Genomic DNA, 56540 nt, shown 5'->3' with positions numbered 1-56540 from the left:
ATGGCTTTTTTGAAGTTGCCCTTGCTGACGCCAAAATGGTTGCTGATCACTTCAGGAGCACTTTTGTCGCTGACTGCCAGCACACCGTTATTGTCGCGCAACTTGCTGAGGATCTTTGAGTTCAGACTGCTGGCTGCTTCCTGACCGACCGGTTGCAGGCTCAGGCTGATTTTGCCATCAGCGCGAATTTCCTTGATGAAACCTTTCTCTTGCTTGCCCGCACGCATGAACTTGAAGATTTCATTCTTGTGGATCAAACCCCAGTGCTTGTTGTTGATCACGGCTTTGAAACCCATGTCCGTGGCCTCGGCCACCAACAGATCAACTTCCTGGCCTACCTGATAGTTGGCCGGGGTTTTGTCCAGATAACGGTCCAGACGGGCAGTCGCGGTGATACGGCGTGTGTGCTTGTCGAGGTAGACATGCACCACGACATATTCGCCGGCGGTCATTTGGCGTTTTTCTTCGGAATACGGCAGCAGCAAATCTTTTGGCAGACCCCAATCGAGGAATACACCAATGCTGTTAACTTCAACCACTTTAAGACTGGCGAACTCACCGACCTGAACTTTTGGTTTTTCAGTGGTGGCAATTAACTTGTCAGCGCTGTCCAAATAAACAAATACGTTGAGCCAGTCTTCATCTTCACTGGGAATATCTTTGGGAATATAACGATTCGGCAACAGGATTTCGCCGTCTGCCCCACCATCGAGATACAAACCAAAACTTGTATGTTTAACCACTTGCAAACTGTTGTAGCGACCGATTAAAGCCATGTCAAATACCCTCATTACGTAGGCGGCATTCTACCCGAGTTTAGGGGGGCAAATTGGAGCGCCGCGACCCGGTATCCAAAAAATCTGTGAAAGGTTTGATTTATCAGGATTTTCTAACGCTGTCAGGCTGCCACTCGTCAGCCTGCAGGAGCCCACCCTCCCGTCCGGCAGCACCTGAACATGTTTAAAATCCCTCCACTGTTATGAATTAAAACAGCGAGTTAGCAGGCAATTAGACACTTGCTTATGTCTTCGCCCACACCACCTCTATTATTTTACGAAGATATTTAACAAGCAATTGTCAAGTATTTCTGGTACTATCGCTGGCCAAGTTATTTTCTAAAGGTCAATAGCCGCCATGCGCGTTAAAGCATCTGCCAGCAAAGCAAAGCCAGCTCCCGCTGTAGAAACCAGTGATTCCATCAATGCTCAAATCGAAGCATTCTTGAAATCCGGCGGCGAGATCCAGCAAATCAACAAAGGCGTCAGCGGCCAAACTTTTGGCCCGTCCAAGCAAATCACGCTCGGCAAGAAGTAATACCCCCTCGCGTCATCTGGTCCTCTTGCGCTTTGCCTTCCAAGGCGCTAGGACTATCGATTTATCCCACCCTTGCGCCACATCCCTGATTCGAATCGATAAATCGACGAACGGCACTTTATTGCCGATATTCCTGCGTATGCTCCAAAGGCTCTGAATCAAGCCTTTGAGCCCATATAGGGAGCCGATTATGCTCACACGGGCGGTACTGCTGACCGGCACGTTGCTGGCCAGCACGATTGTGGATGCACAGGTCTTTTCCCGCGCACTGGGCAACTTCGACCTCAAACTGGCCACACAGCCCAGCCGCAGCATGGCTCAGGGCCTGGTCAAGCCTACAAGCCCCGGCTCGACCTTTCATGGCGGCCTGGACCTGACCCATGACAGTGGCTGGTACGCAGGCCAATGGGCACCCACCATGGGCATCAAGCCTGGCAGCAATCTGGAAGTTGATTCCTACCTGGGCTACAAACACCCCTTCGACCAAACCCTGAGCTATGAGCTGGGGGTAATCCACTACAGCTACCCCAAACTCGACTCACTGGACAGTCAGCAGATTTTTGCCGGCCTGACCGTGCTGGGCACGCGCTTTGGCGCCGCCTTCAGCAACGACCCGGACCGACGCGACAGCACGCTGTTTGCCGACCTGGGTGTCAACCAGCCCTTCGGTATCGGAGTGAGCATGAAATACACCACCCACCAACTGGGCTCCCCCGTATCCATTGCCGATGGTGGCCGCGTGAGTGCTTTCAATGACTGGTCGATAAAATTTTCCCGCCCCTGGATGGGCATCGACCTGGACCTGATCTACAGCGACTCCAGCCTGGACGGCACAGACTGTTCAGCGTATTCGGGGCAAAACGCCCAGTGTGATGGCTTGCTGACATTCAAGGCCGAGCGGACTTTTTACTGAGCCCTGATTTATGGTGGGAGCAGGCTTGCTCGCGACGTCGATCTACCTGACAAACCGCAGCGCTAGCATCGCAGGCAAGCCAGCTCCCACAGGTTTTGGGGCGTCTTCAAAACCTGTGATTTCCCCCATCACTGTGGGAGCGGGCTTGCTCGCGATGGCATCACCTCGACTTACCTGACAAACCGCAGCGCCTGCATCGCAGGCAAGCCAGCTCCCACAGGTTTTGGGGCGTCTTCAAAACCTATGATTTCCCCCCTCACTGTGGGAGCGGGCTTGCTCGCGATGGCATCACCTCGACTTACCTGACAAACCGCAGCGCCAGCATCGCAGGCAAGCCAGCTCCCACAGGTTTTGGAGCGTCTTCAAAACCTGTGATTTCCCCCATCACTGTGGGAGCGGGCTTGCTCGCGATGGCATCACCTCGACTTACCTGACAAACCGAAACACCTACAGGCTTTTCAGACAACAAAAAACCCGGCACAGGCCGGGTTTTTTGTTGGTTACACCTGCGCTTTATTCAGCAGCCGGTGCTTCTGGCTTGCGGCGCTTGAGCGGAGCCATGCCGTCCTTGCTGACCAACGACAGTGCATCAGTCTTCGGGCGGTTGGCAATTTTGCGCTTGGTCGGAGCCTTGGCGCCCGACTTCTTCTTGACACCCTTGGCGTCGGTTTTTTTCTTCTTCACACCAACAGCTTTGCCCGAGGCCTTGACGTTTTTCGGACCGCCGTAAACGCCTTTGACTTCCTTGATGGTGCGGCGCTCGAAGCTCTGCTTCAGGTAGCGCTCGACGCTGGACATCAGGTTCCAGTCACCGTGGCAGATCAACGAGATGGCCAGGCCATCGTTACCCGCACGACCCGTACGACCAATACGGTGCACGTATTCGTCGCCGCTGCGTGGCATATCGAAGTTGATCACCAGATCCAGGCCTTCAACGTCCAGGCCACGGGCCGCCACGTCGGTGGCTACCAGAATCTTGACGCCGCCCTGCTTCAGGCGGTCGATGGCCAGCTTGCGGTCCTTCTGGTCTTTTTCACCGTGCAAGACAAACGCTTTGTAGTCCTGAGCCACCAGACGACCGTAGATACGGTCCGCCATAGCGCGGGTATTGGTGAAAACGATCGCTTTTTGGTACGTCTCGTTTGCCAGCAGCCAGTTTACAATCTGCTCTTTGTGCTGGTTGTGGTCAGCGGTGATGATTTGCTGACGCGTGGTAGCGTTCAGCTGGCTGACCTGATTGAGCTGCAAGTGCTCGGCATTGTTCAACACCTTGCCGATCATCTCGCGCAGACCCGAACCACCGGTGGTGGCCGAGAACAGCATGGTCTGCTGGCGATTAGGGCACTCGTCGACCAGACGCTGGACGTCTTCGGAGAAGCCCATGTCGAGCATGCGGTCGGCTTCGTCGAGTACCAGCACTTCAACTTCTTTCAAGTCGAGGTTGCCGGCGTTCAGTTGCTCCAGCAAACGCCCCGGGGTGCCGATCAGGATATCCGGCACCTTGCGAAGCATGGCGGCCTGGACCTTGAAGTCTTCACCGCCGGTGATCAGGCCGGACTTGATGAACGTGAACTGCGAAAAACGCTCAACTTCCTTGAGCGTTTGTTGTGCCAGCTCGCGGGTCGGCAGCAGAATCAACGCTTTGATACTTACGCGGATTTTGGCTGGACCAATCAGACGATTCAGAATCGGCAGTACGAAAGCGGCAGTTTTACCACTCCCGGTTTGAGCTGTAACCCGCAGGTCACGCCCTTCGAGCGCGAGCGGGATGGCCGCTGCTTGCACAGGCGTAGGCTCGACAAATTTAAGCTCGGCCACAGCTTTAAGCAGGCGTTCGTGCAGGGCGAAATCGGAAAACACGGGTGCTACCTCGAAGAAATACAAAAAATCAGCGGCATAGAGTAACGGTTTCGAGCGCCAAGGCCGAGTTACTTTGCACGAACGGCATGAAACAAATGGTTTTTTAGGGTCTTTAGTCCAACCTGAGCCCATAAATTGCTCTGAAGTGCTCTAATCCCATGGCCATTTATTACTGGGATATCGTTTTAGCTTATGGAAACTCAACCACTCTGGACCCAAATCCAGACCCTGTGGGCAAACCTGGATCAACATCCCTGGGTCAGTGCCATGCTGGGTCTGATCGTTCTGGTGGGCATTGCCCTGCTGGCCGGTTACCTAGCACGCATCGTGGTGTTGCGCGTGACCAAAATCCTGGGCCGTCAGCCGGCCCTGCACTGGATCAACGATTTACGCGAACACAAGGTGTTCCATCGCCTGGCGCAACTGACCCCCTCCCTGATGGTGCAGTTCGGACGCAATCTGGTGCCGGACATGAGCGACAACGGTCGCCACTTCCTTGGCAACCTGGCGCTGGCCATAACCATTTTTGTGCTCACGCGGGTGATCAGCTCACTGCTGGATGCCTTGCTCGATATTTATTCGCGCACCAATTACGCAAAGACCCGACCGATCAAGGGCTACATTCAGCTGACTAAAATGCTGCTGTATGTGTTTTCCGCAATCATCATTGTCGCAACCCTGATCGACCGCTCGCCAATGCTGCTGCTCTCCGGCCTTGGCGCAATGTCTGCGGTCATTCTGCTGGTCTACAAGGACACGCTGTTGTCGTTCGTGGCCAGCGTGCAGTTGACCAGCAATGATTTGCTGCGCGTAGGCGACTGGATCGAGATGCCGCAGGTCGGTGCCGATGGCGATGTAATCGACATCACCCTGCACACCGTCAAAGTACAGAACTTCGACAAAACCATTGTCTCGATTCCGACCTGGCGTTTGATGTCCGAATCGTTCAAAAACTGGCGTGGCATGCAGCAGTCCGGCGGACGCCGGATCAAGCGCAGCCTGTTTATTGACGCCGCCGACATTGCTTTTTTGACCGATGAGCAGGAGCAGCGCCTGGAACAGGTACGCCTGTTGAGCGATTACCTGCATCGCAAGAAAGCAGAGCTCAAAAGCTGGAACGAAGCCCAGGGCAATGTCGCGGCCATGTCTGCCAACCGTCGGCGCATGACCAACATAGGCACTTTCCGCGCCTATGCCCTGGCCTACCTGAAAAGCCATGCCGACATTCAGCCGAACATGACCTGCATGGTTCGCCAGATGCAAGCCACGCCACAGGGTGTACCCCTTGAGGTGTATTGCTTTACCCGGACCACGGTGTGGAGCGAATACGAGCAAATCCAGGGCGATATTTTCGACTATCTGTTGTCAGTGCTGCCCGAATTCGGGCTCAGCATGTATCAGCAACCGAGCGGCAATGACCTGCGCAAAGGATTGCTGAGCAAGCTGAATACTCCGCTGGAGCTGTCCAAGGACGATTGAACCCTATGGGAGCGGGCTTGCTCGCGATTCGGGTGATGCCATCGCGGCAAGCCCGCTCCCACAGTTCCATCATCCAGAATGAGCTCAGGCTTGCTTGAACTGTGGATCGCCTGTGAGCTTGAACAACAACTCGATCCCTTGGGGCCAGTTGCCATAGCCCCCCTCACCATTGATGTGCCCGGCATTTTCCAGCCATACCAGTTCGCTGCCCCAGGCATCGCTGAATGCGCTGGCCCGCTCCTGGGTGACATAGGGGTCGTTGGTACTGGCGACGGTAATTGCGTCAAAAGGCAGGGTATTGAGCGGCATCGGGCTGAAACCCGTTGTGCCTGGTGGGTAACTGTCGGCTTCGGTATCGCTGGGCGCGACCAGCAGTGCCCCGCGCACACGTCGCGCCTCTTTTGGGTGCTGCTGCGCCCAACGGGCAATCAGCGTGCAGGCAAGGCTGTGGCCCACCAGCACCACAGGACGCTCACTCTTGGTGATCTTTTTCTGCAGGTTCTGGACCCAATCCGTACAAACGGGGGTTTCCCAGTTCTCCTGCTTGACCCGGTGCAGCCCGCTGTAGCGCTGTTCCCAGTGAGATTGCCAATGCTCTGCTCCCGAATTGAACAGGCCCGGCAAGATCAACACCCTGACTGTCATTCCGACTCTCCCTTTAGGCGATAGATGGACTGTGGTTGACCTTAGACCGTCACAGCCCTGCGGTCTAGCCGGCTGATCCACACGGCAAATGCAATCACCAGCCCGCCGATGAACAGTCGCCCCAGCGGCTCGTGCTGGTTCCAGATCAGCAAACTGATCAACAGGCCGACCGGCACATGCAAAATGTTCATCACAGCCAACGTGCCAACCCTGACCATGCACGCGCCTTTGTTCCACCAGTACAGGCCCAGCGCCGTAGAAATCAGCCCCAGAAATACCAGAACACCCCACTGCAAGGGAGCCTCAGGCAGGAAGTTGGCCTTGCCAAATAGCAGGAAGGCCGGCAACACCACTGCCAAAGCCCCCAGATAAAAGAAACCAAACCGCTGGTAATGCGGCACGTCGCTCGGGTAACGCGCCACCAGGCGCTTGTACAACACCTGCCCGGCGGCATAGGTGAAATTGCCCAATTGCAGCAACAGGAAGCCTCCAAAGAAGTCCGGGCTGATGCTGTCAAAGCGAATGACCGCCGCCCCCGCCACAGCTACAAGTGCCGCCACCAGCGCCCACGGGTTGAAACGGCGATTAAGGGCATCTTCGATCAGGGTCACATGCAGCGGAGTGAGGATGGTGAACAACAGCACCTCCGGCACTGTAAGCACCCGAAAACTCAAGTACAGGCAGACGTAAGTGATGCCGAACTGCAGGGCACCGATCAGCAGCATGCCACGCATAAAGCCAGGCTCTACCTGACGCCAGCGCGTCAGGGGGATGAATACCAGCCCCGCCAGCACCACACGCACCAGCACCGCAAAGTAGCTGTCGACATGTCCAGCCAGATACTCGCCAATCAGGCTGAAGGAGAATGCTTGAATCAAGGTGACAATTAACAGATAGCCCATGAATCTCTCGCCCAGGAAATCGAAACGGCTCGCCGGCAAAAACACCCGCGAGCGCATCAGAAAGTCCGCGACCTTAGCGGTTTTCCATCAACCTTTACCATCACCCTGCAAAACCCGGACAAAAAAAACCCGATCCGGCGCTATGGCTGATCGGGTACGAGCACTCAAAAAAGTGCAAAGGGAGGTTCGATGCGCGAACCGCATGCTTGAAGGAGCAATGAAGCGATTAAGCCATTCAGCGATTATCTGTCGATTAACAGCCTATGCGATTGCAGACAGCCTGGCCTTGGCCTGGTTTAAACCTTTTTCCTGGAAGTCACCGCCCAGGTTCATGCCTTCGGCATGGATAAAGGTCACATCGTGAATTCCGATAAAGGCCATGACCTGACGCAAATAGGGTTCCTGATGGTCCGAGGTGCTACCCGCATATAGCCCGCCGCGTGCAGTCAAAACGTATGCTTTCTTGCCGACCAGCAGTCCTTGCGGACCGGTTTCGGTGTACTTGAACGTCACGCCAGCCCGCAGTACGTGGTCAAGCCAGGCCTTGAGAGTGCTCGGAATCGCAAAGTTGTACATCGGGGCCGCGAGTACCAGTACATCCGCTGCCAGCAGCTCGTCGGTGAGCTCATTGGAGCGCTGCAGGGAAACATGCTCGTCAGCGCTGCGTTGCGCTTCGGGCTTCATCCAGCCACCCAACAGGTTGGCATCAAGATGCGGTACAGGGTTCAGGGCCAGGTCACGAACGGTCAGTTGATCAGCTGGATGTGCCGCTTGCCACTGGCTGACGAACTGCCGGGTCAACTGTCGGGAGAATGAGTCCTGCTGGCGTGCGCTGCTTTCAATGATCAGAACGTTGGACATGGCGGATAAGCTCCATCTGTAAATACGGTAAGGCGATGGCGCAGAGAATAGTGAGCATTGGTTCGATTAAAAAGCGCATTTATTTGCTACAACCTATCTATAAACCTGTTTATTTAGCGGTATCCTGTCAGCACTCCCATTCAGAGGTAATCATCGTGAAAGCGCCCCGCGTGACCCTTGATCAATGGCGCACCCTGCAAGCGGTGGTCGACCACGGCGGCTTTGCTCAAGCCGCCGAAGTCCTCCATCGCTCGCAGTCGTCTGTCAGCTACACCGTGGCCCGCATGCAGGATCAACTCGGCGTGCCGCTGCTGCGGATCGACGGACGCAAGGCGGTGCTCACCGAGGCGGGCGGCGTGCTGCTGCGCCGCTCCCGGCAACTGGTCAAGCAGGCCAGCCAGCTCGAAGACCTCGCCCATCACATGGAGCAAGGCTGGGAGGCCGAGGTCCGCCTGGTGGTCGACGCGGCCTACCCCAATGCACGGCTGGTGCGTGCCCTGACCGCCTTCATGCCGCAAAGCCGTGGTTGCCGCGTGCGCCTGCGCGAAGAGGTGCTGTCCGGCGTCGAAGAAGTCCTGCTCGAAGGCGTGGCTGACCTGGCCATCAGCAGCTTCAATATTCCCGGTTACCTGGGCACCGAGTTGAGCACCGTGGAATTTGTTGCCGTGGCTCACCCCGACCACCCCCTGCATCGCCTGCAACGGGAACTGCATTTCCAGGATCTCGAAAGCCAGCTGCAAGTCGTGATTCGTGACTCCGGGCGCCAACAGCCCCGTGACGTGGGCTGGCTCGGCTCCGAACAGCGCTGGACCGTCGGCAGCCTGGCCACGGCGGCCGCCTTCGTGGGCAGCGGGCTGGGCTTTGCCTGGTTGCCGCGGCACATGATCGAGCGCGAACTCAAGGAAGGTGTGCTCAAACCGTTGCCGCTCAATCAGGGCGGCAAGCGTCACCCGGTATTTTTCCTGTACGCCAACAAGGACAAGCCTCTGGGCCCTGCCACACAAATCCTGGTTGAACTGCTGCAAACTTTTGACACGGCCCCGCTGGATGCACCGTTTGCAGCACCGCAGCAAGCGTGAAGATCAGTGGGCAGGAACCCGATTCGAGAATATCCTGTCCAACACCCGCCGCCCGTGAACATCTGCCACTACCGGATGTAGCACGGGCATTGGTTCAATCCACAGGGCGCCACTGCCTTGTGGCATTGAACAGTCACCCCACTTTCCAGGATCACTGAACCATGCTTAAAAAAATTGCACTTGCCGCTGGCGCCATGCTGTTTGCTGCCAACCTGATGGCTGCCGATACATCCAAGGCACCTCATGTCGTTCTGGATACCAGCTTCGGCAAGATCGAAATCGAACTGGATCCGGTCAAGGCTCCGATCAGCACTGACAACTTTCTCAAGTATGTGGACAGCGGCTTCTACAACAACACCATTTTTCACCGTGTGATTCCGGGCTTTATGGTGCAGGGCGGCGGTTTTACCTCGCAGATGGCGCAAAAGCCGACCCGCGATCCGATCAAGAACGAAGCCAGCAACGGCCTGCATAACGTGCGCGGCACCCTGTCGATGGCTCGCACCTCCAACCCGAACTCTGCCACCAGCCAGTTCTTCATCAACGTGGCAGACAACGCGTTCCTGGATCCGGGCCGTGACGCCGGGTACGCCGTATTTGCCAAGGTGGTGAATGGCATGGATGTGGTTGACCAGATCGTCAACTCGCAAACCACCACCAAACAAGGCATGCAGAATGTGCCGATCGACCCGGTGCTGATCAAGTCGGCCAAGCGTATCGACTGACAGGCTGCACACAGCAGGGAGCTTTGACCTGTGCCCCGTAGCAGCTGCCGAAGGAACGAGGCTGCGTTACTGCTACGGGATGGGTAACGTCAACTAAAGGAGAGCCCGCGCTGCGGGCGTCAGTGCCCATGCTTTATCGCCGTTTCGAACAACTGATCGATATCTTCCGCGAAGCCCCTACCGCAGCCCCTCCCAGCACTGTCTGGGCGTTTTATCTCTACTACCTGCGCCAGGTCTGGCCCATGTTTGTCGCCTTGCTGGTGATCGGGCTGATAGCGGCACTGATCGAAGTCTCGCTGTTCAGCTACCTGAGCACGCTGATCGATCTGACCCAGGGCACGCCCAATACCGAATTCTTCAAGGTCCATAGCAGCGAACTGATCTGGATGGCCGTGGTGGCCCTGATCATCCGCCCGGTGTTCTTCGGCCTGCATGACCTGCTGGTGCACCAGACCCTGAGCCCGAGCATGACCAGCATGATCCGCTGGCAAAATCACAGCTATGTGCTCAAGCAAAGCCTCAACTTCTTCCAGAACGACTTTGCCGGCCGCATTGCCCAGCGCATCATGCAAACCGGCAACTCGCTGCGTGACTCGGCCGTTCAGGCGGTCGACGCCCTGTGGCACGTGCTGATCTACGCCATCAGCTCACTGGTATTGTTTGCCGAAGCCGACTGGCGCCTGATGATTCCGCTGCTGATCTGGATCGCCTGCTACATCGGCGCCCTGTACTACTTCGTCCCCCGGGTCAAAGAGCGCTCCGTGGTGTCCTCCGATGCGCGCTCAAAACTGATGGGCCGTATCGTCGACGGCTACACCAACATCACCACCCTGAAGTTGTTTGCCCATACCAATTTCGAGCAACAGTACGCTCGCGAAGCCATTATCGAGCAAACCGAAAAAACCCGGCTGGCCAGCCGTGTGGTCACCAGCATGGACGTCACGATCACCACCATGAACGGCTTGTTGATCGTCAGCACAAGCGGCCTGGCGCTGTGGCTGTGGAGCCAGTCGCTGATCAGCGTCGGTGCCATCGCCCTGGCCACCGGCCTGGTGATCCGCATCGTCAACATGTCCGGCTGGATCATGTGGGTGGTCAACGGTATTTTTGAAAACATCGGCATGGTGCAGGACGGTCTGCAAACCATTGCACAACCCATTGCCGTCACTGACCGTGAACAGGCACCACGCCTTACTGTCAGCCGCGGTGAAGTGCGCTTTGAGCACGTCGACTTCCATTACGGCAAACGCAGCGGCATCATCAGCGACCTCAACCTGGTGATAAAACCCGGCGAAAAAATCGGCCTGATCGGACCTTCCGGCGCGGGCAAGTCGACCCTGGTCAACCTCTTGCTGCGCCTGTACGACCTGCAAGGCGGTCGCATCCTTATCGACGATCAGAACATCGCCGAAGTAACCCAGGAAAGCCTGCGCGAACAGATCGGCATGATTACCCAGGACACTTCGCTGTTGCACCGCTCGATTCGTGACAACTTGCTGTACGGCAAACCTGACGCTACCGACGAAGAACTGTGGGCAGCCGTGCGAAAAGCCCGGGCCGATGAGTTTATCCCGCTTCTGTCCGACGCTCAGGGCCGCACCGGTTTTGACGCCCACGTGGGCGAGCGCGGCGTCAAGCTGTCCGGCGGTCAACGCCAGCGGATTGCCATTGCACGGGTACTGCTCAAGAACGCACCGATCCTGATCATGGACGAAGCCACCTCGGCACTGGACTCCGAAGTCGAGTCCGCGATCCAGGAAAGCCTCGAAACCCTGATGCAGGGCAAAACCGTCATTGCCATCGCCCACCGCCTTTCAACCATCGCCCGCATGGACCGTCTGGTGGTGCTGGAAAACGGCCATATCGCACAAACCGGAACCCACAGTGAACTGCTCGCACGGGGAGGTCTGTACTCACGGCTTTGGCAACATCAAACGGGTGGTTTTGTAGGCATCGACTGAGACCAAAAACACGCAAGTGTAAAGCCCGTGAAACACCACGCCAGCGCCCGGTTTCAAAGGGCTCTGGCGTTTTTTATGGCACTGGAAAAAACCCGGGCGAGTGCTGTACTTAAAACAGGATTCGGGAGAGTTCTGTAGTTAACCGCAGGACGCGACGCAGCTTCAATTGCTCGATAGATTTATCTATCCGGGACCTTCAAATGACCTTGCTCAAACGTTCGGCAACTGAGTTGGTAGGCACTTTCTGGTTGGTTCTTGGCGGCTGTGGCAGCGCAGTACTCGCTGCAGCCTTCCCCAACGTGGGTATCGGGCTGCTAGGGGTCGCACTGGCTTTTGGCCTTACCGTACTGACCATGGCATTCGCTATCGGGCATATTTCAGGCTGTCATCTGAACCCCGCCGTGTCCTTCGGGCTGTGGGTGGGTGGCCGGTTCCCTGCAAAAGAGCTACCCGCTTACATCGTGGCCCAGGTTCTGGGAGGCATCATCGCCGCCGCACTGCTGTACTTCATTGCCAGCGGCAAACCCGGGTTTGATCTGGCTGCAAGCGGGCTGGCAGCCAATGGCTATGGCGACCATTCTCCCGGTGGCTACTCAATGATCTCGGGGCTGGTCTGCGAAGTGGTGATGACGGCCATGTTCATCCTCATCATCATGGGCGCCACTGACACGCGAGTCCCTGCAGGCTTCGCTCCGATCGCCATAGGTTTGGCGCTGACGCTGATCCACCTGATCTCGATCCCGGTCACCAACACCTCGGTCAACCCGGCACGCAGCACAGGCCCGGCCTTGATCGTGGGCGGCTGGGCGCTTCAACAACTGTGGATGTTCTGGCTGGCGCCACTGGTGGGTGCAGCGATTGGCGCACTGACCTATCGATGGCTGGGCAAACAGGACAGCTGAGCATCAAGGCGGCGAGGTTCAGGCCTGCCGGTAGGGCAGCGCCGACCTCGCCTCCTCTGCATACGCCAGCACCCCTGCCCGCTCACGCTGCAGAAAGTCACTGACAGCCGATTTCAGCCCCTGATGACGCAGGTAATGCCATGAGTGAGTGATCACCGGCTCAAAGCCGCGGATCAGCTTGTGCTCGCCTTGGGCACCGGCATCAAAACGCTTGATGCCCTGAGCAATGGCGTAATCCATGCCCTGGTAGAAACATGTCTCGAAATGCAGGCGATCAAACTCGGCCAGGCACCCCCAGTAACGACCATACAAACTGTCACCACCGATCAGGCTGAACGCCATCGCTACCGGGGTCGAGCCCTGCCTGGCCAGCACCACGCGAATGGATTCGGGCATACGCTCGGCCAGCAGACTGAAAAACGCCCGCGTCAGGTAAGGTGTTTGTCGCCGTACTGCGTAGGTATTGGCGTAACAGGCGTAGACAAAATCCCATTGCGCCTCACTGACCTGTTGACCCTCCAACCATTCGAACTCGAACCCCTGAGCGGCCACTTGCTCGCGCTCTTTGCGCATCTGCTTGCGCTTGCGGGAGCTCAGGGCATCAAGAAAGTCCTGAAAATCGCGGTACTCGCGGTTCTGCCAATGAAACTGGCAACCGAGCCGCTGCATCCAGCCGGGCTGTTGCGTCAGGGCCGTATCGGCCAGCGTATCGGTGAAATTGATATGGGCACTGGAGAGCCCTTCAATCTCAAGATAACCGGGCAAAGCCGCCAGCAACTCCATCCCGTCCTCGGCACTGGCGGCCAACAAACGAGGACCACTGACCGGACTGAACGGTATGGCCGTCAACAGCTTGGGGTAGTACTCGATGCCCGCCCGCTCGCAGGCCTGCGCCCATTCGTGATCGAACACATATTCGCCGTAGGAGTGCCACTTGCGGTAGCTGGGTAACGCTGCTTGCAACCGCCCGTTTTCGTAGTGCAGCAAGTGCTCGGGCTGCCAGCCGGAATGCGGGCCCAGGCAGCCGCTGTCTTCAAGCGTGCTGAGAAAAGCGTGCCGCAAGAACGGCTGCTCCACCGGCACCAGCCCATCCCATTCCTGAGCAGTGATGGCGGACAGGCTGTCCAGTCGTTGTAACGGCATTGAGAATCCCCGGGCGCGACATGTGAGCCGCGATGGTAGCACCGCAACCGAGGTGGGCGCTGGTGTCACGCCGTGATGCCTGCGCAGGCAAGCCCGGCTCCTGCAGGTTTGGCGACCTCCGCGAGTGTCACTGACTTGCTATCAGACTGCCACTTTTCTGTCATATCCAGCCGCGATACTGGCGCCGCTTCTTAGATCACGAGGTTATGAGTGACTTGTTTGCCAACACGCTCATGACACACCCAAGCCTCGTTAACGTGAGCCCGTATAGGGCCGATTTTTCTTGAGGTGGCCAAGGCCACCTCTGCACTGGGAGATTCACAATGCGTCTTGTTTCTACACGGGTTGCGGCTGGACTGTGTGGTGGCCTGGTACTGGCCATGAGCGTTCCGGCCAGCGCAGCAGTCGATGCCAGACTGCTCGAAATGCTGAAAGCCAACGGTTCCATTTCGCCAGCTCAGTACTCCGAGCTGCAAACTGAACTCGCCAGTGAGAATCAAGCCAAGCAAGAAGCTGCGGCCAATCAGGTCAAAAAATCCGACCTCACCGCCTTCGAACAAAAAGTCGCCTGGGCAGCTAAAACCGAACTCAAGGGGGATGTCCGGGTTCGTCACGAAAACATCAAGATTGATGGCGAGTCCGATGGCAAGAACAAGGACCGTCAGCGCATTCGTGCCCGCCTGGGTGCCTACACCGAAATCAACCCGCAAGTGAACACCGGTATTCGTATCGCCACTGGCGGCGGCGACGATGCGCGCTCCACCAACCAGGATCTGGATAACTACTTCGACAAGAAGCAGTTGTGGCTGGACATGGCGTTCATCGACTATCACCCGACTGCCGTCAAGGACCTGCACCTGATCGCCGGCAAGATGGCTCAGCCCTGGGTCAGCATGGGTGATGTGATTTGGGATAGCGATATCAACCCCGAAGGCCTGGCTGCCACTTACAAGCACAACCTGGGGAACAGCGGCGTCGAGATGTTCGGTAGCGCCGGTTACTACACCCTCAAGGACAACGTCGACGGCGACGGCGTGCAATTCCGTCATGACTTGCGTCTGTACGCAGGTCAGCTGGGTGCAAAATTCGCCCCCACGGACAGCCTGAAAGTGACCTTGGGCGGTAGCGTTTACAGCTACGACAATGACAAGGACAGTGCCTGCCCCACCACCGGGACCAAGACAACGCCTTGCGCCCTGGCCGTTAACGGCAACAGCACCAGCGAGTTCCGCCTGTACGAAGGCTTCGGCCAGGTCGATATCGCCAACCTGCCGCTGCCTCTGTCCCTTTACGGCCAGTACGTACACAACGCCGCCACCGACAGCGATCAGGACGACGCCTGGCTGGTGGGTTTCAAAAGCAAGCTCAATGCCTTCAGCCTGGACTACAACTACCGCGACATTCAGCGTAACGCCGTGGTCGGCGCCTTCACCGACTCCGACTTTGCCAACGGTACTACCGGTTCACGCGGTCACAAGTTCAAAGTGGGTTACGAAATCGACAAGAACTTTGGTGTTGGCCTGACGTACTTCCTGACCAAGGCTGACTACGTAACGTCCACCCAGAAAGATGCCAAGGCCAACACCTTGCAACTGGACCTGGAAGCCAAGTTCTAAAAGCGTCCCGTCATCAACAAAACCCCGAACCCGTTCGGCGTTTTGTGTCAGAACAGCAGAGCGAGGCTGGCGTCGGCCCCCCATCACATCCACCGACGACACCCTCGCCCATGCTTCTTCTTTAGCGCGATTGCTCGCGCATCATTCGCTCAACCGTTTGCTCAAGGTCCGGGGGCAACGGTTCGGGAAGTCTTTTCAACGTGGCGCTCATCAAACGCATTTGCTTGATGAAACGTCGGCAGTTAGGACAAAACATCAGATGATGGCGCACCAGCAACCGCTCACGAACGCTCAGCTGGCCATCCAGATAGTCGCTTGAGCGCGCTACTTGCTGTTTGCAGCTCAACATTCGCCGGTTTCCTCGAAGTGTTCCACAGTCGCAAAGACTTTTAGTCGGGCTCGATGCACCAGCACCCGCACATTAGAGAGCGACAGTTCGAGAATATTACAGATCTCTTCAAGTTCAAGTCCCTGACGCTCGCGCAACACCAGCACACTGCTCTGCAGCTGCGGCAGGCTGAGAAGAGTTTGCTCAAGGCATTCGCGCAACTCGTCTTCCGTGAGCAAGGCTTCGGGGGTGTCCTGGTGCCAGGCAAACGGGGCCAGCAACCAGTGGCCATCACTGCTGAACCGGTCATCGTCTATGGTGCCGTGAGGCGAAGGCAAATCGTCGAGCAGCACTTCACGGCGATTTTGCTTGTAGCGGTTTTTTGCGGAATTGGCCGTGATGGTCAATAGCCAGGTTTTCAGGCTGGAACGGCCCTCAAACCCGGACAGATTGCGCACTACGGACAGCCATGCGTCTTGTACCACCTCGTCGGCATGTCGATTGCCGACGATCGCATAGGCCACGGCACGCATCGCGCTTTGATAGGTGCTAACCAGATCGCGAAAAGCCCGCTGCTCACCACTCAACAGCCGTTTGAGCAGTTCTGAGTCATCAGCAGCGGTCATGGATACCTCGTCTGATCGAGCACTGCGCGATTAACGTTTACGCAAAATCACACTGCCAATCGAATAACCGGCACCAAACGAACTCAGTACCGCCAATGCACCGCTTGGCAGATCGTCCTGATACGTATGGAAGGCAATGACCGAACCGGCCGAACTGGTGTTGGCGTAGGTATCGAGAATGACCGGTGCTTCTTCGATGGAAGCTTCGCGCCCCAACAATTTGCGCACGATCAGGTGGTTCATGCTCAGGTTGGCCTGGTGCAGCCAGAAGCGCTTCACCTGCTCAACGTCCAGCTGGTTCTCTTGCAGATGCTGACCGATCAGCTCAGCCACCATCGGGCATACGTCACGGAACACCTTGCGGCCTTCTTGTACGAACAGTTTGTCCGGGCTGTCAGCAGGCTCGTCAGAAGCACGGTTAAGGAAGCCGAAGTTGTTGCGGATATTGTTCGAGAACGTGGTCAGCAATTTGGTGCTGACGATATCGAACTGATGCTCGGACGTTGCCAGGTCTGCACGCTCGACAACCACCGCCGTCGCCGCATCACCAAAGATAAAGTGGCTGTCACGGTCACGGAAGTTCAAGTGGCCGGTGCACACTTCAGGGCTGATCAGCAGCACTGCGCGGGCCTGCCCCAACTGGACGCTGTTGCTGGCGGTCTGAATGCCGAAGGTCGCCGAAGAACAGGCAACGTTCATGTCAAAACCAAAACCCTGAATGCCCAGCGCGTGTTGCACCTCGATGGCAATCGCAGGATACGGGCGTTGCAGGTTGGAGCACGCCACAATCACGCCGTCGATATCGGCAGCTGTTTTGCCCGCTCGTTCCAGCGCCTGTTTGGCGGCGCCAACGGCCATTTCGCAGAGCACCGACATTTCGTCGTTGCTACGGGCCGGCAAGTGTGGGCGCATGCGTTGCGGGTCAAGAATGCCGTCCTTGTCCATCACAAAGCGGCTTTTGATGCCCGATGCCTTTTCGATAAATGCAGCGCTCGATTCGGCCAGAGGCTGGACATCACCGGCCTCGATAGCCTCGGCGTTGTCCGCGTTGAACTGTTGCACATAGGTATTGAAAGACTGCACCAGCTCTTCGTTGGAGATGCTGTTGGCCGGGGTATACAGGCCGGTGCCGCTAATGACGACGTTATGCACGGTCGTTCCTCTATATGTATTCAGCTGTCGATAGCCGCGAAGTTTGCCATAAATGCCAGCATTTGGCGTTATTTGCGGATGTTACGGTCAATGTCCCATGGGAGCGGGCTGGCTCGCGATTGCATCGAGAGCCAGCCGCTCCCACAGGTCACAGGGGTTCAAGCGTCCACCGCACTCCATTGCTTGCCCAGGCGCTTGTCCGAAATCGGCACCTTGGTACCCAGTTGCTGGCCGAACAACGACACGCGGTATTCCTCCAGCCACCAGCGGTACAACTCAAGCTGCGGGTCGCGCTTGCCTTCCTGGGCGTGCTTGGTGGCACGCGCTTGATACTGCGCCCAAAGCCCGCTCAGCTCACCGCTCCAGACCCGGTCTTTTTGAACCTGCCCCGGCAGTTTCTCAAGACGCATTTCTATCGCCTTGAGGTAACGCGGCAGCTCCTTGAGCCATATGGCCGGGGTTTCGCGGACAAAACCTGGATACACCAGATGACTCAACTGCTGCTTGATGTCATTCAGGGCAACCGCCTGGGCCAGATCGATCTTGCCTTTGAAGCGCTTTTGCAGACCGTGCCAGAGCTTGAGAATATCCAGCGTCAGCCTGGCCAGCTTTTCGGCATGCTCGGTCCAGGCTCCGCGCTTGCGCTCGGCCAGTGAGGCCAGCCCGGCACCATCACGAGGCAATACCGCTTCGCCTTCAAGGATGCAGCTGTCGAGGCTTGCCAGCAGAATGTCTTCGACCAGACTTTCGACCCGGCCAAGCTCACGGTACAACAAGCCCAGTTCGGTCAGCCCCGGCAGCTTGCCGCGCAAGAACTTCGCGGGCTCCGCCAGTTGTTGCATCAACAAGCGCTGCAAGGCTCGGCGATGCTGGTATTCAGCCTCGGCCGGAGTCGAGAAACGCCCCTCCTTGACCGTATTGCCCTCTTCCACCAACGCCGGGTAAACCGTCATCGACAGGCCCGCGATCTTTTGCTGGGTCTTCTCGGCAACCGGGGCGAACACCTTGGCCTCCACCGGCTGCTGATTTTTCGCCGTTTGCGGTACGGCCAGTGCCGCCTGGCTGGCCTGGGCGAAACGCGCCGTCAACTCGGCCAGATCACGTCCCTCACCCAGGAACTTGCCATCAGCGTCGACCACCTCGATGTTCATCTTCAGATGATTTTCGACCTGCTGCGCGGCCTCTGCCCACGCCTCGTCACTTACCCGTGCACCGGTCATGCGCAGCAGTTCGCGGCCCAGGGTCTGTGGCAGTGAACCTTGGGCAAACTCCATGCGCTCCAATGCCGCCTTGATGAAGTCAGGCACCGGTACAAAGTTTTTGCGCAACGCCTTGGGCAAACTGCGCACCAGAGCGATGCACTTGGCTTCGATCATGCCGGGCACCAGCCATTCCAGCCGCTCAGGCGGCAATACCGGCAGCAACGGCGCAGGCACCTTGACCGTCACACCATCACGGGGGTGGTTGGGTTCAAAGTGATAACTCAGCTCAAGGGTCAGATCACCCAAGTGCAGCGTGTCCGGGTAATGCCGGGCGGTGATTTCGGTGGCTTCACGGGCCAGCACGTCTTCTTCGCGCATGATCAACAGCTGCGGGTCTTTCTGGCTGTTGACCCGGTACCAGCTGTCAAAGGTCGCGGTCTGATGAATCTCGGCGGGCAGGCGGGCGTCATAGAACGCATACAGGGTTTCTTCGTCGGCCAGGATGTCCCGGCGCCGGGCCTTGGCTTCCAGCTCGTCGAGCTGCTCCAGCAGCTGCGCATTGGCGGTCAGGCACTTGGCACGGGACTGAATCTCGCCGCGCACCAGCCCTTCACGGATAAACAGCTCACGGGACAGTGCCGGGTCAATCGGCCCGTAGTGCACGGCACGGCGACCGACCACGATCAGGCCGAACAAGGTGATTTGCTCGTAAGCCACCACTTGCCCGCGCTTCTTCTCCCAATGGGGTTCGAAATAGTTCTTTTTGATCAAATGCCCGGCCAGCGGCTCGATCCAGTCCGGCTCGATCTTGGCCACCATGCGCGCATACAGCTTGGTGGTCTCTACCAGCTCGGCGGTCATCAACCACTGCGGGCGCTTTTTGCCCAGACCCGACGAGGGATGAATCCAGAACCGGCGCTGACGCGCGCCCAGGTAATCGCCGTCTTCGGTTTTTTGACCGATCTGGCTCAGCAAACCGGACAGCACCGCCTTGTGCAATTTCGGGTAGTCGGCGGGCTCTTGATTGACCGTGAGCTGCATATCGCGACAGATCAGGCTCAATTGCCGATGGGAATCACGCCACTCGCGCAACCGCAGGTAGTTGAGGAAGTTTTTGCGGCACCAGTTACGCAACGGGCTGGCCGTCAACGCCTGGCGCTGCTCTTCAAAGCCGCGCCATACGTTGATCAGACCGGCGAAGTCAGAGTCGACATCTTTCCATTGAGCGTGGGCCTGATCCGCCGCTTGTTGACGCTCCGGCGGTCGCTCACGCGGGTCTTGCACCGACATCGCACTGGCGACAATCAATACTTCCTGCAAGCTGCCGAGCTTGGCGGCTTCGAGCAACATACGGCCCATGCGCGGGTCCACCGGCAAACGTGCCAACTGGCGCCCCAGTGGCGTGAGCTGATTCTCGCGGTTAACCGCCGACAACTCTTGCAGCAGGTTGAAACCGTCGGTGATCGCCTTGCCATCCGGCGGCTCAATAAACGGAAATGCGGTAATTTCGCCCAGACGCAGGTGCAGCATCTGCAGGATTACTGCCGCAAGGTTGGTACGCAAAATCTCGGGATCGGTAAACTCCGGGCGGCCGTTAAAGTCTTCTTCGGCATACAGCCGCACACAGATACCCGGTTCGACCCGGCCGCAACGCCCCTTGCGCTGGTTGGCGCTGGCCTGGGAAATCGCCTCGATCGGCAGACGCTGTACCTTGGCCCGGTAGCTGTAACGACTGATACGGGCCGTACCACTGTCGATCACATAGCGAATGCCCGGAACCGTGAGCGAAGTCTCCGCCACGTTGGTCGCCAGTACCACACGACGGCCCGGGTGCGACTGGAAAATCCGCTGCTGTTCGGCAGGCGACAGCCGCGCGTACAACGGCAAAATTTCAGTGTGCTTGAGCTGCGCCTTGCGCAACATGTCGGCGGCATCGCGAATTTCGCGTTCACCGGGCAAAAACACCAGCACGTCGCCAGGGCTTTTGCGCTCACTGCGCTCGAAGGCCGCAATTTCGTCCAGCGTGGCAATGATGGCCTGATCGACACTCAGGTCTTCTTCGACATTGTTGCCCTCTTCGTCCTGCTCGGAGGTCAACGGGCGATACCAGGTCTCGACCGGGAAGGTACGGCCCGACACCTCGACAATTGGCGCGTCATTGAAGTGCTTGGAGAAGCGCTCCAGATCGATGGTCGCCGACGTGATGATGACTTTCAGGTCCGGACGGCGCGGCAGCAGAATCTTCAGATAACCCAGCAGGAAATCGATGTTCAGACTGCGTTCGTGAGCTTCATCGACGATGATCGTGTCATAGCGCTCGAGATAGCGGTCGTGCTGGGTTTCGGCCAGCAGGATGCCATCGGTCATCAACTTGACCAGGGTATTGGAATCGCTCTGATCTTCAAACCGCACCTGATAGCCGACCAATGCGCCCAGTGGCGTGCCCAGCTCTTCGGCTACCCGGCTGGCAACGCTGCGCGCAGCGATCCGGCGCGGCTGAGTGTGGCCAATCAGACCGTGTTGTCCACGGCCGATTTCAAGGCAGATTTTCGGCAATTGGGTGGTTTTGCCCGAGCCGGTCTCACCCGCCAGAATCAACACCTGATGTTTGAGCAGCGCCGCCTTGATCTCATCGCGCTTGGCGGCAATCGGCAGATTTTCGTCATAGCGAATCAACGGCACACTGGCCGCCCGTGCTGTCACCTGCGCACAGGATGCCTGGACCCGCTCGGCCCAGACGGCCAGCTTGGCCTCGTCAGGCTTTTTGCGCAGCTCATGCAGTTGCCGACGCAGCTTGTGGCGATCGGCGATCATGGCTTGATCAAGGTTTTTCAACAGTTGGTCGATAGCAGGCGATTCGTCAGTCATCAGGTGCGCAAAATCTTCGTAAATGCAGGGGGCGGATTGTCGCAGATTTAGGCGCTCATGCACGAATCTGTAGGAATTAGCGCGTTGTCTTGTCCGTAGCATCACCTACACTGCGCGGCTTAAACCTTTTAAGGAAAATCCCGTGAGACTTGTCGATTTGGTGCGCATGCTGTCGTTAGCAGGCATTTGGGGGGCCAGCTTTCTATTTATGCGGATCATCGCACCAGTGCTTGGGACCATTCCTACTGCATTCTTTCGGGTATCCATCGCCGCTACAGGCCTGGTGGTGATCTTGGCGCTGATGCGCGTGCGCTGGGATTTCGGCGGCAAGCTCAAGGTCATTTTGATTCTGGGGGTTATCAACTCCGGCGTTCCGGCCACACTGTATTCGGTGGCGGCCCAGGTATTGCCTGCCGGTTACTCATCCATTTTCAACGCCACCACCCCGTTGATGGGCGTGTTGATTGGCGGTCTGTTTTTCAGCGAAAAACTGACCCTGACCAAAATGGCCGGGGTGTTTCTGGGATTACTCGGAGTAGGGATCTTGACCCGGGCCGGGCCGGTTGCTTTCAATCTGGACTTGCTGATGGGCGCCCTCGCCTGCCTGCTGGCCACCACCTTTTATGGCTTTGCCGGCTTTCTGGCCCGCCGCTGGCTGGACCAGCAAGGCGGTCTTGACCCACGGCTTTCGGCCCTGGGCAGCATGCTTGGGGCAACCCTGTTCCTGTTGCCCCTGTTTGGCCTGAGTGTGATTAATCAGCCACCCGTGAGCTGGGGTGGAATGAGTGTGTGGTTATCGTTGCTGGGACTGGGGCTGGTGTGCACGGCATTTGCCTACATCCTGTACTTCCGCTTACTGACAAGCATTGGACCGGTCAAATCCATGACCGTAACGTTCATGATCCCGCCGTTTGGCGTGCTGTGGGGCGCGCTGTTTCTGGGTGAGCCGCTGTCAATGGCGCACCTGTATGGCGGGCTGCTGATCGCCGTGGCGCTGTGGCTGGTGCTCAAGCCCGGAGCGTTGGCCAAAACCTGAATCTGTAGCCGCTGCCGCAGCGGCTACACAAGCAGTATCCTCAGGTGGTCTTACGGAACACAAACATCAACCCGATGATAATCATGGCCATCCCGAGCACACTCAACGCTGCCAGCTTGTTGCCGAAAATCAGGTAGTCCATGACCGCAGTCACGGCGGGCACCAGATAGAACAGGCTGGTGACGTTGACCAGGTTGCCTCGGGCAATCATCCGGTACAGCAGCAAGGTTGCCATCACCGAAACCACCAGCCCCATCCACAACACCGGCACCACAAAGCCCGCGCCGTGTTCGAAGTGAAATGGCTGGAACGGCACAAACACCGCGCACACCAGCAGACCTGCAAGGTATTGCAACGGCAGTGTGCCGAGGGGATTCCGGGTGATGCGTTTTTGCATCAAGGTCCCTGCCGTCATGCTGGCAAGGGCCAACAGGGCAAACAACATCCCGGCCCACGACAAACCCGCCAGACCGATGTTCTGGTACACCACCAGAACCAGCCCGGCCAGCCCCAGCAGCAACCCGAGGGAGCGGCTCAAGGAGTGTTTACGCTCCATGATCACGGCAGTGAGAATCGGCTGCACACCCATCACCGTGGCCATGACGCCGGGCGTCACTTTCAGTTCCAGTGCCAACAGATAAAAAATCTGATACGCCGCCAGCAACACCACACCCGTTGCCATCGCATAACTGATCGCCCTGGCGCCACGGGGCATCTGAAACTTCATCAACGGGATGATCAGCACCAAAGCCATCAAGGCAATGGCAAAACGGATCAACAAAAAGGCAAACGGCGAGGCGTGAGCCAGCCCCCATTTGGAGAAAATCGCACCGCTGCTCCACAGCAGTACAAACAGGCACGTGGAAGCAGCCGCCAGCGCGGACTCTTTAGTCATATAAAACATGGATAACACCTGTCATCAGGCAAAAAAGCCGACTCAGCCGAAACTGAAGTTCAATGGTTTTTTAGACGGGTACGGGCAGCCGAGCGATCAGCTCAGCCCGCAACAACACCCGGTGGCGATACGACGACGTACACCACAGTGCGACTGACAGGAGGTGGGTAGTGACTGATCTGCGCAGGCTGCTGGTTTGCACACGGCACGACGCCAGCAGTGACTGCTGAAACGACAACGCTATGTGGAAAGGAAACCGGCATGGGCTGATCTTTTTGAAGAGAGGATATCGAGCGTCGACTATAACCAGCGCCCGACATTAAATGCAACGACTCAACTGATTAAGAATGGGCGAGAGTCGAGTAAAACGAAGAGCTACACATTCGCTCAGACAGCTCTATGCCAAAACCCAGAACCCGGCTCAAGCACCAGCTTTTTAAATCACAGGCCAGGACAGCAGCTTGCTCAATACTGGCCAACGCACTGCCAACACAGTCCGGTGAAGCCATAGTGTTCAGACCCATCGACGCCCTGGCACTTGACGCATTCAATGGGTGGGGGGATGGCGTTCACTTTTCATGGGAAGAAGTACCCCTCTGGAAGGCCAGGGAACCCTGGTCATTCGACTTATCCATCTGGTGCGGCTCAGAGCTCTGCGGACTGTGTTTCGCCACCCCCAACCAGAGCCGGTTGCGAAGCTTGTTATAGACCTGAAGAAGGACTAGCGTCATTTGCGCTGTACAATAAATAACCAAAATGGTGGCGATATGCCGGTCATGACCCCAACACCCGCCTCACAAAAGACCAAGCCCCACAGTGAGAGTAAACCCCGAGGTGCGGCCACTTCAGCCACTCAGCAGCGTTTTTTACGCGTTGCAGTCAATGGCAGCAAAGCAGATGAACCTTCAGGTGTTTTAGCAGGCAGCCCGCTTTAATAATCCAAAAAAAACCGCTCACTCATGAGCGGTTTTTTTATGTTGTGAAATCAGCCAAACAACCAACGCCACAGCAGTACCAGCACCAGCACTGCCAATATCGGGCGGGCTATGCGATACAACTTGGGATTGCGGCGCTTCCATTGCTTGACCACGCCGCTGAAGCGATCGCTGAAGGTTTTGCTCCAGGCGTACGCCTTGTTGATGCCGCCTACGCGCTCATCATCGAGGTTCTGCGGCGCAGTGGCTTTACCCAGTTGCGCGCTGACCCAGCGGTTGATACGGGTCATGAAGGGACTGGTAAGCGGGCGTTCGATATCGCAAAACAGGATGACGCGAGTCATGTCGGTCTCATTCTTGACCCAATGCACGTAGGTCTCGTCGAACATCACGTCTTCACCATCACGCCACGCGTATTCCTCGCCATCGACGAAGATACGGCAGGCATCGGAGTTGGGGGTCGACAGCCCCAGGTGATATCGCAGCGATCCGGCAAACGGATCACGGTGCGGGTTGAGGTGGCTACCGCCCGGCAGCAAGGCAAACATCGCGCCTTTGACATTGGGGATGCTGTTGACCAGCTCAACGGTTTTCGGGCACAGCAACTCGGCCGATGGCAACGCCTTGTCGTACCACTTGAGGTAAAAACGCTTCCAGCCTTTCTTGAAGAACGAGCCAAAGCCGGCGTCGTTGTTTTTTTCTGCGGCGCGAATGTAGCCCTCGTCGAACAGGTGCATGGCTTCTTCGCGGATCGCTTGCCAGTTGTCCTTGAGGACATCCAGCTCAGGGAACTTGCTGCGGTCCAGGTACGGTTTGGACGGTACGCCGGAGAACAAGTACATCAGGGCGTTGTAGGGCGCAAAGAACGCTGAGTGGTTGACGAACTGGCGTAACACCGGCAGCCGTGCCTTACCGCGAAAATGCACGTAAAGGATGCTGCCGACAAACAGCAGTATGAGCCCTGCCTTGATGGCGAAGGATAAGGTCATGCAACAACTCCTCGAAAATACCGTGCGGCACCAATAGCCCGACGTGGCAGCCGGCCATGATAAACACTAGCGACGTAGGACAAAACCCATCGAAACCAATATTCGGAGCAATGTACTACGCGAAGGATAATGATTATGCATGTTGAGGAGCAAATCGCTTTGACGTGGGTCAGCAACAACCGTAGCCGCTGGCGCAGGCTGCGCCGGCGGCTACAGGCCCGTGTTTACTGGTGCAGCTCCTGCTCACTGAACATGTCGCTGAACAGGAAGCTCGACAGGTAGCGCTCACCCGAATCCGGAAGGATCACGACAATGGTCTTGCCTTGCATTTCCGGGGTTTCTGCCAGGCGCACCGCCACGGCCATCGCAGCCCCGCAGGAGATCCCGCACAAGATGCCTTCTTCCTGCATCAGGCGCAGGGCCATGGCCTTGGATTCGTCATCGCTGACCAGCTCGACCTTGTCGACAATCGACAGATCAAGGTTTTTCGGTACGAAACCGGCGCCGATACCCTGGATCTTGTGCGGCGAAGGCTTGATTTCTTCCCCCGCCAGCGCCTGGGTAATCACCGGCGAAGTGATGGGCTCAACTGCCACCGACAAAATCGGCTTGCCCTGGGTGTGCTTGATATAGCGCGAAACCCCGGTAATCGTACCGCCGGTACCGACGCCAGAAACCAGCACGTCAACGCCCCCATCGGTGTCGTTCCAGATTTCCGGACCCGTGGTTTTTTCATGAATCGCCGGGTTGGCCGGATTTTCAAACTGCTGCGGCATGAAGTACCGCGCCGGGTCGCTGGCCTGGATTTCTGCGGCCTTGTCGATAGCGCCCTTCATGCCCTTGGCCGGCTCGGTCAACACCAGCTCGGCCCCCAGCGCCTTTAGCACCTTGCGCCGTTCTATGCTCATCGATGACGGCATGGTCAACGTCAATTTATAACCGCGCGCTGCTGCGACAAACGCCAGGCCGATCCCCGTGTTCCCCGACGTAGGCTCGATGATGGTCATGCCCGGCTTGAGCACGCCGCGGCTTTCGGCATCCCAGATCATGTTGGCGCCAATTCGGCATTTGACCGAATAACCGGGATTACGGCCTTCGATCTTGGCCAGGATTGTCACGCCACGGGGTGCAATGCTGTTGATCTGCACTAAAGGCGTGTTGCCGATGGATTGGGCGTTGTCTGCAAAAATGCGGCTCATGGCGGGGTCCTTGTGCACCTTTTGGGAAGATCCCAAGGGTAGGCCTCACGCCGACATGCGTCCAGTCATGACGTGACGCTTCATTCAGAGACTGAATGGTGCGTCTGCGTTCATGTTCGGCGGGCGGCGCGTTATAGTCGGACATACTTTTAGTTCCCCCGCCCTGCCCCATGCAGGACCCGGGTCATGGTTTGAGGAATAACAGATGAAGTTCGAAGGCACTCGCGCCTATGTGGCCACCGATGACCTGAAGCTGGCGGTCAACGCAGCAATCACCCTGGAGCGCCCGCTGCTGGTCAAGGGCGAGCCCGGCACCGGCAAGACCATGCTGGCCGAGCAACTGGCCGAGTCCTTTGGCTGCAAGCTGATCACCTGGCATATCAAGTCCACGACCAAGGCCCACCAGGGCCTGTACGAGTACGACGCCGTCAGCCGCCTGCGTGACTCGCAACTGGGTGTCGACAAGGTGCACGATGTTCGCAACTACCTGAAAAAGGGCAAGTTGTGGGAAGCCTTCGAGGCTGAAGAACGGGTCATCCTGCTGATCGACGAAATCGACAAGGCCGACATCGAGTTCCCCAACGACCTGTTGCAAGAACTCGACAAGATGGAGTTCTACGTTTACGAGACAGATGAAACGATCAAGGCCAAGGTTCGCCCGATCATCATCATTACCTCCAATAACGAGAAAGAGTTGCCGGACGCCTTCCTGCGCCGCTGCTTCTTCCACTACATCAGTTTCCCGGACCGCACCACGCTGCAGAAAATCGTTGATGTTCACTTCCCGAACATCAAGAAAGAGCTGGTCAGCGAAGCCCTTGACGTCTTTTTCGACGTGCGCAAAGTGCCTGGCCTGAAGAAAAAACCTTCGACCTCCGAGCTGGTGGATTGGCTCAAGCTACTGATGGCCGACAATATCGGCGAAGCGGTATTGCGCGAACGCGATCCGACCAAGGCCATCCCGCCACTGGCCGGTGCGCTGGTGAAAAACGAGCAGGACGTGCAATTGCTTGAGCGCCTGGCGTTTATGAGCCGTCGCCCCAATCGCTGATTTTTCAAGAAGGCGATAAGCATGCTGCTTAATCTGTTCAATGAAATGCGTGCGGCCAAGGTGCCGGTTTCAGTGCGTGAACTGCTGGACCTGATCAACGCCCTGAAACACCGCGTGACCTTCGCCGACATGGACGAATTTTATTACCTGGCGCGCACGATTCTGGTGAAGGACGAACGTCATTTCGACAAGTTCGACCGAGCCTTTGGCGCCTACTTCAATGGCTTGCAAAACCTCAACGAACACCTTGAGGCCCTGATTCCCGAAGACTGGCTGCGCAAGGAATTCGAGCGTTCCCTGAGCGACGAGGATCGTGCGCAACTCCAGTCCCTGGGCGGTCTGGACAAGCTGATCGAGGCATTCAAGCAACGTCTTGAGGAGCAAAAGGAGCGCCATGCCGGTGGCAACAAATGGATCGGCACGGGCGGCACCAGCCCGTTCGGCTCGGGTGGCTATCACCCCGAAGGCATTCGTGTGGGCGATGCGGGCGCGCGCCAGGGCAAGGCTGCCAAGGTCTGGGAGCAGCGCGAGTACAAAAATCTCGACGACCAGGTCGAACTGGGTACGCGCAATATCAAGGTCGCATTACGCCGCCTGCGCAAATTCGCCCGCCAGGGAGCGGCGGATGAGCTGGATATTGACGGCACCATCGATCACACCGCCCGCGATGCCGGCCTGCTGAACATTCAGATGCGTCCCGAACGGCGCAATAACATCAAGCTGCTGTTGCTGTTCGACATCGGCGGTTCGATGGACTCCCATGTGAAAACCTGCGAGGAATTGTTTTCGGCCTGCAAGACCGAGTTCAAGCATCTGGAGTACTACTACTTTCACAACTTCATCTATGAATCGGTGTGGAAGAACAACCAGCGCCGCCAGGTTGAGCGCATTTCAACCCAGGACCTGCTGAACAAGTACGGAGCCGATTACAAAGTGATTTTTATCGGCGACGCGGCGATGGGGCCGTATGAAATCACCCATGCGGGGGGGAGTGTCGAACACTGGAACGAAGAGCCGGGTTACAAGTGGATGCAGCGCTTTATGGAGAAGTACAAAAAGCTCATCTGGATTAACCCGTACCCCAAGGACACCTGGAACTACACGGCGTCCATCGGGATCGTGCGCGATCTGATCGAAGACCGCATGTACCCGCTGAACCTTGAGGGGCTGGAAGAAGGGATGCGGTTTTTGGCCAAGTAGTACCGCGCTTACCGTGTGGGAGCGGGCTTGCTCGCGATGGCATCAACGCGACATGCCTGATGCACCGGGTTGACTGAAGTCGCGAGCAACCCCGCTCCTGCAAGATTTACTGCACGAACCGCTGCATGAACCCGACCATCTGACGCTGCGCAGTCTCTTGCGTGGTCGGGCGCATAGTCACCCCCTCCCCTGGCAAGCACTGGGCCAGTCGCGCCAGTGCCAATGGCGTCAATGCCCCCAGTCGCGGGTAGCCACCGATGGTTTGACGGTCATTGAGCAGCACGATCGGCTGACCATCGGGCGGTACCTGAATCGCCCCCAACGGTATCCCTTCTGAAATCATCGGTGCGCCCTGATAGACCAGAGCCGGCCCCAGTAAACGGATACCCATTCGATCGGCACGGGTGTCCAGGGTCCAAGGGCTGTTGAAGGCATCGAACGTGCTTTGGCCGCTGAAGGCACCGATTTGTGCACCTAATACCACGTCCAGCGCGGGGTTGGAGCTGAACACGGGTTGCAGCTCACGGGCCAGTTCGCGCAACGGCTGCCCATGCCCGGCATACTTCAGTTCAGCGCCTGCCGCCAGCCCGCGTCCCAAACCATCCGGCCCGCCCAGTTGTTCGCGGGCCACGGTGGCGCAACTGCCCAATACTTGGGGCGCCTCAAATCCCCCAGGAGCGGCCAGGTAAGCCCGAGCACCGAGCAGCGGCTGGGCAAGGGTCAGGGTCTGGCCTTTTTTCAGGGCAAAACTGCGCCAAGGCTTGAGTACCTGCCCGTCCACTGCGCCAGCAAGGTCAGCGCCCGCCAGTGCCAGGGTGCAATCGTCTTGCGCAACCAGGGTCAAGCCGCCAAGGGTGATTTCGATAACAACCGCATCCGGCGAATTACCCAATAACCAATTTGCCCACGCCATCGACAACCAGTCCGCTGCCCCGCCCTGGGTCACGCCCAGATGCCGCACGCCAAAGCGCCCGCGGTCTTGCAACAGGCACAATGGGGTGCTGGCCTGAATCAATAAACGGCTCATGCCAGTGCCTCCTGAGGAGTATCGTCGCCACCCAGACGGATGAATTCGGCGCGGGAAACAGGTTCGAACCGAACCGTATCGCCGGGTTGCATCAGGCTGTAGCCATCCCGTTCACGGTCGAACAGCGCGCTCGGTGTACGCCCGACAAGGTTCCAGCCGCCGGGTGATTGCGCCGGGTAAGCAGCGGTCTGGCGCTCGGCGATGCCGACGCTTCCGCTGGCCACGCGTTTTCGCGGAGTCGCCAGGCGCGGTGCGGCCAGGGCTTCTTCCACCAGCCCCATAAAGGCAAAACCGGGGGCAAACCCCAAGGCAAACACCTGATACTCATGGTCGCTGTGACGGCGAATAACCTCACTGACCGGGCAACTTGCGCGCTGGGCCAGCAACGTAAGCTCCGGGCCAACGCTCACGTCGTACCACACCGGCAGAACATGGCATTGCCCAAGGTTTTGGGTCTCAGGGCGCAGGTCAGTCAGCGCCAGGGCAATCAACTCACGGGCCTGGGCCGGGCTCAGCGCCAAGCCATCGTAATGCACCATCATGGTGGTGTAAGACGGCACCAGATCGATCAGGTACCCGGCAAAGCTGGCTCGCAGCCGCTCGCTGAGCGCCAGCATCCAGGGCATGTTGGTTTCGGCAATCTCATCGAACAAACGCAGCATCAGGCAATCGATAGCCACCACTTCGATACGCGGCTTCATGCCTGCGCCTGCTGATTCAGGGCATCGCGAATCTGCTGCACTGCAGCCACTGAACTGGCGTTATCGCCATGCACACACAGGGTATTGGCGTGCAGATGCAAGGCGCTGCCATCACTGGCAATCAGCGCCTTGCCCGCTGCGATGGTCAGGGCCTGTTGCACGATGACATCAGCCTCGTGATGCACGGCACCCGGCAACTGTCGGGAGACCAGGCGCCCGGCACTGTCGTAAGCGCGGTCGGCAAAGGCTTCGAACCACAGGGTCACGCCGAACTCATCACCAATGGCCTGCGCAGCGCTGTTGTCACGTGTGGCCATCAGCATCAGCGGCAGGCTTGAATCATAAGCGGCCAGGGCCTGGATCACTGCCCGCAGTTGCGCGGGATTGGCCATCATGTCGTTGTACATCGCGCCGTGAGGCTTGACGTAGCTGACCCGTGTGCCCTGGGCGCGGCAAATACCGTCCAGCGCACCGATCTGATAATGCAGCAGGTCTTGCAGCTCTTGCGCCGAGTAGGCCATCGAGCGGCGACCGAAGCCCGCCAGGTCCTGATACGCCGGATGGGCACCGATTATCACGTCATGCGCCACGGCCAGTGCCACGGTTTTGCGCATGATGCCCGGGTCTCCCGCGTGGAAGCCGCAGGCGATGTTGGCGCAATCGATAAACGCCATGACGTCGGCATCCAGGCCCATGGTCCAGCTGCCGAAACTCTCACCCATGTCGCAATTCAATAACAGGCGGCTCACGATGATGCTCCTGTGGTCTTTTTATAGTTTAAGTGCGGGCCATTTTTCGACAGGTGCACGCCGTTCGTCCAACTAATAAAAGCCGGACTCGGACATAAGAAAAATTTGATTGCTTAACACGCTCTGCCCCTGGAACAGGGTGAGCTTAGTAACTGCGCTCGCGACGGGCCAGGCGTTCACGCTGGCGCTTGCCGCCCAGCACGACCCAATCCACCAGCCGCAAGAATCCTTCAATGACGAAGGAGAACAGCAAGGCCCCCGCCATCGCCCAGCCGATTGCCCCCGGCGACAGCAACACCTGGTAGGTGTAGGCGTTCAGGGTTTCTTCGCGGATGGCCGGGTCGGCCGCATAGGCCACTTGCAGGGCGCGCATGTACCACGGGCCCTGCATGGCCTGGAACTGATCATCGAGCAGGCGCTGACGGTTCAGCAAGGTGCCCAGGCTTGTGGCATCACTGCGAAACACCGGGTCGTCGCTGGCCTGGTAATGCGCCACCAACGCTTGCAGGTCGCCCTTGAAAAACTGGTTGGCGGTGTTCTGGAAACCCGCCAGCCCGGTCTGGGCTTCGATCAGATGAGCTTCGACGCGATTGGCATAATCATTGATGAACCCTGGCACTTGCACACCCATCAACAAACCAATGGTAAACAACACCAACCGCAGGTAGCTCAAGAACATGTCCGCCCATCCTTATTCGGTTGTGCCCTGGCTGACGCATTCGCCGCGTCGCCACAGGCTCCATTGGCCCGGCTCATAGCGCGTCCAGGTTTCGTTTTCGGTCAAAGGCTCGGTGGCGATCACGGTGACCACATCGTTGGGCGTTGTTTCGGCCTGAAAATCGACGATCACGTCGACATCTTTCAGGCGCGCCGGACCAAACGGGGCGCGGCGGGTAATTTGCGCCAGCTTGGTCGAGCAGTAGCAGAACAACCAGTCTCCGTCGCTGAGCAGGCAGTTGAAGACACCTTTGCTGCGAAACTCGGCGCAGGCCTCTACCAGCACCGGCAGGATGCTTTCGACGTCAACCGGCTCGGGGAATTTCTCGCGCACCCGATTGAGCAAGTCACAAAACGCCGCTTCGCTGTCGGTGTCGCCAATGGGGCGGTAAAAGCGGGTGCTCGGCGACAAATCGGCCAATTGGCCATTGTGCGCAAAACACCAGTTGCGCCCCCACAGTTCACGGACAAACGGATGCGTGTTCGACAGGCATACCTTGCCCACGTTGGCCTGTCGGATATGCCCGATGACCACTTCGCTCTTGATCGGGTAACGCTGAACCAGCAACGCGACTTCGGAGTCGCAACTGGCGGCCGGGTCCTGGAACAGGCGCAGACCACGCCCCTCATAAAAGGCAATACCCCAGCCATCACGGTGCGGGCCGGTACGCCCGCCACGCTGCATCAGGCCGGTGAAACTGAACACAATATCGGTCGGGACGTTGGCGCTCATGCCCAATAATTCACACACGCTCGCACACTCGCATTCAGGCTCGACGAAATAGGATTACAACCGCGGCTCGACCCGGGACGGGGCCGATGCACGCGACGCGCCAGGTGGCACATAACGATCATTGCCAGCCGAGCCAAAAGGCTGGTCGTCTTCAGGATCGTGTTTAGCCGCTTGTGCCGACGCGTCGGCCTGTGCCTTGCGAGCCTTGCTGGCGCGCTCGATGGGCCAGCGGATCAACGCAAATACGGCGTACACACAAAACGCGATAATGGTGTACATCAGCAAGTCAGAGACGGCGCGCCAAACGTTGTTGCCGACTTTGAAGGCCAGGTCCAGGGCGGTGATCGCCACGGCCGGTGCAAACTGCTCCTTGACCGGGTCAATGATGGTCGGGCTAAACAGCAACACAGCCATTAACACACGCAGCGGCTCGCGCAACCAGCGCCACATGAAGCGGGTCATTCGGCACCATACGAGCAGGCAGCCCGCAGCAGCAAAGGCGTAAAGGCCCCATGCGATCAGATAGTCGTTCTCGGTCATGGTATCCATGGTCGGCAGGCAATGAGACGCTATGATAACGGCTTTTAGACAGTGCGGCTGCAACGCCGTCAGCTCCACTTCTTTTCATGCAGGTTTCAGAGAACACTCAATGACCGAATCAGCCTACGCAAATAGCGCCCCTATCGCACATAAAGTCGAGGGTTCAGACCCCTACTCGTGGTTACAAAATCGCGATAGCGATGAGGTTCTGGACTACCTGAAAGCCGAAAACAGCTATCAGGAGGAGCAACTGGCCGACCAGGCCCAATTGCGTGAGACGCTGTTTCAAGAGATCAAGGGCCGAATTCGCGAGACCGATCTGTCGCTGCCCTCGCCCTGGGGGCCGTATCTGTATTACACGCGCACCAACGCCGGTGATGAGTATGCTCGCCATTACCGCTGCCCGCGCCCGGCCGATGACAGCCAGCAGGTCGACGAAAACGCAGAGCACTTGTTGCTGGACCCGAACGCCTTGGCCGCGGGCGGCTTTATTTCTCTGGGCGCCTTCAGCATCAGCCCGGATCACCAGCGCCTTGCCTATAGCCTGGACACCAGCGGCGAAGAGGTCTATCGCCTGTTTGTCAAAGAGCTGAGCACCGGCGCAGTCACCGAGCTGCCGTTTGAAGAGTGTGATGGCAGCATGACGTGGGCCAATGACAGCCAGACGCTGTTTTTTGCCGAACTGGACGACACCCATCGCCCACACAAACTATTGCGTCATACCTTGGGCGAGACAGACGCCCACGAGGTATTTCATGAGCCGGACGGACGCTTTTTCCTGCATTGCTATCGTTCGAGTTCCGAGCGCCAGCTGATTCTGCTGCTCAACAGCAAAACCACCAGTGAAAGCTGGGTGCTGGACGCCAATCAGCCGCGCCAGGCCTTTAGCTGCCTGGCGGCACGGGTTGAAGGGCACGACTACAGCGTCGATCACGGCCTGCACGAGAGGCAATGGGCGTGGTTTATCCGCACCAACCAGGACGGGATCAACTTTGCGCTGTATTACGCCTTTGGCGAGGTGCCGACACGCAATGACTGGCAGCTTCTGATCGCCCATCACGACAGCGTAATGCTGGAAGGCTTGAGCCTGAACGCCCAAGCCTTGTGCCTGAGCCTGCGCGAAGGTGGGTTGCCGATCATCGAAGTCCGCCCCAACGGTTTGCCGTCGTATCGCGTGCAATTACCGGACGCCGCCTACAGCTTGTATGTTCAGGACAGCCTGGAATTTGATAGCGCACACATCCGCCTGCGCTATGAGGCGCTAAATCGCCCTGCGCAAGTACGGCAACTGACGCTCAATACTGGCGAACAAGTCGTACTCAAGGAAACACCGGTGCTGGGACCCTTCAATGCCGATGATTATGTAAGCCATCGCCTGTGGGCCACCGCTCCAGATGGCACCCAGGTGCCGATCAGCCTGGTGGTCAAGCGCGACGTGGTGGGCCAGCCTGTGCCGCTCTACCTGTATGGCTACGGCGCCTACGGCGAGAGTCTCGACCCGTGGTTTTCCCACGCCCGCCTGAGCCTGCTGGATCGCGGCGTAGCCTTTGCCATTGCCCACGTGCGCGGGGGCGGCGAACTGGGTGAGGCCTGGTACCGCTCAGGCAAGCAGGAACACAAGCACAACACGTTCAGCGACTTCATCGCCTGTGCCGAACACCTGATCGATCAGGGCCTGACCCGAAGCGAACAGTTGGTCATCAGTGGTGGCAGTGCGGGCGGCCTGCTGATTGGCGCAGTGCTCAATCAACGCCCCGAGCTGTTCAAGGCGGCGATTGCCGAAGTGCCATTTGTGGACGTGCTCAACACCATGCTCGACCCGGACTTGCCGCTGACCGTCACCGAGTATGACGAATGGGGCAACCCGCAAGAGCCTGAGGTATACGACCGGATCAAAGCCTACGCACCGTACGAAAACATCACGGCACAAGCGTATCCGGCGATGCTGGTGATTGCCGGGTACAACGACAGCCGCGTCCAGTATTGGGAAGCGGCCAAGTGGGTGGCCAAGCTTCGCGCCACCAAGACTGACGACAATCTGCTTGTGCTCAAGACCGAACTTGAAGCAGGACACGGCGGGATGAGCGGTCGCTATCAGGGTTTGCGCGACGTGGCACTGGAATACGCATTTGTGTTCAAGGTGCTGGGGATTAGCTGAGCACACCTGTAGCCGCTTCGCTCGTCAGCGGCTACAGGCTTTTGTCAGCGGTCAGTCTTGCAGTGCCTTACCCTTCCCGTCCTTGAGTTCAAGCCCCGGCAGCGGCTGGTCTTTGGGCGGTTGTGGCAGATCAATCGGGGGCAGCGGGATCAGGCTGCCACTCCCGGCAACCGGCTTGGGCACGGCGCGCGGGGTGACTTGCGGGTACGGGGTTGGCGTGGCAGTGCCCGGTGAACCCGGCGCGGCGGTCACGGGGGCACTCGGGACAGTCGTCAATTCCGTTGCCTGGACTGCACTTATCAAGAGCGCGCTCCCTGCAATGGCCGTTAGAATAGTGCGTTTCATCAATCACTCCGTTGCCAGACCGGCTTGTCTGCCCTCAGGCTACTCGTAACCTGCGGTTTTTGCCCCCCTCAATGAGATTTCCATGAAACGTTTTGTTTTGCTCGACACCACTCCGATCCCCGAAAACGGCGGCGCCTTGTGCCTGTTCGAGTATGGCGAAGACTTCGTGATCAAGATTCAGGGCGGCGACGGCGGCCAACTGATGAACACGCGCATGCACGGCTCCGAAGACGCGCTGGCCGAGATCCCTTGCCGCAAAGTCGCTGGCCGCCCGCAGTCGCGGGTACTGATCGGCGGTCTGGGCATGGGGTTCACTTTGGCTTCGGCACTCAAGCATTTGGGCAAGACTGCCGAAGTGGTGGTCGCCGAACTCGTGCCAGGCGTAGTGGAGTGGAATCGCGGACCGTTGGGCGAAAAATCGGGCACCCCCCTGCAAGACCCGCGTACCGTGATCCGCATGGAAGACGTGGCCAAGGTGCTGCAAGCCGAGCCCAACGGGTTTGATGCGATCATGCTCGACGTCGACAACGGCCCCGAAGGCCTGACTCAAAAAGCCAATAGCTGGCTGTATTCGGCGGGTGGCCTGAGTGCTTGCGCCAAGGCCTTGCGCCCAAAAGGCGTCCTGGCGGTATGGTCTGCCAGTGCCGACAAACAGTTTTCGGACAAGCTGCGCAAAGCCGGTTTCAAGGCTGAAGAAGTCCAGGTGTTTGCCCACGGCAACAAGGGCACCCGACACACCATCTGGATTGCAGAAAAAATCAAAGGCTGATCAACAGCTAAACTTAACGACATAACCGTCATTTGTCTTACAAGGTGAACCCATGAGTTCGGTGAATCCACCCTCCCACACCGCCAAGCTGGACCGCATTCTGGCTGATGCCCAGCGTGACCGTGAAATGGGCTATCGCGACAAGGCCCTGAAAATGTACCCCCACGTGTGCGGCCGTTGCACCCGTGAATTTGCCGGCAAGCGCTTGAGCGAGCTGACCGTTCACCACCGCGACCACAACCACGACAATAACCCGCAAGACGGCTCCAACTGGGAGTTGCTGTGCCTGTACTGCCATGACAACGAGCACTCGCGCTACACCGATCAGCAGTACTTTGCGGAAGGCTCCACCAGCAGCCCGAAAATTGCCAAGGCCACCCACAACCCGTTCGCCGCACTGGCCGGGTTGATGAAGAAAGACGAATAGCCTTGTGCTGTAGTCGCTGCCGCAGGCTGCGAAGGGTTGCGGAGCAACCCGTTTTCTTGGAGTCCCCACAGATCCCTTCGCAGCCTGGGGCAGCGACTACAGATAGCAGCCCACCCCGTACCAATGCCGTATACTCGCGTCTTTTTTTCGCAAGGGCTCGGGCAAGTGGCAAACAAACGGTACAGCTGCATTGGTTTGTATAACCCCAAATCGCCAGAAAACGTCGGCTCGGTGATGCGTGCGGCTGGTTGCTACAGCGTTGCCTCGGTGTTTTACACCGGCAAGCGTTACGAACGTGCTCGCGACTTTGTCACCGATACCAAGAAAATCCATCAGGACATCCCGCTGATCGGCATCGACGACCTGAAAAAGATCATCCCGCTGGGCTGCATTCCGGTCGCGGTAGAAATGGTCGAGGGCGCACGTTCCTTGCCTGAATACACCCATCCGGACCGGGCGATCTATATTTTCGGCCCCGAGGACGGCTCACTGGGCAAAGACGTGCTGGAATGGTGCGAAGACGTGATTTACATCCCGACCACTGGCTGCATGAACCTCGCAGCCACGGTCAATGTGGTGCTTTACGACCGACTGGCCAAGGGCAACAACACCCGTTCCGGACCCAAGTTCGGCTAGACCTTGCCTTTGTTCTGCTGGCTGGAGCTCCAGTCCACCAGCAGGCTGTAGGCAATGGCAAGCAAGGTCGGACCGATAAACAAGCCGATAAAGCCGAAGGCTATCAACCCGCCAAACACACCGAGCAGTACGATCACCAGCGGCAGGTTGCCACCGCGACTGATCAGGTAAGGCTTGAGCACGTTGTCGACACCACTGATGATCACGGTGCCCCAGATACCGAGGAAGACCGCCATCCCGTACTCGCCTTTCCAGGCCAGCCAGGCTGTGGCGGGAACCCAGATCAGCGGCGGTCCCATCGGGATCAGGCTGAGCAGGAACGTTGCCAGCCCCAGCACCAGTGCGCCGGGGACGCCCGCGATCAGGAAGCCGATCAGCGCCAGCAACGCCTGGGCTGCAGCGGTACCAATCACACCATTGACCACACGCTGTACGGTGCCCGCCACCAGTTCCTGGTAGTAGTCGGCACGGTCGCCAATCAGTCGCTCAAGCAGACCATGGACGAAGCTCGCCAGCCGCGGCCCGTCACGGTAGAAAAAGAACACAAAGACAATGCTCAACGTCAGCTCAAGAATGCCGCCGCCAATCTGTGCACTTCGGGCCAGGAACCAGTTGCCCACCTGCCCCAGGTAAGGTTTGACTGCCAGGAGCAGCGCAGCGCCCTGCTCGTCAATGGTGTTCCAGATGCCGACCAGGCGCTCGCCCACGATGGGAATACCGCCCAGCCAGCTCGGAGCGTCGGGCAAGCCTTCGAGCTGAACATCCTTGACGAAGGTTGTGGCATCGCGCACATGGTCTGCCAGGTTGAGCCCCAGCCACACCAGCGGCGCGGCCACCAACAACATCCAGCCCAGGGTCAGGATGCCCGCAGCCAGCGACTCGCGCCCTCCGAGCAAACGTGTCAGCAGGCGCATCAGGGGCCAGCTGGCAAACGCCAGCACCGCGCCCCAGAACAAGGCCGACCAGAATGGCGCCATCACCCACAGGCTGGCACCGAACAACACCAGGAGCAGAATCTGCACCAGCAGGCGATCGTTATTGAGCATGTGTGTTCCACAGAAAATTCAGAAATCAAAGAAGGACGACGACTACCCAGAGTGTAGCCGTCGTTTACAAGGGTCTAGCGCAGTAACTCGATACGCAGCCCTTTGGCATCGCTGTCGCCAAGCTCCATTCGGGCAGCCCGTACACCGTTGTTGATCAACGCATCGCGCCAGGCGGAAGCCTTGGCACCGGTCAAACTGACTCGGGAAGTTGAATCAAGGTTCAATGCCCTGGAGATTAATGTCAGCCACTGTGCATCCGGCTCGCCTGCAAGCTTGGGAAAGTCCAGCTCACCCGTGCTTTTCAACTGGCGCTGCAAGGTAGCCGAAGTAGGCAACAGTTCACCCAGATCGGCGCTCGCCTGAAGTTGCTCCACATGCAGGTAGCCTTTGCGACTGCCGCGATTGATCCCGTACAAGGCAACCAGCTGGTTCTGCTGGGGAGCTGCGCGACGTAACAACAAGTAGGATTGCTGCTCATCGGAACCGACCAGTTTGGAGTTACCGAAAACCTCATTGGCCCACAAGCTGCTTTCGCCACAGTCACGGGCCTGGCACCAGAACAACAGTTCGGCGCCCTGTTCCTGCAACGCCTCACGGGCAGCGGTAAAGGCTTCAGTGGCCGAGTGCTCTGCAGGCAGCTCGTAGGTGATGGCCGTGGTCAGGCCACGGGTATTGACCTGCCCCTCAAAACGCAGGCGACCGCTGATCTTGCGGATCGAGCCCATCGGGTAAATGCGTTCGATGTCAGGCTTGACGGAATAATCGACAATTTGTGCATCCGCGAGACGCGGTACGTCAGGCAAATCCTGGCTACCGGGCACATCGCTGGCCCAGAGTAACGGGCTCAGACAACTCAGGCTCAAGGCCAGGATAAAACGATTGGGTATTTTCATCGGCATACTTCACCGAGAGCTAGCGTGTGGCTCAGCATCCTCACGATAGAGACCGGATGGCCTTTCGGGGTCGCAGCGGTGTAGAGATCTATCATGGTCGTCTCCCATTTCAACCCGCCAAGCCTCGACAGTTGGTAGCCGCAAGTCAAGGAACGGCGAAGAACCGATTGAAACAGTCTGCAACAAGGATCGCCCCCGCTTCGTCATTCAGGTGCAAATGATGGCCACCCGGCAACCGTTCCAGGTTGAAGGGTAGTCGATCCAGCAGCTCGGAATGGCTGGCCAGCATGCCCTGCTCGGCCACCACCAGCATCGCCGGGCAACTCACACGCCGAATAAAGGACATGGCCTGTTCGTCATTCATGCGCAATGGTGTGGGCAATGTCAGGCGGCTGTCGCTACGCCAGCTATAACCTCCGGGGACCGGCATCAAACCGCGCTGGGCCAGTAACTCTGCAGCTTCCCGGCTGACGGCGACCAGGCCTTTCATCCGCGCTTCAACGGCGCGATCGAGGGTCGGGTGCACCGACTTGCGCTTGTGCTCCAGGCCGAGTTGCGCCTGCAGCGCCTGACCCATGCGCTCAGCCACGTCCCCTTCGGGGCCACTGCGCGCCACAATGCCATCAATCAGCGCCAGTCGGGTCACGCGCTGCGGAAACGATCCGGCGAAAACCACCGAGACAATCGCCCCCAGCGAATGCCCCAGCAGTGCAAATCGCTCCCAGCCTAATTGCTCGGCCACACACAGCACATCAAAGGCGTAGTCCGCCAACCCATACCCTGCCCCGCGCGGGCGATGATCCGAATGGCCATGCCCGGCAAGATCCAGCGCCACGATGCGCAGGCCCGAAAGCTTTGGCGCCAGTCGGGCGAAGCTATTGGCGTTGTCCAGCCAACCGTGCAGGGCAATCACGGGCACGCCATCCTCGGGGCCAAAAATGTGCGCAGCCAACTCGATATGCGGCAGGCTCAGACGAATTTCTTCAACCACAGGACTCATGCAAAGTGCTCTTCAAAGGCCGGAATGACGAAGTTCCCAGCGGGCAAAAATCTGTTTGAGCAGGCGGGCGGTGTCCTGCGGTTGCTCCAGCGGAAACATGTGTCCGCCCGGTACGCTTAGCGACTCGCCATTGGGCATGCGCGAAACGGCTTTGGCATGATGATTCATGACCACTCGACTGTCGCGCCCTCGCACCACCGTCAGCGGGACCTGCAACTGAAAGGCCCTGCCGGGACTGGTGTCAGGGACGCTGCGATAGATATCGATTTCGGTCGCCGGGTCGAAGCTCAACCGCAAGCGGTCATCAACAGGTTGCAACCCGTGCTCCAGGTAAGCCTCGAAGCAGTCCGGGTCAAAGCTGCGGAACAGTGACTTGCCCGCAAAGTAGGCTCGCGCCGTCTCACGGTCGGCAAACTCTTCGCGCCGCCCCAGAGTGCGGCCGGCAGGGGTCAGGCGATCGATCAGGCCAAAACGCTTGGCCGCACGAATCACCCACTGATCGGTGCGCGTCAGCACGGGCGAATCCAGCATGACCACGCCCTTGTACAGATGCGGGCAACGGATAGCGGCATGCAAGTGCAGCATACCGCCCAGAGAATGACCCACACCCAGCACGGGTTCTGCTTGTTGTTGCAGGTGGTAAATCAGTTCATCGACGAGGTTGTGCCAATTGTTGTCCACCGGATAACGCGGGTCATGCCCGTGCTGTGACAGGTGAACCACGCTGAAATCCGGCGCAAGGGCACTGAACAACTTGCCATACGTGGCCGAAGGGAAGCCGTTGGCATGGGCGAAAAAAATCTGCCGAGACATACAAGGCGTCCAAATGTAGGAAGTACGCCTTATTGTCTGTAGGAAAATTCTTCATATCAATGACCGTATGCGCCATGAGTGACGACAATACGGCCATTATCTGGCCGTTTGATCACCGCGCGGGCGGGTTTTCACCCAGGGGTACAACGGCGATGGTCAGGCGGGAAATGCAACTGAGTTTGCCGCTGTCGTCGCTCAGGCGGATGTCCCAGACGTGGGTTGTGCGGCCCATGTGTACCGGACGTGCGACTGCGCTCACCCGGCCGCTGCGCACGCCACGCAGGTGATTGGCGTTGACCTCAAGGCCCACGCAATAGAATTTCTGGGTATCGATACACATAAAACTGGCCATCGAACCCAGGGTTTCCGCCAGAACCACCGATGCGCCGCCATGCAACAGGCCAAAAGGTTGGTGAGTTCGGTGATCGACCACCATGCTTGCAGTGATGGAGTCGTCGTCGAAGGCATCGAAGGTGATGTCCAGCACGTCGCAAATGGTGTTTTTGCGCAATTCATTAAGGCGCGCCAGGTCAGGCGGAGTCGTCCACGAAATCATGCAGTCATTCCTTGGTCAGTGAGTAGGGGCGGCGGCGTGATTGACGCTCAACACAGCCACCAAAATGCCATTCATCCGCCCCAACTATCTTTCACTACGACCAAAATGTGCAACCGCTGCAATGATCAGGGGTGATGAACACCGATCAAGGTCATGCTGCCAGCCAGCGGCCATTCACCCTCAAGCTCCACCAGGCTGGCCGTCTGCATCGGCTGGGGCTGACGCAAATGACCATGCAGCAACAGGCTGATCAAGTCGCCCACAAATGGCTGATGACTGACCAGCAGTACATTGCCACTGTCCGGCAGCTTGCTGACCGCAAACTTGGGCTCACTTTCGGGTGTCAGCCACGGCACGGTGATGAGGCCGCAGGTAAAACCAAGGGCCTTGCGCACCAACTCAGCGGTTTGCTGCGCCCGCACATAAGGGCTGACCAGGATGCTGTCCAGTGGCTGGCCAATCAGCAAGGCTGCACTGTGCAGCACCTGTTCACGACCATGGGCCGTGAGTTCGCGTTCGGCATCGCGCCGGGCGTGAGGCTCGGCTTCGCCGTGACGCAAGATCCAGATCTTCATGGCTTGGTCTCTTCGCCCTTGGCGGCCTGCGCGTAAGGTGCTTCACCTTCCGGGGCACGAGGGGCTGGCCAATCGGCAAAAGGCCAAGGTTTTTGCTCGGTGTGAAAGCTGCCAAACCGACCAATCTGCGCAAGATAAAGGCTCAGGCTGTCGCCAAAATTCATCAGGCCGCCGTTGGGTGCGCCGTAGATCAGACGGTAAATCAGCTGCACCAGCACCAGCCCGCCAAGCACCAGTTGCGCGACTTGCCAGACCAGCAAAAAAACCAGCATCCAGAGCACGCGCAAAACGAGTGACTCGTATTTGGGTGCGTTTTTAGTGTCGTTCATGTGCTGCTCCCTTGGTGCTTAGTTGAAACCGCTGGTGGAGATAAAATCGACATCCGTCTTGGGTTCGCCGCGCATCAACTGCCCGATGACCTGATCCAGGGTGTAACCCTCGAACAGAATCGCGTGCAGGCCAGCAACCAAGGGCATGTAGACGTTCAGTTCCTGTGCCTTGACCTTGAGCACCTTGAGGGTATTCACCCCTTCGGCCACTTCGCCCAGTCGAGTGACGGCATCTTCCAGGCTGAGGCCCTGACCCAGGGCAAACCCGACCTGATAATTGCGGCTCTTGGGGGATGAGCAGGTGACGATCAAATCGCCTACACCCGCCAAGCCGAGGAAAGTCATGGGATTGGCACCCTGGCTAACGGCAAATCGGGTCATCTCGGCCAAGGCACGGGTAATCAGCATGCTCTTGGTGTTCTCCCCCATACCCAGCGCCACGGCCATGCCGGCGATGATTGCGTAAACGTTTTTCAACGCCCCGCCCAACTCCACCCCAAAACGGTCGGCACTGGCATAGACGCGAAATGTTCGGCCATGCAATGCCGCCTGCACGCGGTTGCACAGGTCTTCATCGGCACTGGCGACCACGGTGGCAGTCAACGCATGCTCGGCAACTTCACGGGCAAGATTGGGCCCGGACAGAACGCCGATACGTGCCTGCGGGGCGATTTCTTCAAGGATCTCGCTCATCAGTTTGAAACTGTGCGCTTCAATGCCCTTGGTCAGGCTGACCAGCATTTTTCCGCTCAAACGCTCTGCGTGTTCGGCCAGCACACTGCGCAAGGCGCTGGACGGCAAGGCCACAAAACACAGCTCGCAGGCATCGAGCGTCGCCTTGAGATCAGTAACCGGCTCCACCCCGGGATGGATCTTGATGCCCTTGAGGTAACGCGGGTTTTCGCGATTCAGGCGAATGGCCTCGGCCTGCTCCGGATCGCGCATCCACTGATACACACGATGACCGTTTTCTGCCAGCAAGTTGCCCACGGCGGTGCCAAAGCTTCCGCCTCCCAAGACCGCAATAGCGTGCTGTTCAGTCATATGCAATCCCGTTTTCCATCTAGCGTGGCAATGGCGGCATTATACGGAGCACATGCCCCGCGACCAGCCCCATAGCATATAGATGGCTTTGACTGAAAAAGTGCAAGACCTCGGTTAACATGCCGCTCAGGTACTCACCTTCAAGAGGCAGCTTTGCTGCACTTCAACATGAACGACTGCAGGTCAAGGACGACAACGTATATGGGAGAGGTATTTGCTGGCTGCAAGGTGACTGTCGGAGACACCCTGCCATGATGGCTCGCAGTCGGTGGGATATTCACACCCGCACGCAGATGATGAGCCTGGGCCCGGCGTTGTTATTGACCTTGTTGTTGATCAGTTTTTTTACGTTCGTACGAATCCAGGATTTGCGCCAGGAGCTCAAGCACACAGGCCAGTTGATCGCCAACCAATTGGCGCCTGCCACCGAGTACGGGCTCATGACGGGGAACACCCACGTTCTGGAAACCCTGATCAACGCTTCGTTGAACATCCCCCACGTACAGTTTGTGCAGGTACAGAACCGTACAAACGAGGTGCTGGCACAGGCAGAGCACTCCCCGCCCGGCGCTGATCAAGGCTCGCAGGTAGAAGTGTTCCAGGCGTCAGTGCGATTGCAGAAGAGCCCTTCGGGCGAATATTTTTTGCTCAGTCATAACCAGACACCAGCACCGGTAGAAGACTATCTGGGCCGGGTGCTGGTTGGCATGTCCGGGGAGGCGTTCAGCACCCGTCAACAAGAAATCCTGCTCAAGGCCGTGATCCTTGCCTTGTTTGCCCTGGGCTTCACCTACCTGTTGGCCAGGCGCCTGGCGTCCAACCTGTCCAAGCCCATCAGTGACATGAGCAAAGCGGTCAAGGCCATCCAGCAGGGCGACTACTCCACGCCCTTGCCAGTCGTCGACGATGGCGAACTGGGCAGTCTGGCCCAGCACATCAACAATCTGGCCGATGGGCTTGAGCAAGCCAGCCGAGAGCAACATGCCGCCATTGCTCAGCTGATTCAGACCCGCGAAGAAGCCGAACGGGCCAACCGGGCCAAAACCGACTTTTTGGCCATGATGAGCCACGAGCTTCGCACGCCGATGAATGGCGTACTGGGAATGCTGCAACTGCTGGAAACCACGCAGATGACAGAGGAACAGGCTGAATATGCCGCCCTGGCGTCTGAGTCCACCGAGCACTTGCTCAAGGTCATTAACGACATCCTCGACTTCTCACGAATCGAACGGTCAGCGCTTGAACTGGAGCGCATCCCCTTCAACCTCGCAGAACTGGTCAGCAATTGCGCTCAGGCTTTCCAGCACAGCGCCGCACAGCGCGGCCTGCACTTGCAGCTGACCCTCTCAGAAGGCTTGCAGGATTTGCACGTACTGGGGGATCCGACGCGGATCAGGCAAATCCTGGTCAACCTCATCGGCAATGCGCTGAAATTTACCGAACACGGGCAGATCAGTATCGAACCGCTTTGGCAGCGTCTGGATCACGAATTGATCTGGTTTACCTGTGTCGTACGCGACAGCGGTATTGGCATCAACAGCGAAAAACTGGACTCCATGTTCACCGCTTTCCAGCAGGCCGACAGCTCGATTTCGCGGCGCTATGGTGGCACAGGGCTGGGCCTGCCCATCGCCCGCACGTTGGCTGAACGCATGGGTGGCACGCTGCACGCCACCAGTGAAGAGACCCGCGGCTCAGTGTTCACCCTGGAAATCCCGCTGGAGTTGCACCAGCCTGTAGAACACAGCCAAAGGCCTGAACTTGAGCCGGAAGCGACGTGTGCGCCCGGGCGTAAAATCTTGCTGGTGGAAGATAACCAGGTCAATCAGACCGTCATTGAAGCCATGCTGAGCAGCCTGGGATACGAAGTGAGCATGGTCAGTGATGGCGCGCAGGCCATTCATTTCGCCAACACCGAGCGCTTTGCCGCGATCCTGATGGACTGTCGCCTGCCGATCATCAATGGCTACGAAGCTACCCGGCAAATCCGCCAACTGCCCGGGTGCATGACCCTGCCCATCATTGCCCTGACCGCCAATGCCTTGCAGGGTGATCGGGAAACCTGCCTGCAGGCCGGAATGAACGATTACCTTGCCAAGCCGTTCAAACGAGCTGATCTGGAGCAAATTCTGCTGCGCTGGGTCCAGTAACTTATGGCTAAAAGGCCACCTGCGACTGGCGTTAAACACAAAAGTGCGGCAGTCTTAGGCACCCGAATGGGCCACTGAACCGGCCCGATTTAAATTTTCAGTGCACAAGTGTACATTCTTGCCCTTTGCGCTGTGACTTTCACTACAACGCAATAGTCTATGTGTAGGCTGGCGAACTGGAACTCGTATGTTTCAGTTGGTCGGGAAGATTTGCCCCACCCTGCCGCATGGGATTATTGAGGAGCTCGCATGACCAAACAAAACGCCTTTACTCGGGAAGATTTGCTGCGCTGTAGCCGCGGCGAGCTATTCGGCCCAGGTAACGCGCAACTGCCCGCCCCTAACATGCTGATGGTGGATCGCATCACCCATATCAGCGAAGAGGGTGGCAAGTACGGCAAAGGTGAATTGGTCGCCGAGCTGGATATCACCCCGGACCTGTGGTTTTTCGCCTGCCATTTCGAAGGCGATCCGGTGATGCCAGGTTGCCTGGGCCTCGACGCCATGTGGCAGTTGGTCGGCTTCTATCTGGGCTGGCAAGGTCTGCCGGGCCGCGGGCGTGCCCTGGGTTCGGGCGAAGTGAAGTTCTTCGGCCAGGTCTTGCCGACCGCCAAGAAAGTCACCTATAACATTCAAATCAAGCGCGTCCTCAAGGGCAAGCTGAACCTGGCCATTGCCGATGGTTCGGTCACTGTCGACGGTCGCGAGATTTATACTGCCGAAGGCCTTCGGGTCGGCGTATTTACTTCCACTGACAACTTTTAAGGGTTATCCGCATGCGCCGCGTCGTTATCACTGGTCTGGGCATCGTTTCGTGCCTGGGCAATGACAAAGAGACCGTCTCCGCTAACCTGCGTGCAAGTCGCCCTGGCATCCGATTCAACCCGGAATATGCCGAAATGGGTCTGCGTAGCCAGGTTTCCGGCTCCATTGACCTGCCTCTCGAAGAGCTGATCGATCGCAAGATCTATCGCTTCGTCGGCCACGCAGCGGCTTACGCCTACCTGGCCATGAAAGACGCCATCACTGATTCGGGCCTGACCGAGGAGCAAGTCTCCAACCCGCGTACCGGCCTTATCGCCGGCTCGGGTGGCGCGTCGACCCTGAACCAGATGGAGGCGCTGGACATCCTGCGCGAAAAAGGCGTCAAGCGCGTTGGCCCGTACCGCGTTACGCGGACCATGGGCAGCACCGTTTCTGCCTGCCTGGCCACTCCCTTCAAGATCAAGGGCGTGAACTACTCGATCTCCTCTGCCTGCGCCACCAGTGCTCATTGCATCGGTACTGCGGTTGAGCAGATCCAGCTGGGCAAGCAGGACATCGTTTTCGCGGGCGGTGGCGAAGAAGAACACTGGAGCCAATCGTTCCTGTTCGACGCCATGGGCGCGCTGTCCACTCAATACAACGACACGCCTGAAAAAGCGTCCCGTGCCTACGACAAAAACCGTGATGGCTTCGTCATCGCCGGTGGTGGTGGCATGGTTGTTGTTGAAGAACTGGAACACGCCCTGGCGCGTGGTGCCAAGATCTACGCCGAAATCGTCGGCTACGGCGCGACATCCGACGGCTACGACATGGTTGCCCCAAGCGGCGAAGGCGCCATCCGCTGCATGCAGATGGCCATGTCTAGCGTTGACGGCCCGATCGACTACCTCAACACCCACGGCACCTCTACTCCGGTAGGCGACGTCAAGGAAATGGAAGGTGTTCGCGCGGTATTCGGCGACAAGGCTCCGGCCATCAGCTCGACCAAAAGCCTGTCGGGTCACTCACTGGGCGCCGCAGGCGTTCACGAAGCGATCTACTGCTTGCTGATGATGGAAGGCAACTTCATCGCCGGCTCTGCAAACATCGAGGAACTGGACCCGACTGTCGCTGACATGCCGATCCTGACCAAGACCCGCGAGAACGTCACGTTGAACAATGTGATGAGCAACAGCTTCGGCTTCGGTGGCACAAACGCCACTCTGGTACTGAAGCGCTGGGCTGGCAAATAAGCCCTCCCCTCACGAAATAAAAATGCCCCGGCTGGTTTTCCAGTCCGGGGCATTTTTTTGCATGATGGAACGCATGGCTCCCGGGATGCTCTATAAAGATCAGGACCGTTATCTCTGCCACTACGAGGTTTGCCATGACTGTTACCGTTAATACCGTATCCCACGAGGGTTTTCGTCACAGCATCAAAATCGACGATCACGAAGTCTTCACCGATTTGCCCACGTCCCTGGGCGGCGACGGTTCTGCTCCCTCTCCCCATGATTACTTCGATGCCGCCCTCGGTGCGTGCAAGGCGCTGACACTCAAGCTCTATGCGCAAAAAAAGGAGATCCCGCTGACCGGGGTCACGGTCGAAGTCAAACACGACGCCAACGAAGAACAGAAAGGGAAATACGCCCTGCACGTCAAACTGACGCTAAAAGGCGTGTTGACCGATGCCCAGCGCGATGAGTTGCACAACGTGGCCGACAAGTGCCCGGTGCATAAATTGATGACTACCGCCGAGATCACCATCGAGACCCATCTATCTGAAGGTGCTTTCAGCCAGTAACGCACAGGTTCTACCTGCAGGCCCGGGAAGCGTTGGGTTATGCTCAACGCTTCTCCCCCGCTGGCACCTTCAAATGCACACATTGACCATAATTCGGCCACGGGCCGAAGATGTCGAAGGCCAACCGATCTTGCGCCCTCTGCCCTCGGCCAAGTGCCGCAGCGTCGGGCCTTTTGTATTCTTCGACCACATGCTGCCTACCCACTATCCACCCGGCCACGGGATGAATATCCGACAGCATCCGCACATCGGCCTGTCCACTTTGACCTATCTGTTTGAAGGCCAACTGCAGCATAAGGACAGCCTGGGCTCCGACCAGCAGGTTGGCCCCGGCGAAGTCAGCTGGATGACCGCGGGCGCGGCCATTGCTCACGTTGAACGAACACCCGCCTCAATACTGGCGCAAGGCTCAAGCCTGCATGGGCTGCAAGTGTGGCTGGCTTCTCCCAGGGAACACGAACAAGGCGCAAGCCACTACAGCCATCATGATGCCAATAGCTTGCCCGTCAGTGAGACCCTGGGAGTAATGATTCGCCTGATTGCAGGCACCGGGTTTTGCTTGAGCTCGCCGGTGCCGGTGCTCTCACCGACCCTGTACGCCGAAGTGCAGATGCAAACGGCCACAACGCTGCTTGTTCCGGCGGAACACCCGGAGCGTGCGCTGTATGTGCTGGAAGGTGAAGTGCAGCTGGAGGGCCAGACCATCGAGCCACGCTGCCTGGTGCTACTGCCTGCCGGAGAAGCCATGACCCTGTGCGCGATGAGTGACAGTCATATGGTGTTGATCGGCGGAGCGGCCCTCGATGGTCCGCGCCGCATGAACTGGAACTTCGTCGCCAGCGATCCAGCCCTGATCGAACAGGCTAGAACCCGGTGGGCCACAGGGCATTGGCCGACAGTACCCGGTGAAACCGGTCGCATCGAACTGCCTTGAAGCCCGGCCCGCAGAGGCCTTACAAAACCATTGCCGCCACCCAGCCAAAGGCCAGCAGCGGCAAATTGTAATGCAGGAAAGTAGGCACTACGGTGTCCCAGATATGGTGATGCTGGCCGTCAATATTCAAGCCGGAAGTGGGCCCAAGGGTGGAGTCCGATGCCGGAGAACCCGCATCGCCCAAGGCGCCCGCTGTGCCGACGATGCAAACAATGGCCATTGGACTGAAACCCAGCTGAACGCACAGCGGCACAAAAATAGCCGCCAGGATCGGCACAGTGGAAAATGACGAACCGATACCCATTGTGACCAGCAATCCAACCAGCAACATCAGCAGAGCACCCACGCCCTTGCTGTTATTGATCCAGCCGGCAGAAGCTTCAACCAGTGATTTGACCTCGCCGGTGGCTTTCAGGACTTCGGCAAAACCCGAGGCTGCGATCATGATGAAGCCAATCATGGCCATCATCTTCATGCCTTCGGTAAACAAATCATCCGTCTCGCGCCAACGCACGATCCCCGAAGCCGAAAAAATCAGAAAACCCGCCAGCGCGCCAATAATCATGGAGCCCAGCCACAGCTGAATGATAAACGCCGCCGCAATGGCCGCACCTGCCACCAGCAAGGTGCGCGGGTTATAGCTGACGGCAACCTGTTCAACCTGTTCGATTTTGGCCAGGTCATATTCGCGTTTTTTGCGGTAACTGATGAAAACCGCCACCAACAACCCAAACAACATCCCTAAAGCCGGGATTGCCATCGCATGGGTGACATTGACCCCGCTGATATCAACGCCACTTTTGCTGACGTTGGCGAGCAAAATCTGATTGAGAAAGATATTGCCAAACCCCACCGGCAAGAACATGTACGGCGTGATCAAGCCAAAGGTCATGACACAGGCAATCAATCGGCGGTCAATGTTCAGCTTGGTCAGTACATACAACAGGGGCGGAACCAGCAAAGGAATGAACGCGATATGGATCGGCAGAATATTCTGGGAAGAAACAGCCACTACCAGCAGCAAGCCAATCAACAGCCATTTGACGCGATTGCCACCGGCCGCATGCTGCCTGTTGACCATCATCAGCGCTTTGTCTGCCAGGGCATGGGCCATGCCCGACTTGGCTATCGCCACTGCAAAAGCACCCAGCATGGCATAGGACAACGCCACCTGAGCACCACCGCCCAACCCGCCATTGAAAGCATTGAGTGTTGCCTCGATACCCAGCCCACCTACGAGACCGCCAACAACGGCACCCACAATCAGTGCGATGACTACGTGCACACGGGACAAACTGAGCACCAGCATGATGCCGACCGCGGCAATTACTGCATTCATTATTACAACCTCATAGCGCGCACCACGATAAAACACCGTAAAGCGGAAAATTTCGGGCAAAAGACGACTGTTCCAATCGCCGGATCTGGAAGGGTGGACCTTTTTGGGGGCGCACACTTTGCAGCACCTCCAGCGCCTTGTCAAAGCGCAGGCCAAAGGCATCCGGACAATCCACCCTGACAGGCCTTAACCCTAGTATTTAAAGGGCTAAATCGGTGTTTTCAAGACCGGGTAAAACGCTAATAAGTCGGGTTTTGGCGTAAAGAAAAACATCCCGCGGCCGCTAACAGTGAAAGCCTCTTTTTAGGATGCATCCATGTCGCTCAGACAGCTTTCCATCCAATGGAAAATCACCCTCCTCGCCGGACTCAGCCTGATCGGCGTAGTCACCCTGCTGGTGGGACTTTCTCTTTATCGCATGGATCACACTGCCGATCTGGTAGAGGCCTCAAGTTCACGAATGCTGAACGAGTCTGCGCAAGCCCGTATCGAGGCTCAAGGTGAAGCCCAGGCACTGGCAATCAGTCGCCAGTTTATGGATGCCTACCAGTACGGTAATGGATTCGCCCGACAAGTCCTTTTCTTGCGTGAGCAATCTGAAAAGCGCTTTCTGGATGCCTTTGACTTGCGTGAAGACCTGACGCGCCAGGTTAAAGCGGCCTTGCAGGCCAATCCGGACTTGCTGGGGCTGTCGCTGGTATTTGAAGCCAACGCGCTGGATGGCAAGGACTCCCTGTTCGACCATCAAAAAGAACTGGGCAGCAATGACAAAGGACGCTTTGCCCTTTACTGGTCGCAACCGACACCGGGCAAGCTGAGCTCGATGGCGCTGCCCGAATCAGACATGGTCGATACCAGCACCGGGCCCAGCGGCCAGGCCAACAACACATGGTTCACCTGCCCTCGCACTACGCGCAAACCGTGCATCATCGAACCCTACTTCTATGAGATCGACGGGCAAAACGTACTACTGACTAGCATCGTTTTCCCCCTGATTGTTGACGGAAAAGTCATTGCTTCACTGTCGGTTGATATCAATCTCAACAGCTTGCAAGCCATTAGCCTGCAAGCCAGCCAAAAACTGTACGACGGCGAAACCCGCGTTGGCATTATCAGCTCGGCCGGGATACTCGCCGGCTTCAGTGCTGATGCCAGCAAACTTGCCCAGCGTCTCGATCAGGTAGACACCAGTGATGGCGCTGAATTGATCCGCATGATGGCCAAAGGTGATCAGGTACAAAGCATTCGCAGCGAGCAACGCCTGAAAGTCCTGACTCCCTTCCTGCCGATCCCGGGCAGCAAATCCTGGGGCGTATTGCTCGACGTGCCTGAAGCTGTCCTGGTCGGACCGGCACAGGCCCTGCAAGCAGAACTGGACGAGCGCAACAGGGCCGGAGCCTTGACCGAGCTGGCATGGGGGTCTCTGGCAGCCATCATCGGGCTTCTGCTGGTGTGGTTGCTGGCCCGTAGCGTCACACGTCCAATCCTTGGCGTGGCCAACATGCTTGAAGACATTGCGAGCGGAGAAGGCGACCTGACCCGTCGCCTGGCATACGACAAAAAAGACGAACTTGGACAGCTCGCCAGCTGGTTCAACCGCTTCCTCGACAAACTGCAACCGACCATTGCCGAAGTTAAACGCTCGGTACAGGACGCGCGCAGCACCGCCGATCAGTCGGCGGCCATTGCCACCCAGACCAGCGCTGGTATGGAGCAGCAGTACCGTCAGGTCGACCAGGCGGCCACGGCCTCCCATGAAATGAGCGCAACGGCGCAGGATGTCGCACGCAGCGCGGCACAGGCGGCTCAGGCCGCTCGTGATGCCGATCAGGCGACCAGACAAGGGCTGACGATCATTGACCGCACCACGACCAGCATCGACCATCTGGCTGCAGATATGAGCGTGGCCATGACGCAAGTTGAAGGGCTGGCTGCCAATAGTGAAAAAATCGGTTCAGTACTGGAGGTCATTCGCGCCATTGCCGAACAGACCAACCTCCTCGCCTTGAATGCTGCCATTGAAGCGGCGCGGGCAGGCGAAGCCGGACGCGGATTTGCCGTGGTGGCTGACGAGGTCCGCAACCTGGCACGCCGGACTCAGGAATCCGTTGAGGAAACCCGGCAGGTCATCGAACAACTGCAAGCCGGGACTCAGGAAGTAGTGAGTTCCATGAATAACAGCCATCGCCAGGCTCAGGGCAGTGTGGAGCAGGTAGGACAGGCGGTGACGGCCTTGCAGCAAATCGGTGATGCCGTCACCGTGATTACCGACATGAACTTGCAGATTGCCAGCGCGGCTGAAGAACAGAGTGCCGTTGCAGAGGAAATCAACAATAACGTTTCCACTATTCGGGATGTAACGGAGTCTTTGTCTGAACAGGCCAATGAGTCGGCCCGGGTCAGTCAGGCGCTGAACTCACTGGCCAACCAGCAGCAAAAATTGATGGATCAATTTCGCGTCTGATCCGTCGTGCGATGACGGTTTTAAGCCGTCGTCGCCTTTTTCGTTCGTCCTGGGAGCTTGATTCTAACCATCAGGCCGCCCATCTCAGCTGTCTCAAGCTGCATAACTCCCCCCCACGCTTCAACGATGTCCCGAACGATTCCAAGGCCCAGACCGTGACCACTGGCTTGCTCGTCAAGCCGCGTACCGCGACTGAACACCTGATCACGTTCGGCCTCAGGAATGCCCGGCCCATCATCCTGGACTTCAATCACAAACCCGTCCACGGTCTGGCCAATACTCAGTTCGACTTGGGCGTCCGCCCATTTGCAGGCGTTATCCAATAGATTACCGAGCAATTCGAGCATGTCTTCCCGATCCCAAGGCAAATGCAGCCCCGGCGCAACCTTGTGCGTCAATTGCAGATGCTCGCCGTGAATCATGCCAAGGGTCGACAGGAGCCCTGGCAACTCCGTATCAGCATCAAATTGCGCACCCGGCAAGGCATCGCCCGCAAGACGCGCACGGTTGAGCTCGCGGCTCATGCGCTGCTGTATCTGGTCCAACTGCTCTCGCAATGTAGTTTGTATCTGCGGATAAGCTGCAAGCCGCGGATCGTTGGCCAGGCTGATCAATACCGCCAATGGGGTTTTAAGTGCATGGCCCAGGTTACCCAACGCATTGCGCGAGCGCTTGAGGTTGTCTTCGGTATGGGCCAGCAAGTGGTTTATTTGCGTGACCAGGGGTTCAAGCTCAAGGGGGACCAGCGAATCAAGCTGCGAGCGCTGACCTGACTGCAACTGAGCGATTTGTTTACGTGCAGTTTCCAATGGCCGTAGAGCGCGGCGAACGGTAATACGCTGCAACAGCAAAATAACAATCAGGGCCATGACGCCCACCCCCAGACCGATCCGCTGAACCTGCCTGAAACTTTCACGTATGGGTGTGTAGTCCTGGGCAACGCTGATGGAGACCGCCTGGCCAAGGCGCTGGTAATCACTGCGCATGACCAGCAGCATCTGCCCCTCTGGGCCGGGCTGTAACTCGCTGCTCAGCCCAGGCTCACTGGGACGCGGTAGTTGAGCGTCCCAAAGCGAACGCGAGCGCCAGTGAGTATCACCGAACTCGATACTGAAATAGTGTCCAGAAAATGGCCGCTGATAAGCAGATGACAACCGTCGTTCATCCAACTGCAAGCCTTGGGGGCCACGGCTCAAAGCTATCAGCAGGTTCTCACTGTCGTTCTTCAGGCCTGACTCCAGATAACGCTGGAGGCCACTTTCAAATAGCCAGAGACTGACTTGACCTACGACCAGACCAGCAACCAGCAGAACGCTGACCAAACCCAGACTCAAACGCCTCTGAATGGACTTCACTGGCCGACAGCGCCGAAAATATAGCCTTGGCCACGACGGGTTTCGACCACTTCACGCCCGAGCTTGCGACGCAAATGGTTCACGTGGACCTCTAAAACATTGGAATCACGTTCAGTCTCACCGTCGTAGAGATGCTCGGCCAAGTGGCTTTTAGAGAGGATCTGTTGCGGATGCAACATGAAATACCGCAGAAGACGGAACTCGGCAGCGGTCAATTGCACCTCGGCCCCATCTTTGAGTACGCATTGACGCGCCTCATCCAACTGCAGCCCTGCGGATTTCAATAACGGCTGATTCGGTTGACCGTGAGAGCGACGCAAGAGTGCCTGCACCCGCAGTTGCAGCTCTTCAGGATGAAAAGGTTTGGTTACATAATCATCGGCACCGGCTTTAAGGCCATCAATGCGCTCGGACCAGGAGCTGCGTGCCGTCAAAATCAGAACAGGCGTGGCCAGCCCTTGTGTGCGCCACTGCTTGAGCACATCAATGCCGGACATCCCCGGTAAACCCAGATCAAGAATAATCAGGTCATAGGGTTCACTCTGCCCTTGATAAAGAGCATCACGCCCATCGGCCAGCCAATCAACTGCATAGCCAAGGCGAGTTAACCCGGCCATCAGTTCGTCAGCCAATGGAACGTGATCTTCTACCAGCAGCAACCGCATTAATCATCTACCTCGTCTTTGAGCAATTGACCATTACTGGCGTTCAGTTTGATCTCGCGCACAACGCCACTGGTCGTAAGCAACTCGACCTCGTAAACATAAACGTCGTCATCCTCCTCCAGCTCTACCTCCAGCAATTTTGCACCCGGGTGGCGCTCAAGGGCTTTTTGAAGCAGTAGCTCTAGCGGCTGGATCAGGCCTTGCTCACGTAAACGCAGCGCCTCGTCCTGCCCCAGGTCCCGCGCAATGGCCAAAGAACAGAACGCAGAGAACACCAACACGCTAAATCCGCCAACTCGTAGGTTCACTGTCATCACTCGCCTCTGCGGCCTCCGTTCAATGTCATTTGTGCGATATCAAAAACATGGAGCATAAATGTATTGGCTTAATTGAAGCTGAATCAACTGCCCCACCCCCCGGATTGCGGGAGGTATGCACCTGCGCTGGGCGTTAACTGCTAAACTGCCGCCCTGTATTCATCGCTCAGGCGATAGTCACCTTTCAAGAGCTATAAATATTGTGGAAATTTTCAAAGAGTTTACCTTCGAATCTGCGCATCGCTTGCCTTACGTGCCTGAAGGCCACAAATGCGGCCGCTTGCATGGTCACTCATTCAAGGTGGCAATCCATTTAAGCGGTGATATCGATCCGGCCACCGGCTGGATTCGCGATTTCTCAGAGATCAAAGCGATTTTCAAACCACTTTATGAGCTGCTTGATCACAACTACCTGAACGATATTCCGGGTCTGGAAAATCCAACGAGCGAAGTGCTGGCAAAGTGGATCTGGCAACAGCTCAAGCCTTTGCTACCAGAATTATCTGCGATACGAATTCATGAAACCTGCACCAGTGGTTGCATCTACTACGGTGATTGAATAAATCGCTCCAAAAAAACCACCTCTCAAGGTGGTTTTTTTGCTTTTACAGAAGGTAAAAGCGTGCCGATCACTGTTTAAAACTTACCACCACTTTTCTCGGCCCAAAAACAAACCCCCTGTCTGCGTTAGCAGACAGGGGGTTTGGAATTTAATCTTGACGATGACCTACTCTCACATGGGGAAACCCCACACTACCATCGGCGATGCATCGTTTCACTTCTGAGTTCGGGATGGGATCAGGTGGTTCCAATGCTCTATGGTCGTCAA

The 56540-nt window shown here is 57.7% G+C and carries 54 protein-coding genes, 1 rRNA gene and 1 pseudogene (1 of these 56 running past the window's edge); 23 read left to right on the top strand and 33 right to left on the bottom strand.

Annotated elements, in window-relative coordinates:
• Positions 1 to 776: the 5' portion of a CvfB family protein gene (locus AC19YQ_RS16540; RefSeq protein WP_219262941.1), read on the bottom strand. Its footprint begins 61 nt before the window's first position; only the first 776 of its 837 coding nucleotides appear in the window; its start codon is at positions 774 to 776; the stop codon falls past the left edge of the window.
• Between the two features lie 358 nt (positions 777 to 1134).
• Here AC19YQ_RS16540 and AC19YQ_RS16535 point away from each other — a divergent pair, with 358 nt between their 5' ends.
• Positions 1135 to 1314 carry a PFL_1563 family small protein gene (locus AC19YQ_RS16535; RefSeq protein ID WP_003441690.1) on the top strand — a complete coding sequence of 60 codons (180 nt, stop codon included), beginning with the start codon at positions 1135 to 1137 and terminating at the stop codon, positions 1312 to 1314.
• Positions 1315 to 1504: 190 nt separating this feature from the next.
• On the top strand, positions 1505 to 2227 hold the full coding sequence (locus tag AC19YQ_RS16530; protein WP_339476871.1) for a TorF family putative porin: 723 nt from the start codon (positions 1505 to 1507) through the stop codon (positions 2225 to 2227).
• A gap of 513 nt (positions 2228 to 2740) precedes the next feature.
• Here the strand turns inward: AC19YQ_RS16530 and AC19YQ_RS16525 are convergent.
• Complete coding sequence (locus AC19YQ_RS16525; protein WP_133078990.1) at positions 2741 to 4087, bottom strand: DEAD/DEAH box helicase; 1347 nt, start codon at positions 4085 to 4087, stop codon at positions 2741 to 2743.
• Positions 4088 to 4279: 192 nt separating this feature from the next.
• Between AC19YQ_RS16525 and AC19YQ_RS16520 the strand changes: the two genes are divergently transcribed.
• Positions 4280 to 5566 (top strand): mechanosensitive ion channel family protein, encoded by a 1287-nt coding sequence (locus AC19YQ_RS16520; protein WP_339476873.1) that lies wholly within the window; start codon positions 4280 to 4282, stop codon positions 5564 to 5566.
• Positions 5567 to 5650: 84 nt separating this feature from the next.
• Here AC19YQ_RS16520 and AC19YQ_RS16515 read toward each other — a convergent pair whose 3' ends face one another.
• The 3 genes from AC19YQ_RS16515 to AC19YQ_RS16505 form a co-directional block, all read right to left on the bottom strand.
• Positions 5651 to 6211, bottom strand: a complete 561-nt coding sequence (locus tag AC19YQ_RS16515) for an RBBP9/YdeN family alpha/beta hydrolase (RefSeq protein WP_500595505.1) — start codon at positions 6209 to 6211, stop codon at positions 5651 to 5653.
• A gap of 41 nt (positions 6212 to 6252) precedes the next feature.
• Positions 6253 to 7113: a carboxylate/amino acid/amine transporter gene (locus tag AC19YQ_RS16510; RefSeq protein ID WP_219262939.1), complete on the bottom strand. Its 861-nt coding sequence runs from the start codon at positions 7111 to 7113 to the stop codon at positions 6253 to 6255.
• Between the two features lie 261 nt (positions 7114 to 7374).
• Positions 7375 to 7974 carry an FMN-dependent NADH-azoreductase gene (locus tag AC19YQ_RS16505; protein WP_500595504.1) on the bottom strand — a complete coding sequence of 200 codons (600 nt, stop codon included), beginning with the start codon at positions 7972 to 7974 and terminating at the stop codon, positions 7375 to 7377.
• A 155-nt stretch (positions 7975 to 8129) separates the two neighbouring features.
• Here AC19YQ_RS16505 and AC19YQ_RS16500 point away from each other — a divergent pair, with 155 nt between their 5' ends.
• The 4 genes from AC19YQ_RS16500 (at position 8130) to aqpZ (ending at position 12641) form a co-directional block, all read left to right on the top strand.
• Positions 8130 to 9053: a PA3225 family LysR-type transcriptional regulator gene (locus AC19YQ_RS16500; RefSeq protein ID WP_133078986.1), complete on the top strand. Its 924-nt coding sequence runs from the start codon at positions 8130 to 8132 to the stop codon at positions 9051 to 9053.
• Positions 9054 to 9214: 161 nt separating this feature from the next.
• A complete protein-coding gene (locus AC19YQ_RS16495; protein WP_019828735.1) occupies positions 9215 to 9778 on the top strand; it encodes a peptidylprolyl isomerase A in 564 nt (187 codons plus the stop codon).
• 128 nt (positions 9779 to 9906) lie between these two features.
• Positions 9907 to 11739 carry an ABC transporter ATP-binding protein gene (locus tag AC19YQ_RS16490; RefSeq protein WP_133078985.1) on the top strand — a complete coding sequence of 611 codons (1833 nt, stop codon included), beginning with the start codon at positions 9907 to 9909 and terminating at the stop codon, positions 11737 to 11739.
• 200 nt (positions 11740 to 11939) lie between these two features.
• Positions 11940 to 12641: an aquaporin Z gene (gene aqpZ, locus AC19YQ_RS16485; protein ID WP_133078984.1), complete on the top strand. Its 702-nt coding sequence runs from the start codon at positions 11940 to 11942 to the stop codon at positions 12639 to 12641.
• 18 nt (positions 12642 to 12659) lie between these two features.
• On the opposite strand, the gene AC19YQ_RS16480 is transcribed toward aqpZ, so the two are convergent.
• Positions 12660 to 13784, bottom strand: coding sequence for a GNAT family N-acetyltransferase (locus AC19YQ_RS16480; protein ID WP_500595503.1), 1125 nt, complete (start codon positions 13782 to 13784; stop codon positions 12660 to 12662).
• A gap of 323 nt (positions 13785 to 14107) precedes the next feature.
• Here AC19YQ_RS16480 and AC19YQ_RS16475 point away from each other — a divergent pair, with 323 nt between their 5' ends.
• Positions 14108 to 15400 carry a putative porin gene (locus AC19YQ_RS16475; RefSeq protein WP_219262936.1) on the top strand — a complete coding sequence of 431 codons (1293 nt, stop codon included), beginning with the start codon at positions 14108 to 14110 and terminating at the stop codon, positions 15398 to 15400.
• Positions 15401 to 15521: 121 nt separating this feature from the next.
• Here AC19YQ_RS16475 and AC19YQ_RS16470 read toward each other — a convergent pair whose 3' ends face one another.
• The 4 genes from AC19YQ_RS16470 to hrpA form a co-directional block, all read right to left on the bottom strand.
• On the bottom strand, positions 15522 to 15749 hold the full coding sequence (locus AC19YQ_RS16470) for an anti-sigma factor family protein (RefSeq protein WP_133078982.1): 228 nt from the start codon (positions 15747 to 15749) through the stop codon (positions 15522 to 15524).
• Complete coding sequence (locus AC19YQ_RS16465) at positions 15743 to 16354, bottom strand: RNA polymerase sigma factor (RefSeq protein ID WP_326397609.1); 612 nt, start codon at positions 16352 to 16354, stop codon at positions 15743 to 15745. The genes AC19YQ_RS16470 and AC19YQ_RS16465 overlap by 7 nt, the downstream gene beginning before the upstream one ends.
• Positions 16355 to 16384: 30 nt before the next feature.
• On the bottom strand, positions 16385 to 17506 hold the full coding sequence (locus AC19YQ_RS16460) for a beta-ketoacyl-ACP synthase III (protein WP_339476894.1): 1122 nt from the start codon (positions 17504 to 17506) through the stop codon (positions 16385 to 16387).
• A gap of 158 nt (positions 17507 to 17664) precedes the next feature.
• Positions 17665 to 21576 (bottom strand): ATP-dependent RNA helicase HrpA, encoded by a 3912-nt coding sequence (gene hrpA, locus AC19YQ_RS16455; RefSeq protein WP_500595502.1) that lies wholly within the window; start codon positions 21574 to 21576, stop codon positions 17665 to 17667.
• Positions 21577 to 21742: 166 nt separating this feature from the next.
• Between hrpA and AC19YQ_RS16450 the strand changes: the two genes are divergently transcribed.
• Positions 21743 to 22612: a DMT family transporter gene (locus tag AC19YQ_RS16450; protein ID WP_257623075.1), complete on the top strand. Its 870-nt coding sequence runs from the start codon at positions 21743 to 21745 to the stop codon at positions 22610 to 22612.
• A gap of 40 nt (positions 22613 to 22652) precedes the next feature.
• On the opposite strand, the gene AC19YQ_RS16445 is transcribed toward AC19YQ_RS16450, so the two are convergent.
• The 3 genes from AC19YQ_RS16445 to cysK form a co-directional block, all read right to left on the bottom strand.
• On the bottom strand, positions 22653 to 23516 hold the full coding sequence (locus AC19YQ_RS16445) for an EamA family transporter (RefSeq protein ID WP_133078977.1): 864 nt from the start codon (positions 23514 to 23516) through the stop codon (positions 22653 to 22655).
• A gap of 976 nt (positions 23517 to 24492) precedes the next feature.
• Positions 24493 to 25431 carry an aspartyl/asparaginyl beta-hydroxylase domain-containing protein gene (locus AC19YQ_RS16440; protein WP_133078975.1) on the bottom strand — a complete coding sequence of 313 codons (939 nt, stop codon included), beginning with the start codon at positions 25429 to 25431 and terminating at the stop codon, positions 24493 to 24495.
• 224 nt (positions 25432 to 25655) lie between these two features.
• A complete protein-coding gene (gene cysK, locus AC19YQ_RS16435) occupies positions 25656 to 26630 on the bottom strand; it encodes a cysteine synthase A (protein WP_133078974.1) in 975 nt (324 codons plus the stop codon).
• Between the two features lie 205 nt (positions 26631 to 26835).
• Here cysK and AC19YQ_RS16430 point away from each other — a divergent pair, with 205 nt between their 5' ends.
• Positions 26836 to 27681, top strand: coding sequence for an AAA family ATPase (locus tag AC19YQ_RS16430; protein ID WP_095021285.1), 846 nt, complete (start codon positions 26836 to 26838; stop codon positions 27679 to 27681).
• 21 nt (positions 27682 to 27702) lie between these two features.
• On the top strand, positions 27703 to 28881 hold the full coding sequence (locus tag AC19YQ_RS16425; RefSeq protein WP_133078973.1) for a vWA domain-containing protein: 1179 nt from the start codon (positions 27703 to 27705) through the stop codon (positions 28879 to 28881).
• A gap of 106 nt (positions 28882 to 28987) precedes the next feature.
• Here AC19YQ_RS16425 and AC19YQ_RS16420 read toward each other — a convergent pair whose 3' ends face one another.
• The 6 genes from AC19YQ_RS16420 to AC19YQ_RS16395 form a co-directional block, all read right to left on the bottom strand.
• Complete coding sequence (locus tag AC19YQ_RS16420; RefSeq protein ID WP_500595501.1) at positions 28988 to 29908, bottom strand: 5-oxoprolinase subunit C family protein; 921 nt, start codon at positions 29906 to 29908, stop codon at positions 28988 to 28990.
• Positions 29905 to 30609 (bottom strand): 5-oxoprolinase subunit B family protein, encoded by a 705-nt coding sequence (locus AC19YQ_RS16415; RefSeq protein WP_133078971.1) that lies wholly within the window; start codon positions 30607 to 30609, stop codon positions 29905 to 29907. Before AC19YQ_RS16415 ends, AC19YQ_RS16420 begins: the two co-directional genes overlap by 4 nt.
• On the bottom strand, positions 30606 to 31358 hold the full coding sequence (locus AC19YQ_RS16410) for a 5-oxoprolinase subunit PxpA (protein ID WP_500595499.1): 753 nt from the start codon (positions 31356 to 31358) through the stop codon (positions 30606 to 30608). Before AC19YQ_RS16410 ends, AC19YQ_RS16415 begins: the two co-directional genes overlap by 4 nt.
• A gap of 145 nt (positions 31359 to 31503) precedes the next feature.
• Positions 31504 to 32037, bottom strand: a complete 534-nt coding sequence (locus AC19YQ_RS16405) for a DUF2937 family protein (protein ID WP_133078969.1) — start codon at positions 32035 to 32037, stop codon at positions 31504 to 31506.
• 12 nt (positions 32038 to 32049) lie between these two features.
• Positions 32050 to 32826 (bottom strand): class II glutamine amidotransferase, encoded by a 777-nt coding sequence (locus AC19YQ_RS16400; RefSeq protein WP_133078968.1) that lies wholly within the window; start codon positions 32824 to 32826, stop codon positions 32050 to 32052.
• Positions 32827 to 32862: 36 nt separating this feature from the next.
• Positions 32863 to 33357: an MFS transporter gene (locus AC19YQ_RS16395; RefSeq protein ID WP_133078967.1), complete on the bottom strand. Its 495-nt coding sequence runs from the start codon at positions 33355 to 33357 to the stop codon at positions 32863 to 32865.
• Between the two features lie 100 nt (positions 33358 to 33457).
• Here AC19YQ_RS16395 and AC19YQ_RS16390 point away from each other — a divergent pair, with 100 nt between their 5' ends.
• On the top strand, positions 33458 to 35506 hold the full coding sequence (locus tag AC19YQ_RS16390; RefSeq protein ID WP_500595497.1) for a S9 family peptidase: 2049 nt from the start codon (positions 33458 to 33460) through the stop codon (positions 35504 to 35506).
• A 51-nt stretch (positions 35507 to 35557) separates the two neighbouring features.
• Here the strand turns inward: AC19YQ_RS16390 and AC19YQ_RS16385 are convergent, their stop codons facing one another.
• On the bottom strand, positions 35558 to 35851 hold the full coding sequence (locus AC19YQ_RS16385; protein WP_133078965.1) for a hypothetical protein: 294 nt from the start codon (positions 35849 to 35851) through the stop codon (positions 35558 to 35560).
• 82 nt (positions 35852 to 35933) lie between these two features.
• Between AC19YQ_RS16385 and AC19YQ_RS16380 the strand changes: the two genes are divergently transcribed.
• The 3 genes from AC19YQ_RS16380 (at position 35934) to AC19YQ_RS16370 (ending at position 37683) form a co-directional block, all read left to right on the top strand.
• Positions 35934 to 36620 carry a spermidine synthase gene (locus AC19YQ_RS16380; RefSeq protein WP_500595495.1) on the top strand — a complete coding sequence of 229 codons (687 nt, stop codon included), beginning with the start codon at positions 35934 to 35936 and terminating at the stop codon, positions 36618 to 36620.
• A 52-nt stretch (positions 36621 to 36672) separates the two neighbouring features.
• Positions 36673 to 37047 (top strand): YajD family HNH nuclease, encoded by a 375-nt coding sequence (locus tag AC19YQ_RS16375; protein ID WP_019828707.1) that lies wholly within the window; start codon positions 36673 to 36675, stop codon positions 37045 to 37047.
• 165 nt (positions 37048 to 37212) lie between these two features.
• The gene (locus AC19YQ_RS16370) at positions 37213 to 37683 is read left to right on the top strand and encodes an RNA methyltransferase (protein WP_133078964.1); all 471 of its coding nucleotides are present in this window, start codon (positions 37213 to 37215) and stop codon (positions 37681 to 37683) included.
• Here AC19YQ_RS16370 and AC19YQ_RS16365 read toward each other — a convergent pair.
• From AC19YQ_RS16365 to AC19YQ_RS16330, 8 genes are all read right to left on the bottom strand, one after another.
• Positions 37680 to 38729: an AI-2E family transporter gene (locus tag AC19YQ_RS16365; RefSeq protein ID WP_133078963.1), complete on the bottom strand. Its 1050-nt coding sequence runs from the start codon at positions 38727 to 38729 to the stop codon at positions 37680 to 37682. The two genes, AC19YQ_RS16370 and AC19YQ_RS16365, sit on opposite strands and share 4 nt — an antisense overlap.
• A gap of 74 nt (positions 38730 to 38803) precedes the next feature.
• Complete coding sequence (locus AC19YQ_RS16360) at positions 38804 to 39622, bottom strand: DUF4892 domain-containing protein (protein WP_339476935.1); 819 nt, start codon at positions 39620 to 39622, stop codon at positions 38804 to 38806.
• A 145-nt stretch (positions 39623 to 39767) separates the two neighbouring features.
• Entirely contained in the window at positions 39768 to 40622 is an 855-nt protein-coding gene (locus AC19YQ_RS16355; protein ID WP_133078961.1) for an alpha/beta hydrolase, read from the bottom strand.
• Between the two features lie 12 nt (positions 40623 to 40634).
• Complete coding sequence (locus tag AC19YQ_RS16350; protein WP_133078960.1) at positions 40635 to 41435, bottom strand: alpha/beta fold hydrolase; 801 nt, start codon at positions 41433 to 41435, stop codon at positions 40635 to 40637.
• 112 nt (positions 41436 to 41547) lie between these two features.
• On the bottom strand, positions 41548 to 41991 hold the full coding sequence (locus AC19YQ_RS16345) for a hotdog fold thioesterase (RefSeq protein ID WP_326397599.1): 444 nt from the start codon (positions 41989 to 41991) through the stop codon (positions 41548 to 41550).
• 125 nt (positions 41992 to 42116) lie between these two features.
• Positions 42117 to 42566 (bottom strand): phosphohistidine phosphatase SixA, encoded by a 450-nt coding sequence (gene sixA / locus AC19YQ_RS16340; RefSeq protein WP_500595494.1) that lies wholly within the window; start codon positions 42564 to 42566, stop codon positions 42117 to 42119.
• A complete protein-coding gene (locus tag AC19YQ_RS16335) occupies positions 42563 to 42895 on the bottom strand; it encodes a DUF4389 domain-containing protein (protein ID WP_133078957.1) in 333 nt (110 codons plus the stop codon). Before AC19YQ_RS16335 ends, sixA begins: the two co-directional genes overlap by 4 nt.
• A gap of 18 nt (positions 42896 to 42913) precedes the next feature.
• The gene (locus tag AC19YQ_RS16330; RefSeq protein WP_133078956.1) at positions 42914 to 43939 is read right to left on the bottom strand and encodes an NAD(P)H-dependent glycerol-3-phosphate dehydrogenase; all 1026 of its coding nucleotides are present in this window, start codon (positions 43937 to 43939) and stop codon (positions 42914 to 42916) included.
• 251 nt (positions 43940 to 44190) lie between these two features.
• Here AC19YQ_RS16330 and AC19YQ_RS16325 point away from each other — a divergent pair, with 251 nt between their 5' ends.
• The 5 genes from AC19YQ_RS16325 (at position 44191) to AC19YQ_RS16305 (ending at position 49571) form a co-directional block, all read left to right on the top strand.
• The gene (locus tag AC19YQ_RS16325; protein WP_219263217.1) at positions 44191 to 46089 is read left to right on the top strand and encodes an ATP-binding protein; all 1899 of its coding nucleotides are present in this window, start codon (positions 44191 to 44193) and stop codon (positions 46087 to 46089) included.
• Between the two features lie 249 nt (positions 46090 to 46338).
• Positions 46339 to 46854 carry a 3-hydroxyacyl-[acyl-carrier-protein] dehydratase FabA gene (fabA, locus tag AC19YQ_RS16320; protein WP_003210552.1) on the top strand — a complete coding sequence of 172 codons (516 nt, stop codon included), beginning with the start codon at positions 46339 to 46341 and terminating at the stop codon, positions 46852 to 46854.
• An 11-nt stretch (positions 46855 to 46865) separates the two neighbouring features.
• A complete protein-coding gene (gene fabB, locus AC19YQ_RS16315) occupies positions 46866 to 48086 on the top strand; it encodes a beta-ketoacyl-ACP synthase I (RefSeq protein ID WP_500595493.1) in 1221 nt (406 codons plus the stop codon).
• 134 nt (positions 48087 to 48220) lie between these two features.
• Positions 48221 to 48637, top strand: coding sequence for an OsmC family protein (locus AC19YQ_RS16310; protein ID WP_500595492.1), 417 nt, complete (start codon positions 48221 to 48223; stop codon positions 48635 to 48637).
• Positions 48638 to 48710: 73 nt separating this feature from the next.
• Complete coding sequence (locus AC19YQ_RS16305; RefSeq protein ID WP_133078953.1) at positions 48711 to 49571, top strand: pirin family protein; 861 nt, start codon at positions 48711 to 48713, stop codon at positions 49569 to 49571.
• A gap of 19 nt (positions 49572 to 49590) precedes the next feature.
• On the opposite strand, the gene AC19YQ_RS16300 is transcribed toward AC19YQ_RS16305, so the two are convergent.
• Positions 49591 to 50910 (bottom strand): Na+/H+ antiporter family protein, encoded by a 1320-nt coding sequence (locus tag AC19YQ_RS16300; RefSeq protein WP_133078952.1) that lies wholly within the window; start codon positions 50908 to 50910, stop codon positions 49591 to 49593.
• A 316-nt stretch (positions 50911 to 51226) separates the two neighbouring features.
• On the opposite strand from AC19YQ_RS16300, the pseudogene AC19YQ_RS16295 reads away from it, so the two are divergent.
• Both AC19YQ_RS16295 and AC19YQ_RS16290 read left to right on the top strand, forming a co-directional pair.
• Positions 51227 to 52516: pseudogene (locus tag AC19YQ_RS16295) on the top strand (methyl-accepting chemotaxis protein); the annotation flags it as partial.
• Positions 52517 to 52618: 102 nt separating this feature from the next.
• The gene (locus AC19YQ_RS16290) at positions 52619 to 53374 is read left to right on the top strand and encodes a methyl-accepting chemotaxis protein (RefSeq protein WP_374105729.1); all 756 of its coding nucleotides are present in this window, start codon (positions 52619 to 52621) and stop codon (positions 53372 to 53374) included.
• Positions 53375 to 53394: 20 nt separating this feature from the next.
• On the opposite strand, the gene AC19YQ_RS16285 is transcribed toward AC19YQ_RS16290, so the two are convergent.
• Genes AC19YQ_RS16285 through AC19YQ_RS16275 form a run of 3 tightly spaced genes read right to left on the bottom strand, consistent with a single transcriptional unit; the run spans position 53395 to position 55708 of the window.
• Positions 53395 to 54729, bottom strand: a complete 1335-nt coding sequence (locus AC19YQ_RS16285) for an ATP-binding protein (protein ID WP_326397597.1) — start codon at positions 54727 to 54729, stop codon at positions 53395 to 53397.
• Entirely contained in the window at positions 54726 to 55394 is a 669-nt protein-coding gene (locus AC19YQ_RS16280; RefSeq protein ID WP_133078949.1) for a response regulator transcription factor, read from the bottom strand. The genes AC19YQ_RS16285 and AC19YQ_RS16280 overlap by 4 nt, the downstream gene beginning before the upstream one ends.
• The gene (locus AC19YQ_RS16275; protein WP_326397596.1) at positions 55394 to 55708 is read right to left on the bottom strand and encodes a PepSY domain-containing protein; all 315 of its coding nucleotides are present in this window, start codon (positions 55706 to 55708) and stop codon (positions 55394 to 55396) included. Before AC19YQ_RS16275 ends, AC19YQ_RS16280 begins: the two co-directional genes overlap by 1 nt.
• A gap of 205 nt (positions 55709 to 55913) precedes the next feature.
• On the opposite strand from AC19YQ_RS16275, the gene queD reads away from it, so the two are divergent.
• The gene (gene queD / locus AC19YQ_RS16270) at positions 55914 to 56270 is read left to right on the top strand and encodes a 6-carboxytetrahydropterin synthase QueD (protein ID WP_019410510.1); all 357 of its coding nucleotides are present in this window, start codon (positions 55914 to 55916) and stop codon (positions 56268 to 56270) included.
• A 155-nt stretch (positions 56271 to 56425) separates the two neighbouring features.
• Here the strand turns inward: queD and rrf are convergent.
• A 5S ribosomal RNA gene (rrf, locus tag AC19YQ_RS16265) occupies positions 56426 to 56540 on the bottom strand.

Source organism: Pseudomonas sp. MF06569 (genome assembly GCF_059862735.1).
Note: the sequence above shows the minus strand (reverse complement) of the source record. Positions and strands in the feature narration are given on the sequence as shown.

Bases quoted from the DNA above. Each gene is read 5' to 3' on its own strand.
- AC19YQ_RS16535 (WP_003441690.1), top strand. From the start codon at position 1,135: ATGCGCGTTAAAGCATCTGCCAGCAAAGCAAAGCCAGCTCCCGCTGTA.
- AC19YQ_RS16530 (WP_339476871.1), top strand. From the start codon at position 1,505: ATGCTCACACGGGCGGTACTGCTGACCGGCACGTTGCTGGCCAGCACG.
- AC19YQ_RS16520 (WP_339476873.1), top strand. From the start codon at position 4,280: ATGGAAACTCAACCACTCTGGACCCAAATCCAGACCCTGTGGGCAAAC.
- AC19YQ_RS16515 (WP_500595505.1), bottom strand. From the start codon at position 6,211: ATGACAGTCAGGGTGTTGATCTTGCCGGGCCTGTTCAATTCGGGAGCA.
- AC19YQ_RS16510 (WP_219262939.1), bottom strand. From the start codon at position 7,113: ATGGGCTATCTGTTAATTGTCACCTTGATTCAAGCATTCTCCTTCAGC.
- AC19YQ_RS16505 (WP_500595504.1), bottom strand. From the start codon at position 7,974: ATGTCCAACGTTCTGATCATTGAAAGCAGCGCACGCCAGCAGGACTCA.
- AC19YQ_RS16495 (WP_019828735.1), top strand. From the start codon at position 9,215: ATGCTTAAAAAAATTGCACTTGCCGCTGGCGCCATGCTGTTTGCTGCC.
- AC19YQ_RS16490 (WP_133078985.1), top strand. From the start codon at position 9,907: ATGCTTTATCGCCGTTTCGAACAACTGATCGATATCTTCCGCGAAGCC.
- aqpZ (WP_133078984.1), top strand. From the start codon at position 11,940: ATGACCTTGCTCAAACGTTCGGCAACTGAGTTGGTAGGCACTTTCTGG.
- AC19YQ_RS16480 (WP_500595503.1), bottom strand. From the start codon at position 13,784: ATGCCGTTACAACGACTGGACAGCCTGTCCGCCATCACTGCTCAGGAA.
- AC19YQ_RS16475 (WP_219262936.1), top strand. From the start codon at position 14,108: ATGCGTCTTGTTTCTACACGGGTTGCGGCTGGACTGTGTGGTGGCCTG.
- AC19YQ_RS16470 (WP_133078982.1), bottom strand. From the start codon at position 15,749: ATGTTGAGCTGCAAACAGCAAGTAGCGCGCTCAAGCGACTATCTGGAT.
- AC19YQ_RS16465 (WP_326397609.1), bottom strand. From the start codon at position 16,354: ATGACCGCTGCTGATGACTCAGAACTGCTCAAACGGCTGTTGAGTGGT.
- hrpA (WP_500595502.1), bottom strand. From the start codon at position 21,576: ATGACTGACGAATCGCCTGCTATCGACCAACTGTTGAAAAACCTTGAT.
- AC19YQ_RS16450 (WP_257623075.1), top strand. From the start codon at position 21,743: ATGCTGTCGTTAGCAGGCATTTGGGGGGCCAGCTTTCTATTTATGCGG.
- AC19YQ_RS16445 (WP_133078977.1), bottom strand. From the start codon at position 23,516: ATGTTTTATATGACTAAAGAGTCCGCGCTGGCGGCTGCTTCCACGTGC.
- AC19YQ_RS16440 (WP_133078975.1), bottom strand. From the start codon at position 25,431: ATGACCTTATCCTTCGCCATCAAGGCAGGGCTCATACTGCTGTTTGTC.
- cysK (WP_133078974.1), bottom strand. From the start codon at position 26,630: ATGAGCCGCATTTTTGCAGACAACGCCCAATCCATCGGCAACACGCCT.
- AC19YQ_RS16430 (WP_095021285.1), top strand. From the start codon at position 26,836: ATGAAGTTCGAAGGCACTCGCGCCTATGTGGCCACCGATGACCTGAAG.
- AC19YQ_RS16425 (WP_133078973.1), top strand. From the start codon at position 27,703: ATGCTGCTTAATCTGTTCAATGAAATGCGTGCGGCCAAGGTGCCGGTT.
- AC19YQ_RS16420 (WP_500595501.1), bottom strand. From the start codon at position 29,908: ATGAGCCGTTTATTGATTCAGGCCAGCACCCCATTGTGCCTGTTGCAA.
- AC19YQ_RS16415 (WP_133078971.1), bottom strand. From the start codon at position 30,609: ATGAAGCCGCGTATCGAAGTGGTGGCTATCGATTGCCTGATGCTGCGT.
- AC19YQ_RS16405 (WP_133078969.1), bottom strand. From the start codon at position 32,037: ATGTTCTTGAGCTACCTGCGGTTGGTGTTGTTTACCATTGGTTTGTTG.
- AC19YQ_RS16395 (WP_133078967.1), bottom strand. From the start codon at position 33,357: ATGGATACCATGACCGAGAACGACTATCTGATCGCATGGGGCCTTTAC.
- AC19YQ_RS16390 (WP_500595497.1), top strand. From the start codon at position 33,458: ATGACCGAATCAGCCTACGCAAATAGCGCCCCTATCGCACATAAAGTC.
- AC19YQ_RS16385 (WP_133078965.1), bottom strand. From the start codon at position 35,851: ATGAAACGCACTATTCTAACGGCCATTGCAGGGAGCGCGCTCTTGATA.
- AC19YQ_RS16380 (WP_500595495.1), top strand. From the start codon at position 35,934: ATGAAACGTTTTGTTTTGCTCGACACCACTCCGATCCCCGAAAACGGC.
- AC19YQ_RS16375 (WP_019828707.1), top strand. From the start codon at position 36,673: ATGAGTTCGGTGAATCCACCCTCCCACACCGCCAAGCTGGACCGCATT.
- AC19YQ_RS16365 (WP_133078963.1), bottom strand. From the start codon at position 38,729: ATGCTCAATAACGATCGCCTGCTGGTGCAGATTCTGCTCCTGGTGTTG.
- AC19YQ_RS16360 (WP_339476935.1), bottom strand. From the start codon at position 39,622: ATGAAAATACCCAATCGTTTTATCCTGGCCTTGAGCCTGAGTTGTCTG.
- AC19YQ_RS16355 (WP_133078961.1), bottom strand. From the start codon at position 40,622: ATGAGTCCTGTGGTTGAAGAAATTCGTCTGAGCCTGCCGCATATCGAG.
- AC19YQ_RS16350 (WP_133078960.1), bottom strand. From the start codon at position 41,435: ATGTCTCGGCAGATTTTTTTCGCCCATGCCAACGGCTTCCCTTCGGCC.
- AC19YQ_RS16345 (WP_326397599.1), bottom strand. From the start codon at position 41,991: ATGATTTCGTGGACGACTCCGCCTGACCTGGCGCGCCTTAATGAATTG.
- sixA (WP_500595494.1), bottom strand. From the start codon at position 42,566: ATGAAGATCTGGATCTTGCGTCACGGCGAAGCCGAGCCTCACGCCCGG.
- AC19YQ_RS16335 (WP_133078957.1), bottom strand. From the start codon at position 42,895: ATGAACGACACTAAAAACGCACCCAAATACGAGTCACTCGTTTTGCGC.
- AC19YQ_RS16330 (WP_133078956.1), bottom strand. From the start codon at position 43,939: ATGACTGAACAGCACGCTATTGCGGTCTTGGGAGGCGGAAGCTTTGGC.
- AC19YQ_RS16325 (WP_219263217.1), top strand. From the start codon at position 44,191: ATGATGGCTCGCAGTCGGTGGGATATTCACACCCGCACGCAGATGATG.
- fabA (WP_003210552.1), top strand. From the start codon at position 46,339: ATGACCAAACAAAACGCCTTTACTCGGGAAGATTTGCTGCGCTGTAGC.
- fabB (WP_500595493.1), top strand. From the start codon at position 46,866: ATGCGCCGCGTCGTTATCACTGGTCTGGGCATCGTTTCGTGCCTGGGC.
- AC19YQ_RS16310 (WP_500595492.1), top strand. From the start codon at position 48,221: ATGACTGTTACCGTTAATACCGTATCCCACGAGGGTTTTCGTCACAGC.
- AC19YQ_RS16305 (WP_133078953.1), top strand. From the start codon at position 48,711: ATGCACACATTGACCATAATTCGGCCACGGGCCGAAGATGTCGAAGGC.
- AC19YQ_RS16300 (WP_133078952.1), bottom strand. From the start codon at position 50,910: ATGAATGCAGTAATTGCCGCGGTCGGCATCATGCTGGTGCTCAGTTTG.
- AC19YQ_RS16290 (WP_374105729.1), top strand. From the start codon at position 52,619: ATGGAGCAGCAGTACCGTCAGGTCGACCAGGCGGCCACGGCCTCCCAT.
- AC19YQ_RS16280 (WP_133078949.1), bottom strand. From the start codon at position 55,394: ATGCGGTTGCTGCTGGTAGAAGATCACGTTCCATTGGCTGACGAACTG.
- AC19YQ_RS16275 (WP_326397596.1), bottom strand. From the start codon at position 55,708: ATGACAGTGAACCTACGAGTTGGCGGATTTAGCGTGTTGGTGTTCTCT.